This is a genomic window from Sagittula marina (assembly GCF_014196795.1).
GTDB classification, from domain to species: Bacteria; Pseudomonadota; Alphaproteobacteria; order Rhodobacterales; family Rhodobacteraceae; genus Sagittula; species Sagittula marina.
In genome coordinates this window covers 280,805-328,976 of the sequence record NZ_JACIEJ010000006.1, presented here as the reverse complement: position 1 = coordinate 328,976, position 48,172 = coordinate 280,805, and the positions used below count along the sequence as shown (strand labels likewise).

Genomic DNA, 48,172 nt, shown 5'->3' with positions numbered 1-48,172 from the left:
AGCTGGACCACAAGGGAACCAGCGGATGGTGGTGCTGGTGGCAGATATCAACACCTCTGCAAAGCCAGCCCCCCCCGCAAGGCAGTGCGCCGCAATGGATGGGGCTGATTGGCTGCATGCTCACGCATGCAGTGTGGACAGCCCCGAATGATCGGGTTTCGTAGGGCCCGCGAGACGAGGACTTCCTTCCGAAACCGCATCCGGACGTCTCCGATGCGTTCACCTGTCCAGGAGAGCAGCTCGGCGAGCTGCGTGGCCGACAGCCCTGCGCGTTTTGCAAAAATCGCGACGGCCTCTTCGTCCTGCTCCAGGATACGCCGAAAGGTGGTCCCGAGATCGAGGGCGAAGTTGGCAGCGTCGGTTCCATTCAGGATTGCCGTGCGCGAAAACAGCGACGGGAGCGTCTCGCGGTCAGCGGGCTCCACCGTAAGGGAAAGCTTTCCCAGAAAATACACGTCCTGTGTGCTCAAACGCCCCACGTGTTGCGATACTCGGCTCCATAGCCGTTTCGGGATCGGAAGCGAAGTCGCCAGTCGCGGCAAGCGAAGATAGAGGCATGTGCCATGCGGGGTCCGATCGGCATACTAGCGACGTGAACGGCCCTCTCCAGACGTTTGCCGGGTCGGTTATCGCCGCGGTGCAGCTTCTTCAAACCGGTCATCCGGGGCATCGTGCAGAATTGCCGGGAAGGCGAAAGTCCGCTGAGCGGGGAAAAGCGCGCTCTCGCTGCGGCCGACTTTTGTTTGCATGGCCCGGATCGTGGAAGAACCTCGCCAGCAATGCTGCTGTTGACCAGTGCATTGTTGCGTTTGCGGCACGCGAACTCCGTACCGCCCACGCGCACTTTTGAATTCTAGAAGTCGTCAGATTCAGGAACGTTGCCTAGCCTTATAAGGAAGCTTGGGTCGCCGATTTCTCCACTGGTTTGATCCTCGGTGACCATGTAGGCGTCCGCGCCTGCGCAATCCTCGGACAGAGCCTCTCGTTCGGCTCTGTTTTTTGCTTCCAACGCAGTGGAGTATTCAAATTGCTTGGCAATTTTCAGGCCGGGCTGCCCATTGCGCCCAGCCTTCGTCTCAACATACGTTTGACAGATATAGTGGGTTTTTTCCGGGGAACGCTCTGCGTCTGTCATGGATGAATCCTTTTGATCGACTGGAATGATTGGAAGTTCTGGGAGCAGCCCTGGACGATTTCAACCTCTTTGAAGTGCCTGTTGACCACTGGAGGACATCACGCAAACAAACCGGCCAAAGTTCAACTACCGCGTCGAACGGGTTTTGATCCGACGCGGTTCGGACGCTGCTGAAGCTTTGGTGCAGGCGGCGTGTGTGCTTCTCTTTCAGCGCGGGCGTTGCGTAGCCGGGAATTCTTGGCGTCACGTTGTTCCGCTTCTTCGTCGACCATTTGCCTGACGACACGCGTCGTCTTATCCATCGCGGTTTCAGGTTTGGAGGCATACACTTTGAATAGATTGTCTTTTGTAAGTTTCGTCAATTTTCAGTTTCCTTTATTGTTGAAGGTCGGTCGGACCAAGCGAGGTGTTTCACATCAACGCCAAGTGGTTGACCTTGCCTTGCGGGAGCCGTGATGGGCGCATGGATGGCTCGCCCAACAGTGTCACTTCGATGTCCGGCGCGGCCATGGCATGCATCAATGCATCGTAATTCATCTGGAATCTCATCTCGGATCCCACCGTTGACAGGGGGCGGAGCGTTCCAATGACAAGATGGTCGCTGGTTGCACCGATCAATGTGCTTCCAACAGGCATTGTAAGCCCCGGAATTTCGGTGTCCTGATGTCCCATCGCGAGGATCATGCGCGCAGAGGCGGCACTGGGTGTCACAATACGAAGTGGCTCCCTGGTTGGATCGATCGGGGCGATAGGGGAAGGCGTGGGTTTTGCATCCGTTTCAATAACTTCGGCAACAAGCGTGAATGCGTCGGTGTGCATCCCGTCGATCTGGTCCCCGGACAGTGGCTCGACACCCAGAAGGATCGCCTCCCCCAAACGGAGGTCATTGACGCGACCCGTCGCGTGCTCACCAAGTGCCCATGGCAAATTGGCTGAGCTGCCACCAGACACTGTCTTGAGATAGGGGCCGCAAACGCCCTCAATCTCATTCGCGAGGTCGCAAAAATCGGCCATTTGCGACACAGTCGGGGCAAGCCCGCTAAAACAAGCGAAGTTTGCCCCGATGCCCTTCAAAGCCACCCCTTGCATGGTCATGACCTGCTTCGCGAAGTCAGCCAGGTCCTCGGGCATTATCCCGTCGCGTAAATCGCCCATCTCGACCATCAGTATGATGCCGTGAACCTTATCTTTGCAGATGGCGGCAGATGCCAATGCCGCAATGACAGCGCTCTCTGTGTTATAGCTCACTTCACAGAACCCAACGACCTCATCGACCTGACTTAACATAGGCGTGCGGATCAGCGTGACCGGGCATATCATGCCTGCTTGTCGCAACCTTTGCACATTTCTGATACGTGCATCCGCAAGTCCCAAAGCGCCCCCGTCCAACATAGCCTGAGCGATCGCAGGATTGCCGCAGACAGCCTTGGTAACGCCTGTGACGCCGATCCCGCGTGGCCCAAGGCGACTGACAAGGGTCTGCGTGTTGCCGCGTATCTTGGCCAGATCCACTTCGATGCGTGGGCAACTCATAGCGCGGCCACGGGCGTCCCTTGCATCAACCCCGGATATGCAGCGACCACCATCGCAAGCAAATGTGCAACAGGTCTGGCCAATGCATCGGTAACGGGCAACCCGAGTTGGTGGGATTGGGCCGCGATGGTTTCGGTGATTTCGGCCTCTGTCATGCCTTCGTGATTGAGGGTGACGCCGATAACCTTTGTATCCGCAAAGGCTTCGATCAAGGCGATCTCACTTGCCGCAGAAGGCATCGGCATACCGGGAAAGTCGCAGCGGTGGGCACGTTTCGGCGCGTGCTGAAGGATGACAGCGTCCGGCTGGCTCCCCCGAAGAATAAAGGCGGATGTGCAAAACGCGGGATGGCTCAACGCACCCTGACCTTCGATCAAAATGACATCGGGTTGTTCCGATTCAGAAGCTGCAACAACCGCGCCTTCAAGCTCACCACAGCAGAATTGCGGCGGTATGGCATCCATTGCGATACCGTATTTCGCGCCCTGCATCAGCCCGGTCTGGCCTGTGCCGACAAGCACCGTCTTGATGCCCGTGGCATTCAGGGCCTGGGCCAATACGGTCGCCGTCGTCCGCTTTCCAATGGCGCAATCTGTGCCGAGAACAGCAATACGCAGCGCTTTGACGTCAGCAACACTGCCATCAAACAGGCGCATGTCCTTGCTGGCTTTCGGCTTGCGGATGTCGCGGATCGTGACATTTCGAACTAATGCCGCGTTGGCTATTTCTCGGTCATCGCTCAGATATTCATGCAACCCACTCACAATGTTCATACCAAGCTCAATTGCTTGCAGAACAACGCCTCGGTCCGCAGTCGATAGACGCCCCGTTGACGGAGCCATCCCGTAGATCAGCGTATCGGGAAGGACGGCTTCATGGGCAACCGCGGCGTCCAGATGACCAAAGACAGGTATGTTGTTGCTTACGTTGTCTAGAACGGATCCGCTGTCTTGTCCGCTAACAGTGCTGTCGATAACGGAAAGGATGCGATGCGCTTGAGAATGGCGCACAAGGCCATTTGCCGTTTTGCCATCGATTTGCGCAAAGTTTCCTTCGCAGTAGACGACCGCCGTTGGTGAGGACGCGATCTGCTTGTCTGACGCCAAGCCTGCAGGTTTGATCTGTTTTATAGGAGGCGCTTGCGCTCCCCTGACAGGGCGGCGGATGGTATTAATAGTTTCAGATTTGGTTTCCATTGTGGTTCTCTTCTCTACGTTGGTACGGAGGGCAGAATTGCCCTCACATGCGGATTTTGAACGGGGATGGTGTCGTGTCCCGCGCCTGGTTGTTAAGGACGCAAAGCCGCTTTTATCTTGGAAATCTTGTTGCATCCCCAGCGGTTGCCCGCTCTGTCCAGGCGGGCGTTTTGCGAAATCGGTGCCCATTCCCATCCGGAACCGTAGAACCGTTTGGCGTCATTTGCGCTTTGCGGCACAACCACCGCGACGCAGGTATCCTCGTTCAGTCGGAATCCAATGTTGCATTCCCAACCATCGCAGTAACTTTTGGCACTGGCATTCTCAGGCATTGGCTGTGCGGCGGTTTAAGCAAAGACAGGCAGTCCCAAAAGCATGACCGCCAAGATCGAACCGATGAAGAGGGCCAAGAGTGGCGGTGTTTGGGCCGGCGCGCAGGCAGCCATTGCATACGAACCCCGAGGCTCTGTGATGTGTGGTTTACGATACATCTAAGGCGAGCTCCGCAAGACATGCGTCTGCCAGATCCCGGCTCGGGGCATCTGTGCCCGGCAATGTGGCCCAGCCGGTTTCCATCATCACATTGCGCCGCTGAAAGCTGGAAGATTCTCGAAGCGTTGCCAGTCTTTCGACGCGTTGCACATCAGCTTCTGAAAGCCCCAAACAGACCGGCACCATGGCCAAGGTGACTTGCTCTGCGGCAAAGCTATCAGCCATCTCCTGGGCACCGCTTGAAGTTGTCCAGCCGCCCCAAGTGAAGCCAAGAATAGAGACGGCAATTGCGCCAACCAAGGCGCCGTAAACGCCGGGTTTCGTCCATTCGGGAAACGTCATTTTTGATCCTTTGACGGAGAGAGCGCCGCCGCACTATTTCTGATTGCGTTCGTGTTTGCGTTGGCTTGATCCTGTGGCAGAGCCCCCTCCAGCTCACGGTGATCCACTGCGCGCAGCACTGACTTTCCTGCGCGCCAATTGTTTAATGGAAACGTCGCGGTCCGTCGGTACGCGGCAAAGCCGTAGCTCTGCATGACGTCGTCATCTGCCAACATTTCGTAGTCGTCCGCGGGCAATTCATCGGTGTACCGAGTGACCACAAACGGATGAAGAAATGTCACAGCTGACGTGGTCGTGCGCGATGACATCGGCAACCTTCCCAAACATCAGATCCCTGTTAAAGGACGTGACAGCTGAATTTTCATGATGGGGGTTGTGGTCCGCTCTGGCAGGCTGATGCGCCTATACCGCGGAGAGCCGCAACTTTCGTATCTCTCACATAGTCTCTTAGCGTCGCAAATACAACGCTGGTGACTCCGGCTCCATTTCTAAGACCACCCGTACCCCAAGAGCGGTCAAGGTTGCCCCCCACCATGCACATTGCTAGCCCCTTCCCCAGCAAAATCATATTTGGTTCGCTCGCCCAAAAGCCGCCATTGGGGCGTCCCGTAGCATCTGTCACATAAGGCTAGGCGCCGAACTGCGGCGGCGCAGCGAGCCGAACGTCTGGCGGGCCGTAGCTCCCGGCCTTAGCCGACCTTCACGCCAGGCGTAGCGGCTGACCGGTCTCGGCCCTTACCGGACCTCCGTGCTTGGCGCGGCGGATGTCCGGTCCCTGCGCAAAGCCGCCTTCCGCTTGCGGCGCCAGATGCTCTAGCGCGGCCCGTCGAAGCAGACATTCGTGCATCGCGCATCATTATTCAGCCAAAAAGTTGATCAGTAAGACAAAGCTTGGGTAGTCAAGTCGATCATTCTAATGGGTTAGGCTCTTGATAGATTTGGCTTCTTTCGAACTACGAGCTCAAGTTCGTTTGCTTCTAGCAAAGATAGTACTGTTTCTAATCATACACCTTGATCACCATTCTCTACTTTTGAAACCGTTGCCTACCGAAGGTCAGCGCGTTCCGCAATTTCGGCCTGAGTTGAGGCCGAAGCCTTTCGAGCTTCGGCGAGCAGAGCACCCAAGCGTTGCGGGCTAGAAATCAGACTATTCATCGCGCGTCCATTGCAAGAAAGATCACACTAGGTCATGTTGACAAATGGCGCACCCAAAGGCGTATCGACGTGATGTCGACGAAGCCGAGGAAGCTCTCTGCGGTCTTATCGTAACGAGTGGCAACTCGGCGGGCGTTCTTCAGCTTGTTGAAGCACCGTTCAACCAGGTTGCGTAGCCGGTAGAGGGAGCGGTTGACCCCGACGCGCATCTTGCGTGATTTCCGCATCGGGATGACCGGCAGAACGTCACGCCTGTCCATGGATTTACGAATGCTGTCAGCGACATAGCCTCGGTCGGCCAGCAGGACGCTTGGCGTGGGCAGGTTATCGGCCATGACCATATCAAAACCGAGATAGTCTGAGGTCTGTCCCGCGGTGATCTCCGTCCTCATGGGCAGCCCGGCTGCATTGACGAGGAGGTGGATCCTGGTCGTGAAGTCACCGCGTGAGCAGCCAAGACCCTGTCGCGGAGTCCCCCCTTGTGCGCCCGCTGCCTCCCTCTCGGGACATTGCTCGCGCAATGCCCTGCCGGGCAGTGGATGATGGGCGCGAACCATGGTGCTGTCGATCATTTGCAGGGCGTGCGGCACCGCCCCGCTTTCGTTCAGGGCGTCCATGATCTGATCCCACAGGCCTGCCAACGTCCAACGCCGGAATTGCCGATAGACGCTGGACCACTTGCCGAACTCTTCCGGCAGATCGCGCCAGGGAGACCCCGTGCGCGCGATCCAGAAAATCCCATCAAGAACTAGGCGGTGGTTGGTAGGTTTGAGCCCGTTCGGGGCGCGGACTGTCCGAATGAAACGCTCAAAGAACGCCCATTCCTCGTCCGACATCAGGTCTCGTGCCAAGCGGGTCTCCATCGCAGATACCAGCTTGAATCACGATCAGCCTGAACTGTGAATCCCTTTTGTCAACACGCCCTAAGGGGACAAATCTCAGCAAACACGGCGTCGACGAGCTGAACGCTGTTGCCCATGCTTTGAATACGCGACCACATAAACCTCTAGGGTGGAAAACACCAGCTGAAGCTATCGACCAGCGGATTAAACTGCACATGATCGAAGGTGTTGCGACGACCGGTTGAATCCGCCAAATACCTGAGCAAGCGCCCCTGCTGTACCAACGGACAGGTCCAACGGATGAGCCTGACCATCAAAGACGCCACGGTGAAACGTTTCCGTTACGACAATCGCGCGCAGCGCAATCGCTGCCTCGCCATGTTCGTCTGCGCCTACAACGCCGCGCGGCGCGAGAAGACGCTCAAGGGGCCAACGCCTGTGCAATTCATCCGGCGAGAATGGCAGACCGATCCCGGCCTCATCCACCGATCTCCGTGTTTCTTGACCTCGGCGCCATACACTAGGCAGTTGGCGGCCTTGGTCAGGCGCGCAGCACCATCGCCACGGCGCAGGCAGCCGTTGCCGGCAGGCTCAGCATGTCGTGGATCTGGGCCACCCGTTCAGGCGTGTAGTAGCCCTCTTCATGCAGGATGTTCATCGTCGCTATGACCTTGCCGCCGATGATCAGCGGCAGGTTCACGACAGAGCCGCAGCCGAGCTTGCCGATCAACTCGGCATCCGGGAACACCGTGTCGATATCGGCCAGCGTGTTGGACACAAAGGCCTCCTGCCGGGTCAGCACCTGTTCGAACCAGCGGTTCAGCACGATCGGCTTTTCGCCCGAGGTCGGATAGTTCTCGGCATCGTCGGTATAGGCGCGGCGCGCCACCATGGCATCGGTGTCCGAGGTCATCACGGTGAACAACTTGGCGCCCACTGTCGCCTTTGTCAGCGCGCAGAGCGCGTCGAAAGCCGCCTCGTCCGTCGTCGCGGCGGCCAGGGCGGTGGTGAAATCGGCAAGCGCCTTTTTGGTATCGGTCATGCGGGGTCCTTGCTTTCGGATGCCGCCGCAACCACGGGATCGGCATCGGGATTGCCGCCCGAAGCGGCATAGAGGTCGCGCGTATAGGGATCGGCGAAGCTGCCGTCATAGAGCGCGGTCTTGGGGGCGATCTCGACGATGCGGCCCTTGTTCATCACCGCCATGCGATCGCACATGAAGCTGACCACCGGCAGGTTGTGGGTGACCATCAGGTAGGTCAGCCCCTGTTCACGGCGCAGCCGCTTCAGCAGGTTCAGGATCTCGGCCTGCACCGAGACGTCGAGCGCGCTGGTCGGTTCGTCCAGCAGCATCACCTTGGGTTCCAGCATCAGGGCACGCGCGATGGCGACACGCTGGCGTTGCCCGCCCGACAGCTGGTGCGGAAAGCGGAAGCGGAAACGCTGGTCGAGGCCAACGGCGCCCAACATCTCGACAACCTTCTCGCTGCGCTTGCCGATGCCGTGGATCGCCAGCGGCTCGGACAGCACCGTGTCGATGGTCTTGCGGGGATGCAGCGAGGCGTAGGGGTCCTGGAAGACCATTTGGCAGGTCTCGGAGAAAGCCCGGTCGGTACCATGGCCGCGCGGCTTGCCCAGCACGGAAACCTCTCCCGTCCATTCCGGCGCAAGCCCGGCGATGGCCTTCAGCACAGTCGACTTGCCCGAACCGCTCTCGCCAACCAGCGCGAAACTTTCGCCCGTCGCCACGTCGAAGGTCACGTCGCGCACCACCTTGGTGTCGCCGTAGGAGATATCCAGGTCCTTGAGGGAAATTGCGGCGCTGCTCATGTGCCTGCTCCTCCGCTGCGGTCCAGGACCGGCAGCTCGTCTCGGGTTTCCTGCATCCGCGGCTGTGCCGCCAGCAGACCCTTGGTGTAGGGATGGCTGGCCTTGTGCAGATCGGCGGCCGCGCAGGCCTCGACCACCTCGCCGCCGTTCATCACCATGATCCGGTCGCAGTAGCGCGCCACCAGGTTCAGGTCGTGGCTGATCAGGATCAGCCCCATGCCGTTCCCCGTGACAAGCTCTTCGATCAGGTCCAGCACCTGCGCCTGCACAGAGACATCCAAGGCCGAGGTCGGCTCATCCGCGATCAGCAGCTGCGGGCGCGGGATCAGCATCATGGCGATCATCACCCGCTGCCCCATGCCGCCCGAAACCTCGTGCGGATACATCTTCGCCACCCGCTCGGGCTCGTTGATACGGACCGAGTTCAGCATCTCGATCACCCGGGCGTTTAAGTCTCGGCGGGGCAGTTTTTCATGCACCTGCAGCGCCTCGGCGATCTGGTGGCCGATGGTCATGACGGGGTTCAGCGAGAACTTCGGATCCTGCATGATCATCGAGATCCGCGCGCCACGGATCTGGCGCATCTGCCGGTTGCTCTGGCCCATCAGGTCCAGCCCATCGAAGCGCAGGGTCTTCGCGGTCTGCCTGCCCGGCGAACGGATCAGCCGAAGGATCGACCGGCCCGTCATCGACTTGCCCGAGCCGCTTTCGCCGACAATGCCCAGGCGCTCTTCGCGGCCCAGGGTCAGGTTCAGGCCCTTCACGACCTCCACAGGCCCCTTGGGGGTGGCAAAGCTGACCCGCAGGTCCTCGATTTCCAGAAGCGGTACGTCGGTCATTTCTCGCCCCCCTGTTTCGGATCCAGCACGTCACGCAGCCCGTCGCCCAGGAAGCAGAAGCCGAGCGAAACTAGGATGATGGCGAAGCCCGGCATGGTGGCGACCCACCACTGGTCCAGGATGAAGGTCCGCCCGCGCGAGATCATGGCACCCCATTCCGGCAGCGGCGGCTGGGCGCCAAGACCCAGGAAACCCAGGCCGGCGGCGGTCAGGATGATGCCCGCCATGTCCAGCGTCACCCGCACGATCATCGAAGATGTACAAAGCGGCAGCACGTGGCGGAAGATGATCCGCGAATGCGAGCCGCCGACCAGCCGCACCGCCTGGATGTACTCGGCATTGCGGAAGGTCAGGGTTTCGGCCCGCGCGATGCGCGCATAGGCGGGCCAGGCGGTGATCGCGATGGCGATGATCGCGTTCTCGATGCCCGGCCCCAGGGCGGCGACGAAGGCCAGCGCCAGGATCAGCTTGGGCAGCGACAGGAAGACGTCCGTGAGGCCCATCAGGATACGGTCGACCCAGCCGCCGAAGTAGCCTGCGACGGCGCCGATGATCAGGCCGAGGGGGGCCGAGATCACCGCCACGAGCGCCACGATCATCAGCGTGATGCGCGAGCCGTAGACGACGCGGCTGAAGATGTCGCGGCCCAGCTCATCGGTGCCCATCCAATGCTCGGCCGTGGGCGGCAGCAGGCGCGCCTGCAGGTTCTGCCCCACGGGGCTTTCCGGCGCGATCCAGGGCGCAAACAGCGCGGTCGCCAGCAGCAGCAGAATGATCAGAAAGCCCGCCACCGCCAGCGGATTGCGCATCAGCGCGGTGAACATGCGCCAGGCGCGGCCCAGGTTGGCCTGGGTCAGCGTGGCGGGACTGTCGTCCAGAAGCCAGTCTCTGGTGCTCATGCTTTGCTCCTCGGGTCGAGGACGCGGTAGAGCACGTCCGAGATCTTGTTGATCAGGATGAAGACCGAACCGATCACCAGCGTGGCCCCCAGCACGGCGTTCATGTCGGCGTTCAGCAGCGCGGTGGTCAGGTAGTTGCCGATGCCGGGCCAGCTGAAGACGGTCTCGATCATCACCGAGCCTTCCAGCAGCGCGGCGTAGCTGAGGCCGATGACGGTGATCAGCGGCACGCGGATCGGCTTGAAGCCATGCACCCAGATCACCCGCCACTCGGGCACGCCCTTGACGCGGGCGGTGGTGATGAACTCCTGCCCCAGCTGGTCCAGCATGAAGCTGCGGGTCATCCGGGCGATAAAGGCCAGCGAGAAGAAGCCAAGGATCGAGGCCGGCAGGAGGAGGTGCGAGAGCGCGTTCCAGAAGACATCCCAGTCACCCGCCAGCGCGGCGTCGATTAGCATGACATTGGTGCGCGCGGGCACGAGCCCTTCGTAGAATATGTCGAGCCGCCCCGGTCCGGCGACCCAGCCGAGGCCAGCATAGAATACTGCCAAGCCGACGAGGCCTAGCCAGAAGGCGGGCACCGAATAGCCCAGCAGGGCAAAGACCCGCATCACCTGGTCGACCCACTCGCCGCGCCGCGTGGCGGCCCAGACCCCGGCGGGCACGCCAAGGACGACTCCGAAGAAGATACCCAGCGTGGCCATCTCCAGCGTCGCAGGGAAGACCCGCAGCAGATCGTCGGCCACGGGGCGGTTGGTCGAAATCGAGCGGCCAAGGTCGCCCTGCATCACCGACCAGACGTAGTCGAAGAACTGCACCAGCAGCGGCCGGTCCAGCCCCATGGCGATTCGCGCCGCATCGTATTGCGCTTGCGTCGCGCGGTCCCCGACCACCGAAAGCACGGGGTCGATGGGCACCACGCGTCCGATGAAGAATGTGATTGCCAGCAGGCCCAGGAAGGTCAGCGCAGTGACAACGACGAAGCCGCCGATCCCCCGCGCACCGCGTCCCGCCCTGACGGCCATTGATGCTTCTGTCGCCAAGGTCTCCGCCTCCTTTGGCATCGGTCGAGTGAATTCTCGCCCCCAGTGTTGCAAAAATTTTTTGCCATAGCAAAAAAAATTTTGTACCGTAACGGAAATAATCTCGGAGGAACGTGCCATGGCACGGGAAAAGCAGAAAGCTGAGCCGCAGCTCGGACCGCTTATTCGCAAGCGCCGAAAGCAGCTTGGGCTGACTCTTCAGGCACTGTGCGACAGGGCGGGTGTCTCTGTCGGCTATCTCAGCCAAGTGGAACGCGACAACGCCACACCCTCGCTGGGGACGCTGGCGCAGATCGCGGCGGCTCTGGATGTGACGCTGGAATATTTCATCGCCGCCCCCCGCCCCACTGACAGCCTGACGCGCGCCGAAACCCGGCCCCAGTTCTCGCTGAATGGCTCCTCCATCGGGTATGAGAACCTGGCCACCGATTTCCCCGGCGCGGAACTGTCCAGCTACATCCTGCATGTGCCTGCGGGCTATGTCTCGGAAGTGGTCAGTCACGAGGGAGAAGAGATCATCTACATCCTAGACGGCGAGATCGAGCAGACCCTCGACGGCCAGGTCATCCGGATGAAGGCCGGTGACAGCCTGCATTACAGCGGGCTGCGCCCCCATTCCTGGACCAATCCCACTGACAAGCCCGTTCGGATCCTCTGGACGGGAACCCTGGCCGTGCTGAACCGCAAGGGCGGGATGAAACTACCGGAGATGGTGCAGCTGGAGAGCTGATCAACGCCGTCCCACTCAACTCAACCCCAACAAGGAGAGCCACATGAGCATGCTGAAATCCGCGCTGTTTGCCTCGGCGCTCGCGCTGCCACTCGCGGGCACCGCAGCCCTGGCCGACACGCCTGATGACGTCCTGGTCATCGCCCAGAACATCGACGACATCGTCGCAATCGACCCGGCGCAGGCCTATGAATTCACCTCTGGTGAACTCGTGACCAACCTCTATGACCGCCTGGTCCAGTACGATGCGGAAGATCCCACCGTCCTGGCCCCCGGCATCGCGACCGAATGGGAGGTCGACGCCGAGGCCAAGACCATCACCTTCACCCTGCGTGACGATGCGGTCTTCAACTCTGGCAACCCGGTCACGGCCGAGGACGTGCTGTTCTCGCTGACCCGCGTCATCAAGCTGAACCTGACGCCCGCCTTCATCCTCGCCCAGCTCGGCTGGACCCCGGAGAACGTGGACGACATGGTCACCGCCGACGGCAACGTCGTCACGGTGAAATACGAGGGCGACTTCTCGCCCGCCTTCGTGCTGAACGTGCTGGCCGCGCGCCCCGCCTCCATCGTCGACAAGGCGCTGGTGATGGAGCACGAGGAAGACGGCGACATGGGTAATGCCTGGCTGAACGCCAACTCGGCAGGCTCCGGTCCCTTCGAACTGACCGCCTACACCCCCGGTCAGATGGTGCGCATGGCCGCCAACGAGGACTACTTCAAGGGCGCGCCCGAGATGTCCCAGGTGATCATCCGCCACGTGGCCGAAGCCGCCACCCAGCAGCTGCTGCTGGAACAGGGTGACATCGACATGGCCCGCAACCTGACCCCCGACCAGATCACCTCGCTCTCCAGCGAGGACATCAAGGTCGAGACCTTCCCCCAGGCCGCCGTCCACTTCCTGTCCTTCAACCAGAAGACCGAAAGCCTGACCGATCCCGCCGTCTGGGAAGCCGCGCGCTACCTGGTCGACTACACCGGCATGACCGACACGATCATCAAGGGCCAGATGGAGGTCCACCAGGCCTTCTGGCCGAAGGGTTTCCCCGGCTCCTACGACGAGACGCCCTTCACCTATGATCCGGAGAAAGCCAAGCAGATCCTGGCCGACGCCGGCATCGAGACCCCCATCGAAGTGACGCTGGACGTGATCAACTCCGCCCCCTTCACCGACATGGCGCAATCGTTGCAGGCCAGCTTCGCCGACGCGGGAATCGAGTTCGAGATCCTGCCCGGCACCGGCGCCCAGGTGATCACCAAGTACCGTGAGCGGACCCACCAGGCGATGCTGCTGTACTGGGGCCCGGACTTCATGGACCCGCATTCCAACGCCAAGGCCTTCGCCTACAACGCGGACAACTCGGACGAAAACTACCAGGCCACCACCACCTGGCGGAACGCCTGGGCCGTGCCGGACGAGATCAACGAAGAGACCATGGCCGCCCTGTCGGAAGCCGATCCCGACAAGCGTCTGGACATGTACCGTGACCTGCAGGCCAAGGTGCAGGAGGACTCTCCCATCGTGATCATGTTCCAGGCCTCCTACGAGGTCGGCATGGGCGCGGATGTCTCGGGGTACGTCAACGGCGCGACCTCCGATTTCGTCTACTACCGGCTGGTCGAGAAGGAGTAATCCTTCGACCGCCCGCAAGATCACAGGGTCGCTGGTTCGCCGGCGGCCCGTTTCATTTCAGGAGTAAAGAATGTCCTATCTGATTCAGGCCGAAGAGCGCCTCTCGCGGCTGCGCGCGCGGATGGCGGAAACCAAAACCGACCTGGTGGTGCTGGGCCCCTCCAGCCACATGGCCTGGCTGACCGGGCTCAACCCCCATGGCGACGAACGCCCCGTGATGCTGCTGGTCAGCGCCGATCACGCCGGCTTCCTGATGCCCGCGCTGAATGCCGCCATGGCGAAAGAGGTCACCCCGCTTCCTCTGTTCACCTGGACCGACGACGATGGCCCGATGGCAGCCCTCGGGGCCCTGCTGGACGCCAGCGACGCTCGCCGCTCCGGCCTGTCGGTGGTCCTGGACGAGACCATGCGCGCTGATTTCGCCCTGCTGCTGCTCGACAACCTCGACAGCCCCCGCCGCCGCTTCACCGACGATACCGTCGGCCTGCTGCGCACCATGAAGGACAAGGACGAAGTCGCCCGCATCAAGGCCGCGCATCTGCTGAACGATGCCGCGGTCGAGGCCGCCTTCTCCGCCCTGAAGCCCGGCATGACAGAGGCCGGGGTGGTCGAGCTGATCGAGGCGCATTACAAGGCCAATGGCGCCGCCACGGCCTTCTGCTCTGTCTGCTTCGGCGGCAACGGAGCCTTTCCGCACCATCACCCCGGTGCCACAACCCTGGGCGAGAACATGGCCGTGCTGATCGACACCGGCTGTGTGTTGGATGGCTATCCCTCTGACATGACCCGCTGCCGTTGGTTCGGCCCCGATCCCGACGCCGAGTTCCTGAAGGTCCGCGATCTGGTCGAGGCCGCCGTGCAGGCCGCGCTGGCGGCCGCGAAACCCGGCGCCCCCGCCAGCGCGGTGGATGCCGCCGCGCGCGCTGTCATCACCGAAGGCGGCTACGGCGACCGCTTCCTGCACCGGACTGGCCACGGCCTGGGCATCGACATCCACGAGCCGCCGTATATCACCGCCACCTCCGAGACGCCCCTGGCCATCGGGAATGTCTTCTCGATCGAGCCGGGCATCTACCTGGAGGGCAAGTTCGGCCTGCGCCTGGAAGAGATCGTGATCCTGCGCGAGGACGGCCCCGAGATATTCTCGGAACTCCCCCGGGTCTGAGGCCCTCCGGCCCCGACTATCGAACCCGTCGCATTAGCCGAAAGAACGCGGCCCACCCAAGACCCGCTCTTGTCTTGTCTCACCGGAACGCGGGGGGGGGTGCCCCCCCGTCGCTTGTCGCAACATCAAGTGCTGCAAGAACATTACCGTCTGACTGCGGTGGCTGGAGAAATCTGAACATCCCAGCCAGGACGATTTCGCGCTCCTGATCCGGCAGCCTTGCCGGGACGAAGGTTCGAAGGTGACAAGACGGCCGAAATGGAGCCAGAGCCCTGCCTTCAAGGCGAAGGTCGCGCAGGCAGCCCTGAACGATGAGCGAGCTGACGACATAGTTCGACTTTTACCCTCACCAGATCAAGCTGGGGAAGGATATCATCTTGAGGGCGTTGCGAACGTGTTCGACGACACGCCCGGGAACAAGGAGCCTGAGACCGAGGTCGCATCGCTGCTCGAGAAGATCGGCCAGCTCACGCTGGAGGGTGGTTCTTTGTCCGGAGCGCTGGAAAAGGCCGGCCTGTTGTCTGGCGGAAAGACGTGGCGGTCGAGGCCACCAGCTGAGCCTCACGCGACAGGCCGTGTTGCTGGGGATCAGCCGAGCCAGCTTTTCCTGAGCGCCGCGTCCAACCGCAAACACGGCGCCTCGAAGCGCGGCCGTCAGCCGATTTGCGCAACCGCGCCGCTCCCGACCACCTAGTCCAGCCCGGCCAAGCGGATCGCGTCGCACCTTCACCCTTCTGCGCGCCAAAGCCGTTACCTCAGGGACGCCGCGGTTGGCAATGACTAGGGTCAGGATGCATTGATTTTGGTCGTGCAGCGTGATTCACGGCTCTGAAAACAGAGCGGTGACATGAGCTATGTTTCTGGCTGACCGACGCGCAGATGGCACGTTTGGCGCCTTTCTTCCCCAAGCCTCATGGCAAGCCTCAGGTCGATGACAGGCGCGTATTGAGCGGGATTATCTTCATGAATCGCAATGGCTTGCGCTGGCGCGATGCCCCTTCAGCCTATGGTCCGCACAAGACGCTTTATCGTCGGTGGAAGCGTTGGTGCGAAAAAGGGATCTTCGCGCGGATGATGCCAGGTCTGGCCTCTGAGCATGGCGAAGAGAAGACCGTGATGATCGACGCGACATACCTCAAGGCCCATCGAACGGCGACCAGCATGGCCGCAAAAAAGAGGGGCGCGGTCGTCTGACCCCGTGCCTGGCAGCGCATTGCGCAGCAATGTCCCGAGAGGGGTCGAACCAAAGGCGTCATGAACCACTGCTCGGCAGGGCATTTCCGTAGGAAATGTCCCGAGAGGGGCCAAGCTGCACGCAATCTGTGACAGTCAAGGACGACCGATTGACCTGTTCGTAACCGCCGGACAGGTCAGCGATTACATCGGCGCACGCGCATTGCTCTGCGGCCTACCAAACGTCAAATGGCTACTCGGGGATCGTGGTTATGACGCTGACTGGTTCAGAGAAGCGTTGCAGGACAAGGGGATTCGTGCCTGTATCCTTGGCCGAAAGAAACGCTAGACACCGGTCAAATACGACAAGCGCAGATACAAGCGACGCAACCGCATCGAGATCATGTTCGGCAGGCTCAAGGACTGGCGACGCGTCGCGACCCGCTATGACCGCTGCCCAAAGGTGTTCCTCTCGGCCATCGCACTCGCGGCTCTCGTCATCTACTGGTTATGAATCCTGACCCTAGAATGCTCGTCACGTGCTTTTGCCGCGTCTATCACCAATCCCACGGAAAAGGTTTACGGGCGAGGATTTATCGTATCGAAAAACCTTGGCTCACGGTCATCCCATTGCATCGCCGTGTTCCCAGTGCGCGGCCACAATCGGCGGCGACTTTACGCCTCGACGACTGCAACATCTGGCTTCCCCACTTCAGCGAAGCGGACAGGATGATTGGGACCAAGCTTGATGAAATCCTCTATCATATCAATTGCCTTTGCCAGTCCGGCCTTGTCGAGACAGCACTCCCAGACCACGAGGATGCGCCACCCCTCCTCCAAGAGCCTCTCGACCGCAGCAGCGTCTCTTTCAACATTGGCCCGAAACTTTTCCGCCCAAAAGGAGGCATTACTGGACGGATTGGTGGCCTTGGAACAACCGGAGTGACGATGCCAGAAACAGCCATGAACCTGTATCGCAATCTTCCATTTAGGCAACACGATATCTGGTCGCCCAAGAAGTCGTTTGTCATGAATGCGAAATCGGAAGCCTCGCGCATGCAATGCCCGGCGGACAAGCATCTCCGGCTTCGTGTTCGTTGCCCTGATCCCCGCCATCATTCGTGATCGCGTCTTCTTGTCCACCACATCGGTCATGAGTGAAATGTAGCCATTTGGCCCCCATTTTCCACCTGCCATTGATAGCAAAACCTGGTAGACATGCGCCTCCAGGAAGGATTGCCATGACCCGGAAATTTGCCATCATTGATCTATTTGCGGGACCCGGTGGCCTCGGTGAGGGCTTCTCGCGGGCTGGTCGTGCATCCGATGCAGGGATGAAGATCCATCTGTCCATCGAAATGGATGACCACGCCATCCAGACGCTGCGATTGCGCGCTTTCTTGCGGTCCTTCGACGAGTTTCCTCAGGAATACTACAATGCGCTGAACAAGGGCGCACCTTTTCCTGACTGGTCGGAACTCTATCCATCGAACTGGAGGTTGGCGGAACAGGAGGTCAGGCAGCGAGTTCTGGGCGGGGACGGCGTGTTCGAAGAGCTGGCTGTCGAACTCGACCACGCCCGCGAAGCGCACGGAGGAAACACGATCCTGATCGGGGGGCCGCCCTGCCAAGCCTATTCCCTCGCGGGTCGTTCAAGGAACAAGGGCAAGGCTGATTACGTGCCGGAGCAGGATGAGCGGCACTACCTGTATCGAGAATACGTGCGAATTCTGGATCGCCTGAATCCGGCGGCCTTTGTCATGGAGAATGTCAAAGGCATGCTATCGAGCAAGGTCGATGGCGGGGGCATCTTCAGCAGGGTTCTGGATGATCTCGAGGCTTCGGGGGACGGGTACCGACTGCTCCCCCTGGCTCAACCGACACCCGAAGATGGCAGCCGGGCTGAGGCGCGCAGTTTCCTTATCCGGGCCGAAGACCATGGTGTTCCTCAGGCTCGCCATCGTGTCATCATCCTCGGGATACGCAAGGACATCGCGGCAGGTCTGGATTTGAATGGCCCGATCCTGGGGGAACCCCAGCCGCCGGTCACGGTCGGTGAGGCCATCACCGGCATGTGGCAATTGAGAAGCGGTTTGAGCCGACAGGACAGCGTTGACAGGTGGCACCACGCTGTCCGTGAGCAGGCCCTCGCCATCGCGAATGCCAGTGGAATCCCCGATGATGTACAAGCAATCGCGCGCGCGATCGCCTCGGCCAACGATCTGCCTCACCATCGCAGCAGTGGTTGGAAGGGTGAGAAGTCAACAATGCCGGATCATCTCCAAGCTTGGTTTTCTGACGACCGGTTGCGCACAACACTCCAGCACGAGACCCGCGGCCACATTCCGGAAGACCTCGGTCGGTACATGTATTCGGCCGCCTACACTCATGTTTTCAAGAAAGCCCCGAAGCTGATCGAGTTCCCTGAGTTTCTGCAGCCGAAACACAAAAATCGCAGCTCCGGAGACTTCGCCGACCGTTTCCGGACGCAGGCAGCAGGCAGGCCGTCAACGACCGTGACCAGCCACATCTCGAAGGACGGACACTACTTCATCCATCCCGATCCGAAGCAATGCCGCGCGCTGACTGTGCGCGAGGCAGCACGTTTGCAGACGTTCCCGGACAACTACTGGTTCTGCGGCCCACGCACGAAGCAGTATCATCAGGTCGGCAACGCGGTTCCACCCTACCTTGCACATCAAATCGCAACGGCCGTCATGCGGTTGCTTTCGTGAAAACGATGCGACGAAGGCTGATCACTCGGCCGCTGTCGCCTCTTCAGTGATACCGAAGCCCTTGCGCTCCAGCTTGGCGAGCGCCTTGATTGCAACTGCGGTCTGGTTCTCGGTGGGGATACGGTCAGGAATTTTCGCGCAGATTCCCAAGACCTGATATTCCATGGGAGTCAAAAGCTTGTGGCTCCGCCCCCAGTTTCGCGCTTCGTCCCAGAACTTCGACCCGAGTTCGAACACCCGAGTTTGATCCTCGACGCTCTTGTTCAATTCGACGTCATCCTTGATCGCGTCGTCCTCACTGCGCGCTTCCTCGGGAGCTATCAGCATTCCCTTGAAGTCTTCCGGGTAATCCAGCTTCGTTTTCCTGAAACGCTCCCAGCAGGCCTGCTTCTTGGCCCATTCGCTCATGTTCCGGATGCCTTCCGGCGGGCTGGTGATCAGGCTCTGTGCTTCGGCGGCGGCGACCAGCAGCGCCTCTTCCAAGGTGGGTGGTACGGTCTGCATGCGCCAGACCCGTTGGAGATCGACTTGCTTCTCTGCGGCTTCGGCGTCGTGCGCGACCTTTGCTATGGCATAGGTGACGATGTTCGCCCGGTAGCCACCTTCATACCATTCCTGTGCCGAGACCAGTTTTTCCAGCCTGCGGAAGATGATGGCCTTCGCAATCAATTGACGATACCAGACTTCGTCCACCCGGGCACCACTCTTGCCCCAGACTTTCTGGATCACCTTGGCGAACTCCGCGAAGTTCTTCTGAGCCCCCTTTGAGACTTCTTCAGGACGCCCGCTCCATGAGTTCTCGAACTTGGCCAGGTCGGTCTTGGTGAAGAACTGCGACTTCGGGAATTCGGCATCCCATTTGTTTCTCTGAGCGGAGGTCTTCTTGGCGCGTTCGTCTGCGAACTGACCGCGTGCCCGTTCGTAGAACCATTTGGTCTCCCGGTATCCATCTGCTCCAGCCGGCGCGAGGATCCTCCGAGATAGTTCTTCAATGCGAATGTGAAACGGGTGGTTGGCAAAGAAGTCCGCGGCGTTGACCTTGTTCTGGCTGTTGGCGAATTCCGAGATCTGCGGGACCACCGTCGGTGCCAGTGTCGGAGGAACGACATTCAGTTTCATCTGGACATAGATGTCTTTCAGACCTTCGCCAGCCAGCTTGCGGGCAGCATGGATCGAGGCTGTAGTCTGACCTCCATTTACGATCTGAAGGTTTTCGGCGCGAGTAATCACTAGACCGTCTTCGGTCTTCTCGCAGATGACGTTTTCGGCTGTGGCGGATAGCCCGTTGTTATAGGCAAAAAACATCTGGGGATCATCCTTGATGGTGTCCCTGATGCCTCTGTTCACCTTGCCGCGCGCCTGAAGGAAGCTCCTCACGTTGGCTTCCAGCAGACGGGCACCCCATCGATCGTAAATCTGGGCAAGCTGCGCACCCGGAATGACCGCGAGATAGCTTTCGAGTGACGTATCCGCCCCGGACGCCCGGAGAACCGGCACTGCACCACCGAATTCTCCGGCGAAATCAATCGTCAGATCTTCGCGGGCTCTGCCCTGTTCGAAGTATGCCTGAAGGCGTTTCAGGTCCCACGAACTGTAAGTGACGGGCTTGCCGCCAATTTCACCTGCAGGTTTGGCGTCCGCCTTCGCCCGGTTGTCCGAATTTGTGACATAGATCAGTTTGATCTTTTCGATGAGCGGCCACCGGGTCTGGATGAGCTCGACCAGTTGCGCGGCATTGCTGGTTTCTTCCAGATCATCGAGGAATTGCTCCGTCCTCGAGTGTCTCAGGAACTCCACCAATTTCGAAAACTGCGTTTGCAGGTGCTTGCCATCAGTTTTTCGAACCTTCGGCGTAATCTGGAAGTCTGTCAGGATCAGTGCAAGCTCACCGTTGGTGTCACGTGGATCTCCGCTGTAACCGCTGACCTGCAAAGTGACCCTCCCCCGCTTGCCAGCGAAATGGCAGTAGTCGGCTTCCTCGATCTCGCCGGCTTCGTTGAGGATCTCTCCAACCTTTTCGAAGAAGGCTTCCTGGACGTAGGCCCCCATCGCATCGGCGTCACCTTGGACCTCCGCGATGAGACTCTGATGGAATTCCTCAAGCTCCGACATCCCGTGTCTCCCCCAATAGCAATGTCTTCAAATCTGTTGTGGTCTCGAAGCCGGTGCAGGCATCAAGGCGTATTGAATAAGCCAGTTCTTCGGTCCCTGCCGGCAGCGGCGGGACGATCCTCGGGAAGCCCTCGACGACCTGAAACAGCCGTGCCGCTCCGAGGTGCCAGCGACGTTCCGGTTCGACGGCGTCTTCCGCATAGGGGCTTTCGGCGATGCGCTGCTCCCACACGTCCAGCGCTGCAACATCATCTTCGAGCAGCTTCGCCGTTCTGTCCACATGATCCTTCAGGTTGTCACCCACGGCATCCAGTGCGGTGTCCACATCCTGGACGCGAAGGAACAGCTGGGCTCCGACGATGTCCATCAGTTGGACCTCGGACGAAATCCGGATCTTCGGATGGGCCGCGCTCCTCCGCGCCTTGACTTCGAAGAACATGCCAGGAAGCTCGAAGTCCTTCGCGCTGTCATCCGGCCCCTTCCAGGCTTCCACCGCCTTGCTCGGACCGATGACAGCGACGAGCTCGCGCAGGAATGCAAGTTCGCCGACCAGGCCACGTTGCACTTCCAGCGGCATTCCCTGCTTGCCCCCCCGCAGAAGATGGTGCCAGCGCATGGCCCGCCGAACGGCGCGGCCGAGTGCCCCTTGGAGATCGGCGGCCTCTTCGCCCGCTGAAACCACGTCCCGACAAAGTGTTTCGAAAAGGTCGATATGGGCGAATTCGGACAGCGTGATGCAAAGGTGGTTGGCGCCCTCGACGACCCGGTAGAAAACGCCGACATGCTTGAGCTTCGGCAATGGGCGCACCTCTTCGACGCCGGCCGAGAGGCGCAGCACCAAGCCTGGAGCCCCGTCATGCATCCTCACCCAGAAGAAGTCGAACCGCCCCTTGCTGTCGACACGCCGTGCCTCGTTCTCGGCGAGGCTGGCCCACGGTCTCTCAATCGTCCTCATATGCGCCATCGTCATCCTCTTCGGTGCCGTAGATTTCGCGGAACTTCACCATGTTGATGATGTATTCCACCCGATCATTCGGTTTGGCGGACGGGGGAAGGCTGATGCTCCAACCGATCACGGGACGCTCGGGCAGCCGGTCGAGCACGCTCTTGTCACGCAACTGATCAATGTCCTTTTCCTCAGGCTGGCGAACCTGCACGACATGAAGCACGAACAGTGGCTTGTCGCGGACCTGGCGATAGATCCGGTCTGGGAATGACGGGCGCTTTTCCTCGTCCGTTCCATCGAGTTTCTCAGCGGCCAGATATGCTGCTTCAGCTTGCTTGGCCTTTTCCTCATCGACCCCGATACGCTCTACGCCACGGGAAGCAATGCGGGCGCGCTTGCCACTCATGGACAGAAGATGATCGCCGAGGTCGGCGTAACCGATACGGCGCATCTGCGGTCCGACGGTCCAGCCGCCAATATCAAAGTTGTCGGCTTCGCTCTTCACGTCGGTGACAAGAACGTCCCACTCTTTCAGTTCGTCATCTTGCCGATCGTGTATGTAGCCACGAACCGGCCCGGGTTGGGTCAGGAAGGCTTGTTCATGGTTGCGCCAAGCGAGCAGAAACTGGTCGATCACTTCGACCGGCACGTCCTTCAGAAGATGCCCACCGTTCACCTTGTCAGCTGCCGCCGGTCCAAGTCCTCGCGCGGCCATGCCCTCCAGCAGGCGCACAGCGGCTTCATGGTTCGCTGCAAGTTCCTTTGGCTTGGCCGTGATCTTTGCGGTCTCAACCCAGGCGTTGGACAGGCCGATCAGGATGTGTTTCTGGCCTGACCCCATTTTGTTGCGGGCAGTCACCAAGAGCGATGCCGGGTGGCTGCGCACGGCCAAGCCGAAGTCGGAAGGCGTCGCCTTGGCCTTCTCCATCTTCTTCAACTCGAGATGCAGTTCCTCGCTCGCTTCGGCGATGTGAGCATACCAGTCGATCGCGTCAGAGGGCATCCAGATGCGGCACAGATCCTCGTAGCCGCCACGATAACCGAACCATCGGCCCATCTGCATCAGCGTGTCATACATCATGGTGTTGCGGAGGAACCAGGTGACCGTCAGGCCTTCGAGCGTGAGGCCCCGCGAGAGCGAGAAGCCGCCAACGGCAATGACTGTCTGGCCAACGTTGGACTCGCCGGTATAGTCGAGGCCGTTGGCGCGGCTGTTCACCTCAACGACCTTCGCCGCCGCGACCGCTTCAAGCATGGCCGCAAGCACCTTGGACCAGTCCGGCTCGGCGTCGAAATACTCCCTCTCCCAAGTCTCATGCAGATCCGCAATCATCGCGTCGCGCAATGCAGCTTCACCGCGCGCACCGTTGACACGCAGCGTGTCCTGAATGCCGCCGACGTATTGGTGTAACCGGTTCCGCAGCAGCCCCTGCACCTTCGTGAAGCGGCTCGCATTCACCAGCATCGAGCAGTGTTTCGAGGCCTGGCCGCGCAGATTCCGGATTGTCCGCGCGATCAGAAACGCTCGCACGGCCTCCTTCAGGCTTTCAGGCAATTCATCGACCGTCTGGTCGATGCGGTGCTTCATCGGCAGAACGTCTTCGTTGTCAGTAATGTAGCGCAGCCAGACAGGGTCGCCATCATCGGGAATTCCGTCGATGAAAATCTTCTTCGCGCCGAAGTAGTTTGACGGTGCATCCAGCCCCACGATGAAGTGCTTCGGGAAGAGATCTTCCTTGAGCGCTTCGTCATACTGGTCCGGGTCGACGAAAATGTTGGCGAAGGGCGTCGCGGTGTAGCCGACGTAACAGCTGCGGTGAAACATGTTCAGTAGATCCCGGATCTGCCCGTTAATCTTGGTAATCTCGTCCTTCGAGTACTTCGTGTTGATCGAAGCGTTGTCGGCCTCGTCATCGATCAGCAGCATCGGCTGGTCGATCATCTGATCGTCGCCCCTGGCACTGTTCTCGCGCAGCCAGTCCAGCAGGTTGCGGAGCGTGTTGTGGTTCTTCTTGATGACCAGAACCACCGGTACCTTGTAGGAATCGATCTGGCTGGTGTTGGTGGACGCCGTGTCCTTTCGGAAGTCGGCGAGTGTATTCGTCAAGCCAACCGGGACATGGCGGTCATCAAACAGTCCGACACCAATGGCGCGGTTGCCCTTCTTGCCCTGCGTTGCCAGCCGCCCGGTATCACGACCGATGAAGCCTTCGTCGATCCGTTCCTGGGTTTGGTTGCGCAGATTGTTGTGGATGCCCGCGATCACGACGATCAAACGGTAACCTGCGTCCGCCGCCTTGCAGATCAAGCCGGTGTAGTTCGCCGTCTTGCCGCTCTGGACGTGACCGACAACCATCCCCCGGCGATCCCATTTCTCGTCGAGTCCCGGATTGCCCAAGCGACCGAGGATGCGGTCAGTCAGTTCGTCAGTGGTGGTGATGACGTCTTGTGGCAGGCCGTTCTTGTGCAGCAGCTTTTTGTAACGGTCCCAGTAGAACGGGTCGATGGACGCCTTGGCCTCGTCCAACCAAGGTCGAAAGCTCTCGTCATCGACCATCGCCCCGAGCCCCATGGTGATGCCGAAACGCTCCTCAATGTCACGTGCGAGCTGCTCGAGGGCATCCGGCCCGGCATTCACGTTCAACGCCCCGTTCATCGTAGTTATGAACATCCGCAGTTCGGTGCCGCTTTTGCGCTGATGCGCCAGTGATTGCGAAACGACATCATCAAGATGCTTGAGCTCTGCGGTCACGAGGGTTCTCCCTGTATTTCTTCGACAAGCCGTCGAATCGCGTCCTTGTGGTGGATGAACGGCTCGGTCGAGCATAGAGCTCGCGCCACGTCATTTCCTGTCATGTTCGAATGCAGCAACGCCCTGATGGCGATCTCGGCCGAGTCGGCGAAATCCGCGAAATCTGCCGCGTCTTGCGTCACATCCTCGGCGCCGCCCAGCATGTCCGCATGCAATGCAGCAATGGGCAAGCCGCTGCCCAGAAGAATGATGCAGGTCCGGAACCCATGCCGAAAATCTTCAGGCAGCGCGGCGGCGAAACCGGTGATCGAGGGGTGCTCGACATTGGGGCGGTAGACGATGCCACCATTCTTCTGGACGCGGTTCCAGAGCGGGAGATACTCATCGGACACGAGCTTTCGCCCCCGGCGCTGGTAGGTTCGCTTCGAAGTTCCTTGGAGCCGTTCAACGATTTTCCGCAGACGTTCGCGCACAACTGGCGGCATCTGGGCCGATGCCTTGCGGACGTCGATCTTCCAGTCCGAGTCCATGGTGTTCGGGATGTCGACACGCACCCTTGCCAGTTTCGTCAGTTCTGTCTGCCGTGCGAGGCCCAGCCAACTGCCGGCGATGATGAGACGGCGCTCACGATAGATGTAGAAGCCTTGGGACCTTAGATGGCCTTCGGGGCCACCGAGGTCTTCCCAAGCCGTCTTCGACATCTTTTTGTGATGGGGAAGCGTGAAGCACTGGGTGACCACTTCGCCGTTGAGCAGCGGCAAGAAATCTTCGGGATCCATCTGCGTTGCCGGGTGATCCGTCGCAAAGGGGTCTATCGGCAAGAGCTTTCGGTCGTTCAGCAGTATCCGCAGAGCGGGTTTGCTGCCCTCCATGTAGCGATGGAAGCAGAGCCGCAAGTGGCGCTCCGCACCCGAAATGGCCTTGTTGATTTCAGCTGAGCGCTTTGCAACATCATTGCGAAAGTTCGTCGAGAGCCGATCCAGCTTGCGCCAAAGCACAATGGTCCCGGCATTCGGCAGCCTGTCCGCAGCGGGTATGTCTGTCAGGTCATCCTCGAGGTCTACGCGCCAGTCATTGCTCTCCGCAACCTTGTCGAGATCCCATGTGGCGCCAGATGTATGACCATCCTTCCTGGAGATCACGGTCAACTGGCGGCATTGCGAAAAGCTCGCGCTCTTCAAGCCCAACCCGAACCGTCCGAGATCATGACCTTCGCGTTCCTGAAGCGGATTTTTCGTCCCAGGCCGCATTGCTTCAATCAACTCGGGTTCGGTCATGCCTGTCCCGTTGTCGACGATTGCGATCCACGGTTCATCTGTCGCCGTTTCTGCGAGAATTTCGACCTTGGTCGCCTTGGCAGTCACCGAATTGTCGATGACATCTGCCATTGCAGTTTCCAACGTATACCCGAAATCCCTCATACCTTCGATCAGTGATGCCGCGTACGGAGTCGCGTCTGCCTGTCGTTTTGTTGTACGCACGACCATTCTTCTCTGCGTTTGAGCAACACATTTTCGCTATGGCCCTCCTCTCGCGAGCCGTTGCATTTCAATGTGAACACACGGCACACGTAAGTTGAAGATGGAAAAGCATTTTCTTTTGGACGTTGCGATGGCCGTGAGCCCTTTGGAATGCGAGCCTCAGCCAGACTCACACCAACTACGCAAGCTTGACCCTGCCCCGTGCTGCCGCGAGTAGTTTTCCTAAGGCACGCTCTCAGTAAGACGGCATCCTCAGTCAGAAAGGGAAGCGCATGATCGGTCCGTTGATCTGCATAGCTGGCATGGCGATCAGCTTCGTAGGGTCCATCCATTGCTGGCTCGTCTACCGGGATTGTGTCCGTCGGGCCCATGTCGACCCTGAACGGGTCAAGAGGTTTGTCGAAAGTGCGCCACTGCATCTCCTCGAGGAGCTGAAGGCGAAGCGTCAAGTCTGTCAGTGCTGCAATGCGCCAATCAGGCTGCAAGGTGAGCAATCGTGAAGGTTCTTCCTACCTGGCCAGGCCAGGTATCAATGGCATCGCTGATCAATCATTCATGGGCGGCATGCCGAACGGCCCCTACGGGACCTGCAACATCGGTCAGGTTTGCAGCAGCGCGGCAATAAAAATTAGTGGGCTGCATGGCTCACGCTCTTGTCGAAGTGCGGCCACCGCCCAGGACACCTGCCGGTCAGGCGATCTCGCATTTGCGAAAAAATGAACCAATTTTTTACCTAATATCAGCTACTTAGAATAACTTGCGGTAGTTCGGGCGCTATGGCATGGGCTCGCCGAATAATCGTCCACTCCCGATGGAATGGTGCGTCTATCCCATGTCTGTCCTCTGCGAGTGCCCGATGATACCTGCGCTACATACCCTTAGCTGACGCTGAATTCGTCCTGGCCGGCCAGCCTCCGGCTCAGAGAGATGTTCGACGCACAGCAAACTCAGTCTTCCTTCCAAACCGAGGCTCTGCCCGCATGTCCGTCATCATGGCGGCTGGCGGAGCTATGACGAAAGCCCCATTCATGCCCAAAATCCGCTTCATCCTGAGCCAGCAGCCCGATCCGGCACTCGACGAGGCCGCCATCATCAAGCGCCTCAAGGAATTCTACACCGCCTTGCTGGACAAGCGGTAGATTTCCGAAAGCATTCCCCAGGAAGAGCGCGCTGCCCACAACGAACTATGGCGCTATCCGCAGAATGAGCTCCCGAAATCGCTCGAGATCCGGATCCGGCGGTGGGCGCAGAAGATCCATCGTAACCATCTGAAGGACGTCGAGCCAACCAGACTTTCAAGAGAAGACCGCGCGATGCTGGAAGGATGCCGAGACGGCGCCGATGTATTCGACCTGCGCTCTGCGCATCATATTGACGAGATCGCAGCGGCGCTTCATGCGGAGTTTCCCTGGGTCGCGGAAGCGACAACCCTTGTTTGGCGCAGCCTTCATCATAACCTGGAAGAAGGCATGCCCGGCGCCCGGTTTGCGCCAATTCTTCTCGATGGCCCGCCGGGCATCGGCAAAAGCGCTTGGGCACGGCGTCTCGCGCAGCTTCTGGAAACGCCGGATATGATCGTGGATGCCACCGGGGAGAATGCCAGTTTCGGGCTCGTCGGAAGTCAACGCGGCTGGTCAAATGCCGGCCCCCGCAGGCTCGTGAGCTTGATGCTGAAACGGCAGATTGCAAATCCGCTCGTCATCATCGACGAAATAGAAAAATCTGGCTCGGTCATGTCCGACAAGGGACGGGCTTTCAGTCTTCCCAATGCCCTCCTGCCGCTGCTCGAAGACCTGACTGCAAGCCGGTGGACCTGCCCCTATTTCCAGAACCAGTTCGACATGTCGTTCATCAACTGGGTCTTTACCTCGAATAGCCTGCGCGGCCTGCCGGAACCGCTTCTGTCGCGGATCCGCATCGTCAGTGTCCCGTCTCCCACCCAGGAACAAATCAATGAACTCGTTCTGCGTGAGGCCGAGAAGCGGCAGCTCTCCCCGCTCATCACCGGGGCCAAGGCCAAAGGCTATTGGCATACGCTGTCTGAAGATATGAAGAAGGCTATGGAATGGGCGGATGAGGAGATCCGCAGCCGCCTCAGCATCTTTGTCATGATCGAAGTCGCAACACGCATGCCGCTGGCCTGGGCTGTCAGCGACCAGCCAAAAGCGGAAGCCACGATGCAGCTGCTGCGGATGGCAACGCGCGACAAGACCCGCGAGAGGCGCATCTACGGTTGCGAGGGCGAGACTATGCCGGCCATGGGGCTCGGCATGGTGCGCAACGACAACGGCACCGGTCTGCGGAACGCCGAGGTCAAGTCCGCGCTCATGGGGATCGCATCGGCGAATACCGATGTGCGGACCCACGCGTCGGCAGACAAGCCCTACGTCGAGCGCATGTTCGGCACAACCGAGCCCATCTTGTTGAAACTGCTTCATGGCTACACCGGACGGAAGGCTGGAGAACTGCCCGGATATGACGCGAAGGCATCGGGCGTGCTGGATATTGACTTCCTCTATGAAATCCTGACCAAGTTTTTCATCGACGAGTACCCGTCCCTGAAACACATGGGCGTCGGTATGGGCGGACGCCGCCCAGCAGAGGTCTATCAAGAACTGAATGAGACCAGGGAGACGTTTCGTCTTTTGGATGAAGATCTCCGTCGTAACCATCTGGGCTGGTCCTTCAAGTTGCAGCCTGACGATGAGCGTGTACGTGTGCTCGAAGGCCTCTTCTATTCGTCAGACGAATTCCAGGCCGCCCGCGAACACCACCAAGGCAAGGTCACCGTTTATATCGATCCGGACGATCTGAGCTTTGCAACCGCAGTGATTCCGCGTGATCCGGAGCCATACAGGCTGGCACTCCAGACGACCGTCTTCGCCGATCTGACCGTGTCCGAATTCCTGGAGCTGATGACGCAGTACCGGCGCGAAAACCCCGAGGTGACAACGCTCTATGAAGATGGGATCGCAAAGGTTCGCCTCGAGAGACATGAACAGCTCAAGAAAATCGGCGTCGAGCGACGGCTGCCGAGGAGCTATGTCAATGTGGGTGAAGCCCGCAAGATGGCCAAGAGCCTGTTTGCCTCATCTCGGCTGGTCACCACGCACGTGCCGGTCGACACGGTCGCCCCAAGTACTCTGGCCACCGCGATCTCGGGCCCGGGGATCCTGCCACTCGGCGGAGCAAGCCTCATCGATCACGCGCCTGTGGAGACGACCTCTACGCCAGCACTACCAGCCAAGACATCGAAGCCCAAGGCGGAGAAACCGTCTTCGGAACCCCCTGTCAGGCTCGGCCGCCCCGCCCAGAAGGGCGAGTTCTCGTAACTACCGCCATCTCAACGACATCCAGCAATACAAGGCTACCCATGGGCCTCATCGACCAGAACCGCGTCAACGCATCGGTTGCTCTGCAGCGTGGCCACTATACCTTCCCGCGCGCGGCAAAGCTCCGCGAAGCTTTCGAAAACTGCCTGCACGACTACTACGTCAAGGCCTCCATCGGCGGGCATTTCGAAGCACGCGGCTTGCTGGTGACGGGGGAGTCTCGGGTCGGCAAAACCTCCGAGACAGTCAGGCTCATAGAGGCATTCAACGCCAGCATGACGGAAATGCCCGATGGGAAGCCGGGTAAGATCTTTTACTGCAAGCTGGATGGGTCGATCAGCTGGAAGGATCTGGGTCACAAGACTCTTGAGGCACTCGGTTACCCCGCGAACCCCCGGCGCACCCAAGGGAACTCTGGAACATGGTTCGCCACCAGTGCCGCGAACAGGGCGTCATTGGCCTCTACTACGACGAATACCAGCACGCCTTCACCTCCGGAAAAACGTCCAACGAGAAGCTCCTCGACCGTGTCAAAGCACTGATGAAGGAGCCGGATTGGCCGTTGATACTCATCTTGTCAGGCGTCCCGGTTCTGGCCAGTCATGTGAACTCCGAAGAGCAGATCGCCCATCTCCTCTCCCACATTCATTTCGAGCAAATCCACCTTGGTAGGTTCGCTGATCCAACAAGGGATCCGGAGATGAACGAACTGAACAAGCTCGTCTATACCTATGCCGAGCGCGCCGATATCGATGTCGACGACCTCGTTGAGGTCGATTTCTTGCAGCGCCTGGATTTTGCCTGCGCCTCACGCTGGGACCCCGTCATCGAGCTGCTGATCCGCGCCTACGGCTTGTGCAGACGTCATGGCCAGATGACCGCCACGGTCGAGATGTTCTCCGAGGCCCATGCCCAGAACTCCCGCCTGCCTCAGGGCTTGTGTCCCTTCTCCGCACCCGACTATCTCAACATGATCGACGGCGACAAACTCATGGAAATGATGTTGGACGAATAGCGGCTGGCCAATACGGGTATGGATGTTTCAGGGCTAGCACCGCGAGCCTTTTTTGACCGCCGCCCTGCATGCTTATGCCTTACATCCGAAAAGGACGCCCGCAACACATTGAAATAAATTGGGTATTTCATTGGCGCTCAAAGCCCGAACCGTCTGACTGTGCGAGCTTATGGTACATTGGCAGCAAGTGTTTTGTGGTTGGCGCATAAATATCCAAAAAACAGCATTTTTCAGACGCTCCCCGCCAAGAGTCGTCGGCCTGGCCATCTCTCGCACCCCACGATTTGAACAAGCGAATTCTTTGGACACGTCATTTCTGGAACGACGCATTGCAGCCCCGCCCCCGGGACATCAACCCCCTGACCATGCGTGCTGCAACCGTCTTTCATTGCAACCGCGCGGGAGCGCTGCCAGCCAGAAATCCCGGGAAACAGATGGTATCTAAGCTTCCCGCGATGCATCGCTCGGACTGGGTCACTATTCCAAACACTTGGAACAGGTCTGCGCCAGATCGGCCGCAACCGTGACACTCCACGACAGGACCGACCTATTTTGCGGATCAGTGCAGATCAACCTTGGCGCATCAGCGCCGTCGACGGCAGCTCCTGCAATCAAGTCCGCCCGCGGTTTCCAACACACGAACCGGACTCCATCACACGAAAAAGCGGGCCAATGGCCCGCTTTTCAATACAGTAATAAAGGAACTCAGTGCGCGCGCAGGTTCTTGGCCGATTCCTTGATTGCGTCGTACTGACCGGAGGGACGAAAGCGCCACAGATAATCGGGCAGCACCGCCTCCGTGGCAGTGGGCCGGATGCCGAGATCGGAGAAGCCCTTGTGCTCGCCACTGACCACATTGTCCTGCCGCAACTGCTTTACCTGATCGCCACTGATCTGTTGCGGCACCAACCCAAGGCTCAGCGTATCGACAACCCCCATGACCCAGGCCATGGGACGCGCCACGAAAAAAGGAATATTCAGCATCAGCTTGCGCCGGTGAATGACGCCCAGCATTTCCTTCATCAATTCACGGAAGCTTTGCACGTCAGGGCCACCAAGCTCGTAAATGCCCGAGGCCTGGCCCTTGATGCCCATGCAGGCGGCATGGGCCACGTCGTCGACATAGACCGGCTGAAACTTCGTCTCCGCACCAACAATCGGCAGCACGGGGCTGAAGCGCGTCATGGTGGCAAACCGGTTGAAGAATTCATCCTCCTGCCCGAACACCACAGAGGGACGCAGGATCATGGCATTCGGCATGTGCTCGAGCACGCCTGCCTCGCCCTTACCCTTTGAGGCCGCGTAGCCGCTCTCTGCCTCCGCATCTGCGCCAATCGCAGAGAGGTGAACCATCGCGCCCACGCCCAGCTCAGAGGCGATGCGCGCGATGCGAGTCGCTCCCGCGTCTTGCACGGCGTCGAAATTGTTCTTCCCGCCGGCATCAAATGTGCCGACGCAATTCACAACCGCATCCGCGCCCATCATGGCCGCGCGAACCGATCCATCATCGCGAATATTGCAGAACACCGGTTCGACCTGCCCCACGACACCGTAGGGCTTGACGAACAGCGCCTCGTTCGGGCGACGGACGGCAACACGCACGCGCCAGCCATCTTTGGCCATGCGACGCGCGATATAACGACCGACGAAACCGGAGCCGCCGTAGATCGTGACGAGCTTGGACATGCGCCTCTCCTTTGCACCTTTGTTGTAGGGTTTAGGCCCATGAGGGTTTCGTGGCAAGGTGCCCGTTTGACGCGATTTTCATTGAGTTCGGCAGGGTGTTGAAACGATTTTCGCAGGGCTGCATTTTTTTGAAAAACCGCGTTGACAGTGCGGCAGACTAACCGTAGACACCGCTCCACCAACTCCAGTGCCCAGATGGCGGAATTGGTAGACGCGCTGGCTTCAGGTGCCAGTGGCCGCAAGGCCGTGGAGGTTCGAGTCCTCTTCTGGGCACCATGGAAAGCCCCTAAGGTTTTGAAACCTTGGGGGCTTTCTTGCATCTGGGAACTGCATTCATCCAGTTATGCGCCCTTCCGCTGGGCCGTATCAAATGACCCGTGCCCGTTCAGAACATCACTGGCAGTCGCTTGCCCGCCGGGACCCTCGGGTAATCGTTGGACGCAAGACAGGTGTTAACCTTGGGATGAACACAGCTGAGCGCCTTCATGTCTAACGCCAAAATCCAAGCTTTTTGTACAACGCGCTACCCCCATGCCCGCAAACCGCCCTTCCCGTCTCCCGCTCAACTGGCCGCGCCGGGCCCGCATCTCTGCGCGGTTGACCAGAAACTCTTGCGCCAGAGGATTAACCGCTCACGCCTTCAGAAACGCATTGCGGTCCACGAGAAACCTGTCCGACAGCGGCAGGCTTGCCGCGCCCAGCGCCCGCGCATCATGACCTATGGTGCCGGGGCGAACTTCGGGAATGTCGATGCCTGCCACGCTGATCTCTTCCAGCCGGGCAGCGGTGCGCCTCACGATCTCCGCCCTCACAGTTTGCGGCATCCAGCCGTCGATCATCACCGTTTCGAAATCGATCATACTGGCGGCGGAGAATGTCGCGTAGGCCAACCCCTCGACCGCCTCCTGCATCCAGGCTTCCAGAACATCCGCGTCCAGCCGCCAGCTTTGCGGCGTGCCCCAGATCATGTCGGCGGAGCCACCGGCCGCCTTTATCATGTCCTCAAGCGAGTTAAGCGATGCCACGTCAACCAACTGCCGCACCGCGTTGCCCTCGATCCCGATCGGGATGGAGCCAAGCGCCGCAGCGTTTCCGGTGCGACCAGTGTACAGCGTGTTGTCCATCACCATGCCACCGCCGATGAAGAACCCTATGAAAAAATACAAGAAATCACGCGGACGGCTCTGATCGCCAAAGACCAGCTCGGCCCCGCAGGCCGCAGACGCATCATTGCGCAGATAGACCGGAAACTCCCATGCATCGGCGAGCTCCGTGGCGATATCGCGCTCACGCCAGTCGGCCATATCCTCCGGGTTCACCCCCAGCGGCTTGGCCCAGTCGTGCAGGCGAAACGGGATCGCGATCCCCAGACCCGCGACGCGCGCGCGTTGCGTCTTGGTCAGATCCCCCAGCAATTCCTCGACCGACTGCTTGGCAAACTGCACGACGCTGTCCGGAGTCGGATATTTGTGTGTCAGATGCACGCGACCTTCGACGTGACCGTAAAAGTCGGTCAGGATCAGCTCAAGGCTCCGCCGCCCCACCTTCAGCCCAAGGAAATATGCGCCACTTTTGGCCAGGCTCATGGGCACGGACGGCTGCCCCACCTTGCCGCGCACCGGTTCACCCTTCTGCAACAGCCCGTCGGCCTCCAACCCGCGCATGATGACCGACACGGTCTGCGCGGACAGCCCGGTCATGCGGGCAATTTCGGCCTTGGCGAGAGGGCCCACCTGGCGGATCAGGGTGAGCACCAACCGTTCGTTATGCGCCCGCACGCCGGACTGGTTGGACCCGCGCGCCCCCTCGATCATGGTGACCGGGTCACCCTCGGGCGAGCCGTCTTTGTTGTTCTGGCGTCCCATCGCCTACCCTCCCCTGTTGCTCGCCCTCTTCTGCACCGCAGCATGTAACATTGCAGTGCAGAACGATTTTTTTCGGCTTTGCGGCAAGACGCAATGGCAGGAACATCATCGGGATTTCGGTGCGCTGTCAATAATAAATGCGATTGATTTATTTATTGTTGACCGATGGCTCCGAATCAGTTTTTGTGAAGCTGAGAGGCCAAGGAGGGTCTTTGGGCCAAGAGGTGTCGCGCAGTGGCCCCGCGAACTCTGGGAGGATACCATGAAAAAAGTCTTAATGGGTTCGGCGCTTGTGCTGACCACCGCCGCGCTGTCCACAGCCGCTCTGGCAGAAGCTCACAACACCACTGCGTGCCTGATCACAAAAACAGATACCAACCCCTTCTTCGTGAAGATGAAGGAAGGCGCGACAGCCAAGGCCGAAGAGCTGGGCATCACGCTGAAAACCTTTGCCGGCCGCATCGACGGTGACCACCAGACGCAGGTGCAGGCGATTGAAACCTGCATCGCGGACGGTGCAAGCGGCATCCTGCTGACAGCCTCCGACACCGGCTCCATCGTTCCCGCGGTGCAGCAGGCCCGTGACCAGGGCATCCTGGTGATCGCGCTGGACACGCCGCTCAACCCGATTGACGCCGCTGACGCGACCTTTGCCACCGACAACTTCCTCGCCGGCGAGCTGATCGGCCAGTGGGCCGCCGCCACGCTGGGTGAGGACGCTGCCGACGCCAAGATCGCCATGCTCGACCTTGGCGTGTCACAGCCGACCGTCGGCGTCCTGCGCGACCAGGGCTTCCTTCAGGGCTTTGGCATTGACCTCGGCGACCCGAACAAATGGGGCGACGAAGAAGATGACCGCATCGTCGGCAACGACGTCACCGCCGGCAACGAAGAAGGTGGCCGCCGCGCGATGGAAAACCTGCTGGCGTTGGATCCGATGATCAACGTGGTCTACACCATCAACGAGCCTGCCGCTGCGGGTGCCTATGAGGCGCTGCGCGCCATCGGTCGTGAAAACGACGTGCTGATCGTTTCTGTCGACGGCGGCTGCCCCGGTATCGCGAACATCGCAGACGGTGTGATCGGTGCGACTTCGCAGCAGTATCCGATGCTCATGGCCTCCAAAGGCATCGAGGCCATCGCAGCCTACGCCAAGGACGGCACCAAGCCCGAGCCGACCGAAGGCAAGGACTTCTTTGACACCGGCGTGAACCTCGTCACCGACAAGCCCGTCGATGGCGTCGAGTCGATCTCTGTCCAAGAAGGCACTGACCGCTGCTGGGGCTAAGGCCGCTTTGAAACACTACGAAGGGGCGCGTGCCGCCTCTTCGTCCCTTGCCCGGACCACGTGATTTCCGTCCGCGCTGCTGACCGCACCCATTTATCCCCGGGAGGACCCCATGTCAGAGACCGCCTCGAAAGGGCAGGACTACGAATCCTCGTTGTCCAAGGCCACCGCCTCGGTCGCCGCGTTCGAAAAACGCAAAGGTCTGGTGCCCCAGATCCAAAGCGCCCTGCACGCCACCCCAGCGCTTGTTCCGCTGGTCGTTCTGGTCCTGTCGATCGTCACCTTTGGCGTCTTGCTGGGGTCAAAGTTCTTTTCTCCCTTTGCGCTGACGCTGATCCTGCAACAGGTGCAGATCGTCGGGATCGTTGCCGCCGCGCAATCGCTCGTGATTCTCACCGCTGGCATTGACCTGTCGGTCGGTGCGATCATGGTTTTGTCATCTGTCGTCATGGGCCAGTTCACCTTCCGCTATGGCATCCCCGCGCCGATCTCGATCATGGCCGGCCTGATGTGCGGCACGCTGATGGGTTTCATCAACGGCTGGCTGGTGGCCAAGATCAAACTCCCGCCCTTCATCGTGACGCTGGGCATGTGGCAGATCGTTCTGGCGACCAACTTCCTGTATTCCGCGAACGAGACCATCCGCAGCCAGGACATCGAAGCCGAGGCGCCGATGTTGCAGTTCTTCGGCAACGTGATCCAGGTGGGGTCGGCCCGTCTGACCTTTGGCGCGCTCTTCATGCTGCTGCTGTTTGTCTTGCTGGCCTACATCCTCAACCAAACCGCATGGGGCCGGCACGTCTATGCCGTGGGCGATGACAAGGAAGCCGCAGAGCTGTCGGGCATCAAGACTAACAAGGTCATCATCACCGTCTACATGGCGTCTGGTCTGATCTGTGCCTTCGCCGGTTGGGCGCTGATCGGGCGCATCGGATCGGTCTCCCCGACCTCCGGCCAGTTGGCCAACATCGAAAGCATCACCGCCGTGGTGATCGGGGGGATCTCCTTGTTCGGCGGACGCGGCGCGGTCATGGGCTCGCTCTTTGGCGCGCTGATCGTCGGCGTGTTCACCCTCGGCCTGCGCCTGCTCGGGGCGGACGCGCAGTGGACCTATCTGCTGATCGGCGTGCTGATCATCAGCGCTGTCGCAGTGGACCAGTGGATCAGAAAGGCATCGGCATGACCATTCAACCTATCGTTCAGGGCCGCGGCATCGTCAAACGCTACGGCCACGTGACGGCGATCGACCACGCGGATTTCGACCTCTACCCCGGTGAAGTGCTTGCCGTGATCGGTGACAACGGGGCGGGCAAGTCGTCCATCGTGAAGTCGATCTGCGGCGCGGTCATCCCCGACGAGGGCGAGATCAAGATCGAGGGCAAGCCTGTCCACTTCACCTCGCCGCTGGATGCGCGCGAACAGGGGATCGAGATCGTCTACCAGCAACTCGCGTTGTCCCCTGCCCTGTCCATCGCGGACAACATGTTCGCCGGGCGGGAACTGCTGAAGCCCGGCATCCGTGGATCGCTGTTCCGTCAGCTCGACAAGAAGCGCATGGAGGATTTCGCCCGTGAGAAGCTGACCGAGCTGGGCCTGATGACCGTGCAGAGCATCAACCAGGCGGTCGAGACTTTGTCCGGCGGTCAGCGTCAGGGGGTGGCCGTGGCCCGCGCCGCAGCCTTTGCCAAGAAGTTCATCATCATGGACGAGCCGACCGCCGCGCTGGGTGTGAAGGAAAGCCGCCGCGTGCTGGAGCTGATCCAGGACGTCCGGTCGAAGGGCATTCCGATCATCCTGATCTCGCACAACATGCCACATGTGTTCGAGGTCGCAGACCGGGTGCACATCCACCGTCTTGGCAAGCGCCATGCGGTGATGGACCCCAAGAGCATCAGCATGTCGGATGCGGTCGCCATCATGACCGGCGCGATGGAGCCGCCCCCGGTGGAGCAACAGCAACTGACGCCGAAAGCGGCGTGATTGTCAGCTGACAATTTGCCCGGCCCAGCGCCGGGCTTTTTGCATTTGGATAATTAAGAAAAGTGTGCATCGTCTTCCCAAAATCGGAGGACGACCTGATGATCGGCGAGACCGGCGACTCTTTTGCAGTTCTGGCCGACATCCACGGCAACGCGGATGCCTTACGGGCGGTTCTGGCGGACATTGACGCGCAAGGGATCACGCAGGTCCTGAACCTTGGCGATCTGTTCAGCGGCCCCTTGGCGGCACGCGAGACCGCCGAGATCCTGATGGCGCGCGAAATCCTCACCATACGGGGCAACCACGACCGCTATCTGCTTGAACAGACGCCTGCGCGGATGCAGCCATCGGATCGGGTGGCCTTTGAACAGCTTGAGCCTGAGCATCTGACCTGGCTTCAAAGCCTGCCCGCAACACTTCGCCTGACGCCCGATATCTTTCTGTGCCACGGCACGCCGCGCGATGACACCACCTATTGGATGGAGCATGTGCCGCCTTCGGGCGTACCGAATCGCAGACCGCTGGCGGACATCGCGGCGGAGGCGGAGGGCATAGACGCCAGCCTGTTCTTGTGCGGGCATACCCACATCCCGCGGCGGCTGGACATTGGCGGTGGCAGAGTGATCTTCAACCCCGGAAGCGTGGGCTGCCCCGGCTATGATGACGACTTGCCGCTGTATCATGTGATGGAAACCGGCACGCCCGCCGCCGCGTATGGCATCGTGACACGCACGGCGCAGGGCTGGAAAACCAGCCTTGCGCAGGTGCCCTACGACCCTTGGCGCATGGTCGCCATGGCACGGGCCGCGGATCGGGAGGACTGGGCCGGTGCGATCGGCACCGGCTGGGTCGGGTCACTGCAGCCCCTCACAGCCTGACGGCGCCCAAATTTGTGGCAGAGGTGCCACCGGACCGGAGAAATGCCGCCCAACTGCGCACAATACTTGCGCGAAACATGCTCCTGCCGCAAATGTTAGCGGTAGCATAGACAGACGTCACGACGGGCTGACTTGTGGGCTCAGCGTGCTAGTGTTGAATGAAGCGACGACACCGCCGAGGGCTCCCCCATGAAAAATGATATCCTGCGCCACCTTCGCTATGGACTGGGCAAGGATGCTGCGCATTCCTCGACCTACGACTGGCGCATGGCCCTGAGCCGTGCGCTGCGTGACCGGATGGTGGACCACTGGATCCCCTCCACCCAGGCCGCCTACAAGTCGAAGTCAAAGCGGGTCTACTACCTGTCGATGGAATTCCTGATCGGGCGTCTGGTCGAAGACATGGCCTCCAACCTTGGGCTGGTGGACGAGGCGCGCGCTGCTCTCTCCGACCTGGGGCAGGACTACGATCTGATCGTGAAGGACGAACCCGACGCGGCGCTTGGCAACGGGGGCCTTGGCCGACTGGCCGCCTGCTTCATGGACAGCCTCGCCACCTTGGGCATCCCGGCGATGGGCTACGGCATCCGCTACGAACACGGGCTGTTCGAGCAGGATTTTGTCGAAGGTCAGCAGGTCGAGCGCCCGGAAACATGGCTGCAACAGGATCACATCTGGGAATTTGAACGCCCGGAGGTCGAGTATCGCATCACCTTTGGCGGCCACGTGGAACACCACCACGACAAGGCGCATTGGCATCCCGGCGAGACGGTGCTGGCCACCGCCTACGACACGCCGGTGATCGGCTGGAAAGGGCGCTGGGGCAACACCCTGCGCCTGTGGGCGGCGCAGCCGGTCAAGGTCTTCGACCTGGCGTCCTTCAATCGCGGCGATTACCTGTCGGCCTCGCGGTCCGAGGCATTGGCGCGCACGATCTGCCGCGTGCTGTATCCCGATGACACCACCGAGACCGGCAAGGAGCTGCGCCTGAAGCAGGAGTATTTCTTTACCTCCGCATCCATTCAGGACCTGATCCGGCGGTTCATGAGCGACGGCGGGGACATCCGGAACCTGCCCGACGCCGCTGCGATCCAACTTAACGATACGCACCCCGCCATTGCCGGACCTGAGCTGATCCGGCTGCTGGTGGACGATCACGGGCTGAAGATGGACGAAGCCATGGCTCTGGCGCGGCGTTGCCTCGGCTACACCAACCACACGTTGCTGCCCGAAGCGCTGGAGCGCTGGCCGGAGTGGCTGTTCGGCCGCGTGCTGCCCCGCCACCTGGAGATCGTGCGCGAGATCGAGGACGACCATCAGCGGCGGTTCCCGGGCAGCCCGCGTATCCTTGAACACGGCAACGTCTGCATGGGCGAGCTGGCGTTCATCATGGCGCACAAGGTCAATGGCGTCTCGGCGCTGCACACGGAATTGGTGAAGCAGACGGTGTTTGCCGATCTGCACAAGCTGCATCCGCAGCGCATCGTCAACGAGACCAACGGCATCACCCAGCGCCGCTGGCTGAAGACCTGCAACCCGGCGCTGTCCACCCTGATCACCGGGCAGATCGGCGACGGCTGGATCACCGATCTGGACGAATTGGCCAAGCTGAAGCCCTTGTCCGGCGATGCGCAGTTCAAGGACGCTTTCATGGCGGCCAAGCGCAGCAACAAGGAGCGTCTGTCAAACTGGGTCAAGGCCGAGATGGGCATAGATATCGACCCGGCCGCCATGTTCGACGTGCAGATCAAGCGCATCCACGAATACAAGCGCCAGCACATGAACATCCTCGAAACCATCGCACTGTGGAACGAGATGAAGGCCCGGCCGGACGCGGGCTGGACGCCGCGGGTGAAGATATTCGGCGGCAAGGCCGCGCCGGGCTATTACGTGGCCAAGGAGATCATTCACCTGATCAACGACGTGGCCGCGACGATCAACAACGATCCGGTGACGAAGGATCTGCTGAAGGTCGTCTATCCGCCCAATTACAACGTCACCATGGCAGAGATGCTGATCCCTGCCGCCGACCTGTCGGAACAGATTTCCACCGCTGGCAAGGAGGCCTCGGGCACCGGCAACATGAAATTCGCGCTGAACGGCGCGCTCACCATCGGCACGCTGGACGGGGCCAATGTGGAAATCCGCGAACACGTGGGGGCGGAGAACTTCTTTCTGTTCGGTCTGACGGCGGACGAGGTGATGGAGCGGCGCACCCATCCCGGCTATGCCCGCGCGGCGATTGATGCCAGCCCCCGGATGCAGCGGATCTTTGGCCAGATCGTCGAAGGGCGGTTCAGCCCGCAGGACCCAAGCCGCTATCACGGGCTGGTCGGCACGTTTTATGACAGCGACTACTTCCTGGTGACCTGCGATTTCGACAGCTATTACGACACGCAGCGCCGCGCCGACGAGGCGTTCAAGAACGAACGCAACTGGGCGGCGATGGCGCTGACGAACACGGCGTCGATGGGCTTCTTCTCTTCGGATCGGACGATCAAGGGCTACGCAAAGGACATCTGGCACGTGGGACCGCGACCTGATGTGGCGGAGGCCGCGGAATGAGCCTGATCGACGCAGATGACCTGTCCCGGCTGTTGTCGGGGCAACATACGGACCCTTTTGGCGTTCTGGGCCTGCATGAGGTCGATGGCCAGTTGGTTGCTCGGGTGTTTCGCCCCGGCGTGGCCGAAGTGGAGGTGATCGACCGCAAGACCGGGCGCCGCGCCGCACGGCTTGAGCGGATCGAGGGCGAAGTCTTTGCCGGGGCCATTCCGCGTCGCAAAAAGTGGTTTCCCTACACGCTGCGCATGACCGAAGGCACGGAGACCTGGGTTGAGGAGGATGCCTACGGGTTCGGCCCGGTGATGGGGGAGCTGGATGAATACCTGCTGGGCGAAGGGACCCATGGCCATCTGTGGACCGCGCTTGGCGCGCATGTGATGGAGCATCAGGGCGTCTTGGGCACGCATTTCGCGGTCTGGGCGCCGAATGCCCGGCGCGCGTCGGTGGTCGGCAACTTCAACGGCTGGGACGGGCGGCGGCATTTGATGCGGCGGCGTGGCGCGACCGGGGTGCACGAGATCTTTTTGCCCGGTGTCGCGGACGGCGATTCCTACAAGTACGAGATCGCCAATGGCGACGGCGCGCTGCTGCCGCTGAAGGCTGATCCCGTGGGCTTTGGCGCGGAATTGCCGCCGCGCACGGCCTCCGTCGTGCGCGACCTGCGGAATTACGATTGGAACGATGCGGGCTGGATCGCCCAGCGCGGCAAGGCCCATGCCATTGATGCCCCAATTTCCATATACGAAGTGCATCTGGAAAGCTGGCGCACCGTGCCGGAGGAGGGCAATCGCCCCCTCACCTACCGGGAGCTGGCGGCGCAACTGGTGCCCTATGCGGTGGACATGGGGTTCACGCATATCGAGCTGACACCGATTTCCGAATATCCCTTTGGAGGCTCGTGGGGCTACCAACCGGTCGGAATGTACGCACCGACCAGCCGCTTTGGCTCACCAGACGATTTTCGGGCGCTGGTCGATGCGGCGCATCAGGCCGGGATTGGCGTCATCATCGACTGGGTGCCGGGGCACTTCCCGACGGACAGCCACGGGCTGGGCCGATTTGACGGCACGGCGCTTTATGAACATGCCGACCCGAAGGAAGGCTATCACCCCGACTGGAACACGCTGGTCTATAACTATGGCCGTGCGGAAGTGGCCAACTACCTGATCGCCAACGCGAAGTTCTGGCTGGAGGAATACAACCTCGACGGGCTGCGCGTGGATGCGGTGGCCTCGATGCTCTACCGGGACTATTCGCGCAAGGACGGCGAATGGGTGCCCAACAAGGACGGCGGACGCGAGAACCTGGAGGCCATCGACTTCCTCCGGCGCATGAATGAACAGGCCTACGCCGCCCAGGACGGGATCATGACGGTGGCCGAGGAAAGCACCGCCTTTCCCGGTGTGTGCGCGCGAACGGACGCCGGTGGGCTGGGTTTTGGCTACAAGTGGAACATGGGGTGGATGAACGATACCCTGCGCTACATGGCCGAGGACCCGATCAATCGGCGGTACCACCACGACAAGATGACGTTCGGGCTGCATTACGCCTTCACCGAGAACTTCATCCTGCCGATCAGCCACGACGAGGTGGTCCACGGCAAGGGCAGCCTGATCGGGAAGATGCCCGGCGACGACTGGCAGAAGTTTGCAAACCTGCGCGCCTATTTCGGCTTCATGTGGTGCCATCCGGGCAAGAAGCTGCTGTTCATGGGCTGTGAATTTGCCCAGATCGCGGAGTGGAACCATGAGCAAAGCCTGGATTGGCACCTGCTGGAAAATTCTGCTCATGCGGGTGTGCAGACCCTGATCCGCGATCTGAACACGCTATATCGTGAAACGCCGGCGCTGCACGGGCTGGACAGCAAGGCCGAAGGGTTCGCCTGGATCGACGGTGGCAACGCCAACGACAGTGTCTTTGTCTGGACGCGGCAGGGCGCTGACGGCGAACCGGTGTTGGTCGTGGTCAATTTCACGCCCGTAACACACCACGGCTACAGGATCGGCGTGCCGCGCGCAGGCCATTGGAACGAACGCCTGAACACTGATGCGCCGCTCTATGGCGGCTCAGGTCAGGGCAACCCAGGCGGACGCACCGCCGACCCGGTTTCCGCCCACGGGCTGGACCATTCGATCGAGATCACCGTGCCGCCGCTGGCCTGCGTGGTCTTCACTTCGTCCGACGCAAAAGCGGGGAGTTGAGCGCCGGACCGGACCCAGAAAGGGGGGAGACATGGATAACAACGACCGTTTCACACTGGCACAGCAGACCATGGCATTTGTGCTGGCCGGGGGCCGTGGCAGCCGGCTGAAGGAAATGACCGATGTGCGGGCCAAGCCTGCGGTCTATTTCGGCGGCAAGACACGCATCATCGACTTTGCCATGTCGAACGCCACCAATTCCGGCATCCGCCGCATCGGCGTGGCGACGCAATACAAGGCGCACAGCCTGATCCGCCACCTGCAGCGCGGCTGGTCCTTCTTTCGGGCGGAGCGCAACGAGGGTTTGGATATTCTGCCCGCGTCGCAGCAGCTTGACGAGACCAACTGGTACAAGGGCACGGCGGATGCGGTCACGCAGAACATCTCGATCATTCGCGGCTACGAGCCGAAGTACATCCTGATCCTTGCGGGGGACCACATCTACAAGCAGGACTATTCCTACATGCTGGAGCAGCACGTCCAGACCGGGGCGAAGGTCACGGTGGGCTGCATCGAGGTGCCCAAGGCCGAGGCCAGTGCCTTTGGCGTGATGGCGGTGGATGAGAACGACAAGATCATCGACTTCGTGGAAAAGCCCGCCGATCCGCCCACCATGCCCGGCGACGACACGCAGGCATTGGCGTCCATGGGGATATACGTGTTCGAGGCGGAGTATCTGTACGAGATCCTCGAAAAGGACCGCCCCGACGATGAATCGGAGCATGATTTCGGCAAGGACATCATTCCGGCGATCGTGAAGCAGGGCGGTGCCTATGCGCATCCGTTCAGCCGGTCCTGCGTGCTGTCGGGGCTGGAATCGGAACCGTACTGGCGCGATGTGGGCACATTGGACGCCTATTGGCAGGCCAACATCGACTTGACGGATTTCAATCCGCCGCTGGACATCTTTGCCACCGACTGGCCGATCTGGACCTATTCCGAGTTGGTCCCTCCGGCCAAGTTCATCCACAACGAAGAGGGTCGTCGCGGTCAGGCCGTGTCCTCCATGGTGTCGGGCGGCTGCATCATCTCCGGCTCGTCGCTGTATCGCTGCATGTTGTTCACCGGGGTGAAGACGCACAGCTATTCGCAGCTCGAAGGAGTGGTGGCCCTGCCCTACGCCGAAGTCGGCCGTCGCGCCTACATCAAGAACGCCATCATTGACCGGGGCGTCAAGATCCCGCCGGGGCTGGTGGTGGGCGAAGACCCGAAGCTTGACGCCAAGCGGTTCCGCCGTACGGAGAAGGGCATCTGCCTGATCACCCAAAGCATGATCGACGCCCTGTAAGGAGAAGTCATGACGCTGGAAACCGGCAGCTGGGAGCTTTGGGCCGCGGGGGATCTGTCCCTCGTGCTGGATGTGGACCCGCATGTGGCCTTTGCGTACCTGGTGCGCGAAGGCGGCGGGATGCTGTGTTCGGTCTGGGTGTGCAACCTGCCGGGGCCGCTGCCGGACGAGGATGACGAGGAGGCGCTCCCCGTGGTGGCCAGCGCCTTTGTGCTGCCCGGGGCCACGGCGCCGGCCTCGCTTGATGCGCTGGAAATGACCGTGACGCCGACCCGCTGGGTGCTGAGCTGGCCGGGCGGGCGGTCGGTGCTATCTGCAACCTCGACGCTGGGCTGGTCCAGCGCCGTCGGGGCCGACTCGCCCTTTGCCAAACCGCTTGAGGAACTGCCAATATGAACGTGCTGATGGTCGCTTCGGAATGTGCGCCTTTTGTAAAGACAGGCGGGCTGGCCGATGTGGTGGGGGCGCTGCCCGGTGCGCTGGCCCGGCATGGGGTCGACGCGCGGGTGATGCTGCCGTGTTACCCCTCGCTGTTTCCGCTCCTGCCCAAAGGGGTCGAGGTGGCGAGCTTTGGCGATCTGCCCGGCGGGTCGGGGCGGCTGGTCATGGTGGAGGCGTCAAGCGAGACCGCGGGACTGACCCTTCTGCTGCTTGATGCGCCGCAACTGTTCGACCGCGCCGGCAAACCCTACAACGGGCCTGACGGGCAGGATTGGCCCGACAATCACCGCCGCTTTGGCTCATTGGCGCAGGCGGCGGCGCGCATTTGTTTTGACGGACTGGAGGGCTGGAAGCCCGACGTGCTGCACGCCCACGACTGGCAGGCGGCGCTGGCCCCCGTCTACCTGAAACAGACCGGGCGCACGGTGCCAAAGACCGTGATGACCATCCACAACATTGCCTTTCAGGGGCGGTATGGCCCGCAGGTGATGCCGGAACTGGGCCTGCGCCACGATTGGTTTCACGCCGATGGGCTGGAGTTCTATGGCGATCTGAGCTTTCTCAAGGCGGGGCTGGTCTACGCCGATCACGTCACCACCGTATCGCCCAACTATGCACGCGAAATCCTGACGCCGCGCTTTGGCATGGGGTTGGAGGGCGTGTTGCAAGCCCGGACAGAGACGCTGACCGGCATCCTGAACGGCATCGACACCACCGCCTGGGACCCGTCCAACGACCCCGCCCTGCCCGCGCCATATGATGTGAAAACCCTCAAGGCGAAAAGCGCCAGCCGTCTGGCGCTGGCGGGCAAGCTGGGGCTGGACACGGATCACGCGGGGCCGCTGTTTTGCGTGATCTCGCGCCTGACAGAGCAAAAGGGCCTCGACGCGCTGGCGGCGGCCATCCCGCATCTGGTGGACCAAGGCGGGCAACTGGCGGTGCTGGGCACGGGCGAACCCGCGTTGGAGGCACTTTTCCAGCAGGCCGCACAGGATCACCCCGGCCGTGTCGGCACGTTCATCGGCTATGACGAGGGCTTTTCGCACCTTGTCCAAGGCGGTGCAGATGCGATCCTGATCCCCTCGCGGTTTGAGCCGTGCGGGCTGACGCAGCTGTATGGTTTGCGCTATGGCACGTTGCCCGTGGTGGCGCGCACCGGCGGGCTGGCCGATACGGTGATCGACGCCAACGCCGCCGCGCTGGCCGCCAAATGTGCCAATGGCTTTGTTTTTGACGAGGTCACGCCGGAGGCGATCAGCGCCGCGCTTGACCGTGTCTTTGCCGCCTATGCGGATCCCAAGCAGTGGCAAGCCATGATGCGCGCCGCCATGCGCCAGCCCGTCGGATGGGAGGAGCAGGCAGGCGCCTACGTCAGCCTGTACGAAAGCCTGCTGCAATGACACCAACATATGAGGTCACCGCCGGACGCCCCAACGCGCTTGGCGCGCAGTGGGATGGCGAGGGCACCAACTTTGCCCTGTTTTCCGACCACGCGCATCGGGTGACGCTGTGCCTGTTTGACACGGATGGCAGGGAAACCCACCAGATCGACTTGCCCGAACGCTCCGGTGCGGTGTGGCATGGCTATGTGCAGCGCCTCTCTCCCGGTCAGCTGTATGGCTACCGCGTGGATGGGCCGTATGCGCCGGACCGGGGCCATCGGTTCAACGCAAACAAGCTGCTGCTCGACCCTTATACGCGTGATTTTCACGGCCTGTTCAAACACGATCCCGCCTGTTTTGGCTATGTCTGGGGCGAAGGCGACCAGAGCTTTGACGCCCGCGATTCTGCGCCGTTTGTGCCAAAGTCGGTGGTCAGCCACCCGGACTGGCTGCCGCAAGATGCCCGCACGCTGAACCGCGACTGGGAAGATGCGTTTATCTACGAAGCGCACGTCAAGGGCACCACCATCCAGCACCCGATGATCGCAGAGGACAAGCGCGGCACCTACGACGCCATGGCCTCTGACGCGATGCTGGAGCATCTGAGCACGCTTGGCGTGACAGCGGTCGAGCTGTTGCCGGTTCAGGCATTTAACCCCGAAGGCGCGCTTCAAGACCGTGGGCTGACGAACTACTGGGGCTACAACACCATCGGTTTCTTTGTGCCGGAGCCAAAGTATCTTGGCCCCTCCGGCGCGCGTGGGTTCCGCGCGATGGTGGACCGGTTCCATGCGGCGGGCATCGAGGTGATCCTCGACGTGGTGTACAACCACACCGCCGAGAGCGACCATTACGGCCCGACGCTGTCCTTTCGCGGGATCGACAACGCGTCCTACTATCGGCTTCTTGACGGGCAACCGCGCTATTACGTCAACGACACCGGGACCGGGAACACCTTGAACGTGTCGCACCCGTTTGTGCTGCGGCTGATCCTTGATTCCATGCGTTACTGGGTGACGACCTTTGGCGTGGACGGGTTCCGGTTCGATCTGGCGACGACGCTGGCGCGAGAGCCGAGCGGCTTTGACCGGCACGGGGGGTTTCTGGACGCCCTGCGACAGGACCCTGTGCTGTCCAACGTCAAACTGATCGCGGAGCCGTGGGACATCGGGCCGGGCGGCTATCGGCTGGGAGGGTTTCCGCCCGAGTTTGCCGAGTGGAACGACCGCTACCGCGACACGATCCGGCGCTTCTGGCGCGGCGATGCGCGGGCGGCGCAGGATCTGGGCGGTGCGCTGCTGGGCACGGCGGATCTGTTCGACACGCGCGGGCGGCGCGCATGGTCCAGCGTCAACTTTGCCGCCGCGCATGACGGGTTCACCACCGCGGACGTGACCGCCTACGAGCAGCGCCACAACGAAGCGAACGGCGAAGACAATCGCGACGGGCACCACGACAATTTCTCCGACAACTTTGGTGTCGAGGGGGAGACCGACGACCCCGACATCCGCGAAGCGCGCCGCCGGCGGGTGCGCAACCTGCTGGCCACCGTGTTCCTCAGCCAGGGGACACCCATGCTGCTGGCCGGGGACGAAGGTGGAAACACGCAAGGCGGCAACAACAACGCCTATTGTCAGGACAACGAGACAGCCTGGCTGGATTGGGAGGCGATGGACGGCAACCTGATCGCCTTTACCGCCGCGCTGGCAGCGTTCCGACACGCTCATCCGACGCTGCGGCAATCGCGGTTTCTGCATGGCGCGGAACGCTCGGACGGGCGGCGTGACGTCGAGTGGCAGGCGTTTGACGGCGGCGCGCTGAACTGGCGGGATCCGGGGCTGTCGTCGCTGTGCATCCTGCTGCGCGGGTCTGCGGAATCTGCCACGGGGGATGCCTCGCCCGACACGATCCTGCTTGCGCTGAACCGAGAGGACGCGGATCAGGAATTGCATCTGCCCGACATTGCCCCGCGCCGCTGGCAGCAAGAAATTGACACATCGCGCGACAAACAGGGTGCGACAATGATCGACGAAAGGTCCGTGACCGTGCCGCGCTGCTCTCTGGCCGCGTTCGTCGCGACGGAGGCCACATGAGCGAAACGCTCCGCGCCCTTGCCAACGCATATGGCATTCACCCCGGGTTTCACGATCTGGGCGGGCAGTATCGCACCGCCGCACCCGAAACGTTGCGCGCGCTTCTGGTGGCAATGGATGTGCCT

The 48,172-nt window shown here is 60.8% G+C and carries 39 protein-coding genes, 1 tRNA gene and 3 pseudogenes (1 of these 43 only partly in view); 23 read left to right on the top strand and 20 right to left on the bottom strand.

The window, feature by feature from the left end:
* Window positions 1-47: 47 nt before the first annotated feature.
* The 8 genes from GGQ68_RS13990 to GGQ68_RS13955 form a co-directional block, all read right to left on the bottom strand.
* Complete coding sequence (locus tag GGQ68_RS13990) at window positions 48-470, bottom strand: TniQ family protein (protein WP_183966998.1); 423 nt, start codon at window positions 468-470, stop codon at window positions 48-50.
* Window positions 471-853: 383 nt separating this feature from the next.
* The gene (locus GGQ68_RS13985) at window positions 854-1,135 is read right to left on the bottom strand and encodes a hypothetical protein (protein WP_183966996.1); all 282 of its coding nucleotides are present in this window, start codon (window positions 1,133-1,135) and stop codon (window positions 854-856) included.
* Window positions 1,136-1,257: 122 nt separating this feature from the next.
* The gene (locus tag GGQ68_RS13980) at window positions 1,258-1,497 is read right to left on the bottom strand and encodes a hypothetical protein (RefSeq protein ID WP_183966995.1); all 240 of its coding nucleotides are present in this window, start codon (window positions 1,495-1,497) and stop codon (window positions 1,258-1,260) included.
* Window positions 1,498-1,546: 49 nt separating this feature from the next.
* Entirely contained in the window at window positions 1,547-2,668 is a 1,122-nt protein-coding gene (locus GGQ68_RS13975) for an alanine racemase (RefSeq protein WP_183966994.1), read from the bottom strand.
* The gene (locus GGQ68_RS13970) at window positions 2,665-3,864 is read right to left on the bottom strand and encodes an N-acetyltransferase DgcN family protein (RefSeq protein WP_183966993.1); all 1,200 of its coding nucleotides are present in this window, start codon (window positions 3,862-3,864) and stop codon (window positions 2,665-2,667) included. The genes GGQ68_RS13975 and GGQ68_RS13970 overlap by 4 nt, the downstream gene beginning before the upstream one ends.
* Before the next feature lie 480 nt (window positions 3,865-4,344).
* A complete protein-coding gene (locus GGQ68_RS13965; protein WP_183966992.1) occupies window positions 4,345-4,698 on the bottom strand; it encodes a hypothetical protein in 354 nt (117 codons plus the stop codon).
* Window positions 4,695-5,006, bottom strand: coding sequence for a hypothetical protein (locus tag GGQ68_RS13960; RefSeq protein WP_183966991.1), 312 nt, complete (start codon window positions 5,004-5,006; stop codon window positions 4,695-4,697). The genes GGQ68_RS13965 and GGQ68_RS13960 overlap by 4 nt, the downstream gene beginning before the upstream one ends.
* 879 nt (window positions 5,007-5,885) lie before the next feature.
* Complete coding sequence (locus GGQ68_RS13955) at window positions 5,886-6,716, bottom strand: IS5 family transposase (RefSeq protein ID WP_183966989.1); 831 nt, start codon at window positions 6,714-6,716, stop codon at window positions 5,886-5,888.
* A gap of 59 nt (window positions 6,717-6,775) precedes the next feature.
* Between GGQ68_RS13955 and GGQ68_RS24315 the strand changes: the two are divergent.
* Together GGQ68_RS24315 and GGQ68_RS24310 are read left to right on the top strand one after the other, a co-directional pair.
* Window positions 6,776-6,940, top strand: a pseudogene (locus GGQ68_RS24315) (IS30 family transposase); the annotation flags it as partial.
* 34 nt (window positions 6,941-6,974) lie between these two features.
* A pseudogene (locus tag GGQ68_RS24310) lies at window positions 6,975-7,127 on the top strand (IS481 family transposase); the annotation flags it as partial.
* 109 nt (window positions 7,128-7,236) lie between these two features.
* Here GGQ68_RS24310 and GGQ68_RS13950 read toward each other — a convergent pair.
* From GGQ68_RS13950 to GGQ68_RS13930, 5 genes are read right to left on the bottom strand one after another with little or no spacing between them, the layout of a single operon-like run.
* A complete protein-coding gene (locus GGQ68_RS13950) occupies window positions 7,237-7,737 on the bottom strand; it encodes a GAF domain-containing protein (RefSeq protein ID WP_183966987.1) in 501 nt (166 codons plus the stop codon).
* Window positions 7,734-8,525: an ABC transporter ATP-binding protein gene (locus tag GGQ68_RS13945; RefSeq protein WP_183966985.1), complete on the bottom strand. Its 792-nt coding sequence runs from the start codon at window positions 8,523-8,525 to the stop codon at window positions 7,734-7,736. The genes GGQ68_RS13950 and GGQ68_RS13945 overlap by 4 nt, the downstream gene beginning before the upstream one ends.
* Window positions 8,522-9,364, bottom strand: coding sequence for an ABC transporter ATP-binding protein (locus GGQ68_RS13940; protein ID WP_183966983.1), 843 nt, complete (start codon window positions 9,362-9,364; stop codon window positions 8,522-8,524). The genes GGQ68_RS13945 and GGQ68_RS13940 overlap by 4 nt, the downstream gene beginning before the upstream one ends.
* Window positions 9,361-10,263, bottom strand: a complete 903-nt coding sequence (gene nikC / locus GGQ68_RS13935; protein ID WP_183966981.1) for a nickel transporter permease — start codon at window positions 10,261-10,263, stop codon at window positions 9,361-9,363. The genes GGQ68_RS13940 and nikC overlap by 4 nt, the downstream gene beginning before the upstream one ends.
* Window positions 10,260-11,288, bottom strand: coding sequence for an ABC transporter permease (locus GGQ68_RS13930; protein WP_183967036.1), 1,029 nt, complete (start codon window positions 11,286-11,288; stop codon window positions 10,260-10,262). The genes nikC and GGQ68_RS13930 overlap by 4 nt, the downstream gene beginning before the upstream one ends.
* A gap of 136 nt (window positions 11,289-11,424) precedes the next feature.
* On the opposite strand from GGQ68_RS13930, the gene GGQ68_RS13925 reads away from it, so the two are divergent.
* From GGQ68_RS13925 to GGQ68_RS13905, 5 genes and pseudogenes are all read left to right on the top strand, one after another.
* Entirely contained in the window at window positions 11,425-12,036 is a 612-nt protein-coding gene (locus tag GGQ68_RS13925; protein WP_183966979.1) for a helix-turn-helix domain-containing protein, read from the top strand.
* 43 nt (window positions 12,037-12,079) lie between these two features.
* Window positions 12,080-13,669 (top strand): ABC transporter substrate-binding protein, encoded by a 1,590-nt coding sequence (locus tag GGQ68_RS13920; RefSeq protein WP_183966977.1) that lies wholly within the window; start codon window positions 12,080-12,082, stop codon window positions 13,667-13,669.
* Window positions 13,670-13,739: 70 nt separating this feature from the next.
* Window positions 13,740-14,834 (top strand): M24 family metallopeptidase, encoded by a 1,095-nt coding sequence (locus GGQ68_RS13915; protein ID WP_183966975.1) that lies wholly within the window; start codon window positions 13,740-13,742, stop codon window positions 14,832-14,834.
* A gap of 394 nt (window positions 14,835-15,228) precedes the next feature.
* Window positions 15,229-15,528 (top strand): hypothetical protein, encoded by a 300-nt coding sequence (locus tag GGQ68_RS13910; RefSeq protein ID WP_183966973.1) that lies wholly within the window; start codon window positions 15,229-15,231, stop codon window positions 15,526-15,528.
* Between the two features lie 185 nt (window positions 15,529-15,713).
* Window positions 15,714-16,521 (top strand): annotated as a pseudogene (locus GGQ68_RS13905) (IS5 family transposase).
* Window positions 16,522-16,682: 161 nt separating this feature from the next.
* Here GGQ68_RS13905 and GGQ68_RS13900 read toward each other — a convergent pair.
* Window positions 16,683-17,162: a very short patch repair endonuclease gene (locus GGQ68_RS13900; protein ID WP_183966972.1), complete on the bottom strand. Its 480-nt coding sequence runs from the start codon at window positions 17,160-17,162 to the stop codon at window positions 16,683-16,685.
* An 86-nt stretch (window positions 17,163-17,248) separates the two neighbouring features.
* Here GGQ68_RS13900 and GGQ68_RS13895 point away from each other — a divergent pair, with 86 nt between their 5' ends.
* On the top strand, window positions 17,249-18,742 hold the full coding sequence (locus tag GGQ68_RS13895; protein ID WP_183966971.1) for a DNA cytosine methyltransferase: 1,494 nt from the start codon (window positions 17,249-17,251) through the stop codon (window positions 18,740-18,742).
* A 21-nt stretch (window positions 18,743-18,763) separates the two neighbouring features.
* On the opposite strand, the gene GGQ68_RS13890 is transcribed toward GGQ68_RS13895, so the two are convergent.
* The 4 genes from GGQ68_RS13890 to GGQ68_RS13875 are packed head-to-tail and all read right to left on the bottom strand — an operon-like array spanning window position 18,764 to window position 25,973.
* Window positions 18,764-20,854, bottom strand: a complete 2,091-nt coding sequence (locus tag GGQ68_RS13890; protein ID WP_183966970.1) for an AIPR family protein — start codon at window positions 20,852-20,854, stop codon at window positions 18,764-18,766.
* Window positions 20,841-21,809 (bottom strand): PD-(D/E)XK motif protein, encoded by a 969-nt coding sequence (locus GGQ68_RS13885; protein WP_183966969.1) that lies wholly within the window; start codon window positions 21,807-21,809, stop codon window positions 20,841-20,843. Before GGQ68_RS13885 ends, GGQ68_RS13890 begins: the two co-directional genes overlap by 14 nt.
* Entirely contained in the window at window positions 21,796-24,552 is a 2,757-nt protein-coding gene (locus tag GGQ68_RS13880) for a Z1 domain-containing protein (RefSeq protein WP_183966968.1), read from the bottom strand. The genes GGQ68_RS13885 and GGQ68_RS13880 overlap by 14 nt, the downstream gene beginning before the upstream one ends.
* Window positions 24,549-25,973: an ATP-binding protein gene (locus GGQ68_RS13875; protein WP_281374810.1), complete on the bottom strand. Its 1,425-nt coding sequence runs from the start codon at window positions 25,971-25,973 to the stop codon at window positions 24,549-24,551. Before GGQ68_RS13875 ends, GGQ68_RS13880 begins: the two co-directional genes overlap by 4 nt.
* A 1,070-nt stretch (window positions 25,974-27,043) precedes the next feature.
* On the opposite strand from GGQ68_RS13875, the gene GGQ68_RS24595 reads away from it, so the two are divergent.
* The 3 genes from GGQ68_RS24595 (at window position 27,044) to GGQ68_RS13865 (ending at window position 30,380) form a co-directional block, all read left to right on the top strand.
* Window positions 27,044-27,172 (top strand): hypothetical protein, encoded by a 129-nt coding sequence (locus GGQ68_RS24595; RefSeq protein WP_281374809.1) that lies wholly within the window; start codon window positions 27,044-27,046, stop codon window positions 27,170-27,172.
* A 174-nt stretch (window positions 27,173-27,346) separates the two neighbouring features.
* Entirely contained in the window at window positions 27,347-29,365 is a 2,019-nt protein-coding gene (locus GGQ68_RS13870; protein ID WP_183966966.1) for an AAA family ATPase, read from the top strand.
* 421 nt (window positions 29,366-29,786) lie between these two features.
* On the top strand, window positions 29,787-30,380 hold the full coding sequence (locus tag GGQ68_RS13865; RefSeq protein WP_183966964.1) for a hypothetical protein: 594 nt from the start codon (window positions 29,787-29,789) through the stop codon (window positions 30,378-30,380).
* A 705-nt stretch (window positions 30,381-31,085) separates the two neighbouring features.
* Here GGQ68_RS13865 and GGQ68_RS13860 read toward each other — a convergent pair.
* Window positions 31,086-32,066, bottom strand: coding sequence for a complex I NDUFA9 subunit family protein (locus tag GGQ68_RS13860; protein ID WP_183966962.1), 981 nt, complete (start codon window positions 32,064-32,066; stop codon window positions 31,086-31,088).
* A gap of 189 nt (window positions 32,067-32,255) precedes the next feature.
* On the opposite strand from GGQ68_RS13860, the gene GGQ68_RS13855 reads away from it, so the two are divergent.
* Window positions 32,256-32,342: transfer RNA gene (locus tag GGQ68_RS13855), tRNA-Leu, on the top strand.
* 356 nt (window positions 32,343-32,698) lie between these two features.
* Here the strand turns inward: GGQ68_RS13855 and GGQ68_RS13850 are convergent.
* Entirely contained in the window at window positions 32,699-33,931 is a 1,233-nt protein-coding gene (locus GGQ68_RS13850; RefSeq protein ID WP_425502980.1) for an ROK family transcriptional regulator, read from the bottom strand.
* A 262-nt stretch (window positions 33,932-34,193) separates the two neighbouring features.
* Here GGQ68_RS13850 and GGQ68_RS13845 point away from each other — a divergent pair, with 262 nt between their 5' ends.
* The 11 genes from GGQ68_RS13845 to GGQ68_RS13795 all read left to right on the top strand — a co-directional run.
* Window positions 34,194-35,219 (top strand): sugar ABC transporter substrate-binding protein, encoded by a 1,026-nt coding sequence (locus GGQ68_RS13845; RefSeq protein WP_183966960.1) that lies wholly within the window; start codon window positions 34,194-34,196, stop codon window positions 35,217-35,219.
* Window positions 35,220-35,331: 112 nt separating this feature from the next.
* Complete coding sequence (locus GGQ68_RS13840) at window positions 35,332-36,402, top strand: ABC transporter permease (protein WP_183966958.1); 1,071 nt, start codon at window positions 35,332-35,334, stop codon at window positions 36,400-36,402.
* Window positions 36,399-37,199, top strand: coding sequence for an ATP-binding cassette domain-containing protein (locus GGQ68_RS13835; RefSeq protein ID WP_221235593.1), 801 nt, complete (start codon window positions 36,399-36,401; stop codon window positions 37,197-37,199). The genes GGQ68_RS13840 and GGQ68_RS13835 overlap by 4 nt, the downstream gene beginning before the upstream one ends.
* Window positions 37,200-37,297: 98 nt before the next feature.
* Entirely contained in the window at window positions 37,298-38,077 is a 780-nt protein-coding gene (locus tag GGQ68_RS13830; RefSeq protein ID WP_183966954.1) for a metallophosphoesterase family protein, read from the top strand.
* A 189-nt stretch (window positions 38,078-38,266) separates the two neighbouring features.
* Entirely contained in the window at window positions 38,267-40,642 is a 2,376-nt protein-coding gene (locus GGQ68_RS13825; RefSeq protein ID WP_183966952.1) for a glycogen/starch/alpha-glucan phosphorylase, read from the top strand.
* Complete coding sequence (gene glgB / locus GGQ68_RS13820; protein WP_183966950.1) at window positions 40,639-42,843, top strand: 1,4-alpha-glucan branching protein GlgB; 2,205 nt, start codon at window positions 40,639-40,641, stop codon at window positions 42,841-42,843. Before GGQ68_RS13825 ends, glgB begins: the two co-directional genes overlap by 4 nt.
* Before the next feature lie 31 nt (window positions 42,844-42,874).
* A complete protein-coding gene (gene glgC / locus GGQ68_RS13815) occupies window positions 42,875-44,131 on the top strand; it encodes a glucose-1-phosphate adenylyltransferase (protein WP_183966948.1) in 1,257 nt (418 codons plus the stop codon).
* A 9-nt stretch (window positions 44,132-44,140) separates the two neighbouring features.
* Window positions 44,141-44,527, top strand: a complete 387-nt coding sequence (locus tag GGQ68_RS13810) for a hypothetical protein (protein WP_183966946.1) — start codon at window positions 44,141-44,143, stop codon at window positions 44,525-44,527.
* Window positions 44,524-45,972 (top strand): glycogen synthase GlgA, encoded by a 1,449-nt coding sequence (gene glgA / locus GGQ68_RS13805; RefSeq protein ID WP_183966944.1) that lies wholly within the window; start codon window positions 44,524-44,526, stop codon window positions 45,970-45,972. The genes GGQ68_RS13810 and glgA overlap by 4 nt, the downstream gene beginning before the upstream one ends.
* A complete protein-coding gene (gene glgX, locus GGQ68_RS13800; protein WP_183966942.1) occupies window positions 45,969-48,047 on the top strand; it encodes a glycogen debranching protein GlgX in 2,079 nt (692 codons plus the stop codon). The genes glgA and glgX overlap by 4 nt, the downstream gene beginning before the upstream one ends.
* On the top strand, window positions 48,044-48,172 hold the 5' portion of the coding sequence (locus GGQ68_RS13795; RefSeq protein WP_183966940.1) for a 4-alpha-glucanotransferase. 1,794 nt of this gene lie beyond the right edge of the window; only the first 129 of its 1,923 coding nucleotides appear in the window; its start codon is at window positions 48,044-48,046; the stop codon falls past the right edge of the window. Before glgX ends, GGQ68_RS13795 begins: the two co-directional genes overlap by 4 nt.

What these genes read in the sequence shown, in the direction of transcription:
- GGQ68_RS13985 (WP_183966996.1), bottom strand. Translation starts at nt 1,135, where the DNA reads ATGACAGACGCAGAGCGTTCCCCGGAAAAAACCCACTATATCTGTCAA.
- GGQ68_RS13975 (WP_183966994.1), bottom strand. Translation starts at nt 2,668, where the DNA reads ATGAGTTGCCCACGCATCGAAGTGGATCTGGCCAAGATACGCGGCAAC.
- GGQ68_RS13970 (WP_183966993.1), bottom strand. Translation starts at nt 3,864, where the DNA reads ATGGAAACCAAATCTGAAACTATTAATACCATCCGCCGCCCTGTCAGG.
- GGQ68_RS13965 (WP_183966992.1), bottom strand. Translation starts at nt 4,698, where the DNA reads ATGACGTTTCCCGAATGGACGAAACCCGGCGTTTACGGCGCCTTGGTT.
- GGQ68_RS13960 (WP_183966991.1), bottom strand. Translation starts at nt 5,006, where the DNA reads ATGTCATCGCGCACGACCACGTCAGCTGTGACATTTCTTCATCCGTTT.
- GGQ68_RS13955 (WP_183966989.1), bottom strand. Translation starts at nt 6,716, where the DNA reads ATGGAGACCCGCTTGGCACGAGACCTGATGTCGGACGAGGAATGGGCG.
- GGQ68_RS13950 (WP_183966987.1), bottom strand. Translation starts at nt 7,737, where the DNA reads ATGACCGATACCAAAAAGGCGCTTGCCGATTTCACCACCGCCCTGGCC.
- GGQ68_RS13945 (WP_183966985.1), bottom strand. Translation starts at nt 8,525, where the DNA reads ATGAGCAGCGCCGCAATTTCCCTCAAGGACCTGGATATCTCCTACGGC.
- GGQ68_RS13940 (WP_183966983.1), bottom strand. Translation starts at nt 9,364, where the DNA reads ATGACCGACGTACCGCTTCTGGAAATCGAGGACCTGCGGGTCAGCTTT.
- nikC (WP_183966981.1), bottom strand. Translation starts at nt 10,263, where the DNA reads ATGAGCACCAGAGACTGGCTTCTGGACGACAGTCCCGCCACGCTGACC.
- GGQ68_RS13930 (WP_183967036.1), bottom strand. Translation starts at nt 11,288, where the DNA reads ATGGCCGTCAGGGCGGGACGCGGTGCGCGGGGGATCGGCGGCTTCGTC.
- GGQ68_RS13925 (WP_183966979.1), top strand. Translation starts at nt 11,425, where the DNA reads ATGGCACGGGAAAAGCAGAAAGCTGAGCCGCAGCTCGGACCGCTTATT.
- GGQ68_RS13920 (WP_183966977.1), top strand. Translation starts at nt 12,080, where the DNA reads ATGAGCATGCTGAAATCCGCGCTGTTTGCCTCGGCGCTCGCGCTGCCA.
- GGQ68_RS13915 (WP_183966975.1), top strand. Translation starts at nt 13,740, where the DNA reads ATGTCCTATCTGATTCAGGCCGAAGAGCGCCTCTCGCGGCTGCGCGCG.
- GGQ68_RS13900 (WP_183966972.1), bottom strand. Translation starts at nt 17,162, where the DNA reads ATGACCGATGTGGTGGACAAGAAGACGCGATCACGAATGATGGCGGGG.
- GGQ68_RS13895 (WP_183966971.1), top strand. Translation starts at nt 17,249, where the DNA reads ATGACCCGGAAATTTGCCATCATTGATCTATTTGCGGGACCCGGTGGC.
- GGQ68_RS13890 (WP_183966970.1), bottom strand. Translation starts at nt 20,854, where the DNA reads ATGTCGGAGCTTGAGGAATTCCATCAGAGTCTCATCGCGGAGGTCCAA.
- GGQ68_RS13885 (WP_183966969.1), bottom strand. Translation starts at nt 21,809, where the DNA reads ATGAGGACGATTGAGAGACCGTGGGCCAGCCTCGCCGAGAACGAGGCA.
- GGQ68_RS13875 (WP_281374810.1), bottom strand. Translation starts at nt 25,973, where the DNA reads ATGAGGGATTTCGGGTATACGTTGGAAACTGCAATGGCAGATGTCATC.
- GGQ68_RS24595 (WP_281374809.1), top strand. Translation starts at nt 27,044, where the DNA reads ATGACGAAAGCCCCATTCATGCCCAAAATCCGCTTCATCCTGAGCCAG.
- GGQ68_RS13870 (WP_183966966.1), top strand. Translation starts at nt 27,347, where the DNA reads ATGCTGGAAGGATGCCGAGACGGCGCCGATGTATTCGACCTGCGCTCT.
- GGQ68_RS13865 (WP_183966964.1), top strand. Translation starts at nt 29,787, where the DNA reads ATGGTTCGCCACCAGTGCCGCGAACAGGGCGTCATTGGCCTCTACTAC.
- GGQ68_RS13860 (WP_183966962.1), bottom strand. Translation starts at nt 32,066, where the DNA reads ATGTCCAAGCTCGTCACGATCTACGGCGGCTCCGGTTTCGTCGGTCGT.
- GGQ68_RS13850 (WP_425502980.1), bottom strand. Translation starts at nt 33,931, where the DNA reads ATGGGACGCCAGAACAACAAAGACGGCTCGCCCGAGGGTGACCCGGTC.
- GGQ68_RS13845 (WP_183966960.1), top strand. Translation starts at nt 34,194, where the DNA reads ATGAAAAAAGTCTTAATGGGTTCGGCGCTTGTGCTGACCACCGCCGCG.
- GGQ68_RS13840 (WP_183966958.1), top strand. Translation starts at nt 35,332, where the DNA reads ATGTCAGAGACCGCCTCGAAAGGGCAGGACTACGAATCCTCGTTGTCC.
- GGQ68_RS13835 (WP_221235593.1), top strand. Translation starts at nt 36,399, where the DNA reads ATGACCATTCAACCTATCGTTCAGGGCCGCGGCATCGTCAAACGCTAC.
- GGQ68_RS13830 (WP_183966954.1), top strand. Translation starts at nt 37,298, where the DNA reads ATGATCGGCGAGACCGGCGACTCTTTTGCAGTTCTGGCCGACATCCAC.
- GGQ68_RS13825 (WP_183966952.1), top strand. Translation starts at nt 38,267, where the DNA reads ATGAAAAATGATATCCTGCGCCACCTTCGCTATGGACTGGGCAAGGAT.
- glgB (WP_183966950.1), top strand. Translation starts at nt 40,639, where the DNA reads ATGAGCCTGATCGACGCAGATGACCTGTCCCGGCTGTTGTCGGGGCAA.
- glgC (WP_183966948.1), top strand. Translation starts at nt 42,875, where the DNA reads ATGGATAACAACGACCGTTTCACACTGGCACAGCAGACCATGGCATTT.
- GGQ68_RS13810 (WP_183966946.1), top strand. Translation starts at nt 44,141, where the DNA reads ATGACGCTGGAAACCGGCAGCTGGGAGCTTTGGGCCGCGGGGGATCTG.
- glgA (WP_183966944.1), top strand. Translation starts at nt 44,524, where the DNA reads ATGAACGTGCTGATGGTCGCTTCGGAATGTGCGCCTTTTGTAAAGACA.
- glgX (WP_183966942.1), top strand. Translation starts at nt 45,969, where the DNA reads ATGACACCAACATATGAGGTCACCGCCGGACGCCCCAACGCGCTTGGC.